Raw genomic sequence first — 57,671 nt, forward strand, 5'->3', positions numbered from 1 at the left:
CGAAACGGAATGCGATCGCCTTTCGGATAGCCGCGTTTCCGGGCAAAGCCGAGGCACATTATCATCAGGCAGCCGCCCAGCATCAGGCCCGGCAAAATTCCGGCGACAAACAGCGAAGAGATAGTGACCAGCCCGCCGGTCGCCAGTGAGTAGATCACCGAGTTATGGCTGGGTGGCGTCAGTACCGCCTGCACCGATCCGCTGGCGGTAACGGCGGCGGCGAAGTCGCGCGGATAGCCTTTCTCTTCCATCTGCGGAATCATCACCGAGCCGATCGAGGCGGTATCCGCCACCGATGAGCCGGAAATGGCACCAAAGAAGGTGGAGGCGACAATGTTGACCAGCGATAAACCGCCGCGAATGAAGCCAACAAAGATGTAGGCAAAGTTAACCAGGCGGCGGGCGATGCCGCCTTCAGCCATGATCGCCCCGGCGAGAATAAAGAACGGAATGGTGAGTAGCGAAAATTTGTTAATGCCGTTGGTAATCTGAATCACCACCGCTTCCAGCGGCAGATCGATCCACCAGGCGCCGATAAACGCGCTCAGGCCGACCGCAAACGCCACCGGAAAACCCACCAGCAGCAACACCAGCAAACTGCCTAATAAAATCAATGCGTCCATCTTCTGCTCCGGATTAGTGGGTGCCGCCCAGCGTGACAATCGGACGCTGGCTTTGATCGCCGGTCAGCAATCGCTCAACAACAAACAGCAGGGTAAAGATCGCGCCAATCGGGATCGGCAGATACATCTCGCCATAGGTTACGGCAGGCAGCGAGGCCAGCGACTGCACCCACATCGCTTCACACAGGCTATAGCTGGCCTGAAAGATCACCAGACAGGTAATGATCATCAGCAGATCGCAGACCCGCAGCAGCAGACGTTGCAGAGCGGGTGACAGGCGATCGGTCATCATGGAGACGCAGATGTGTGTTCCGGCGCGTAAGCCGACCGGCGCGCCAATAAAGGTAAAAATAATCATGCAGATGATGGCAACCGGTTCCGGCCACGAGAGCGCGCCGTTCATCACGTAGCGGGCAAAAATCCCGATCGGGATCACCGTCACCATGATCATCAATGCCACGGCGGCAACCAGCATGCACAGCAGATAGAGCCCATCCATCAGACGCGTATAAGCAGCCATAATTGATACCTGATTAAGCACGCCACACGGCAGTGTGGCGCGGGAAGGGTTATTTCACGTCAGCGATCCGGGTCATCAGATCCTGATATTTACCGCCAAACTGATCGCGCACCGGCTGGGTCGCCTTAACGAAATAGTCACGGTCGGTTTGCTGGAAGGTGACGCCGCCGGCTTTCATCTTCGCAAGCGACTGTTCGGTATAGGTTGCCCAGAGCTGGCGCTCTTCATCCTGCGCCTCTTTACCCAGTTTCTTCAGCAGCGCCTGATCCTCAGGCTTGAGACGATCCCAGGCACGTTTCGAGAACAGGATCATTTCCGGCTGAATAAAGTGTCCGGTGAGGGTGTAATATTTCGCGACCGGCATATAGTTATGGGCGACGAAAGTCGGTGGATTATTTTCGGTTCCGTCAACCACGCCGGTCTGCATGGCGCTGAACACTTCGCTGACGCCCATCGCCACCGGATTGGCTCCCATCGCTTTCAGCGTAGCCAGCGAAATGGCGCTGTTCTGTACGCGGATCTTCATGCCTTTCAGATCTTCGGGCTTCGCCAGCGGTTTTTTGGTGATCATGTTGCGTTCACCGGCGTCGGTCCAGCCGAGAAACACCATTCGGGCGTTGGGATCTTTATCGAATTTATCGGCGATCTCTTTACCGATCTCCCCATCCAGCACCTTGTGCATGTGGTCGACGTCGCGGAAAACATAGGGCAGCGTCAGCACGCTGGTTTCCGGCGCGATGCTGGTGACCGGCGCCAGCGACACGCGGATCATATCGATCGCGCCCAGTTGTACCTGTTGCAGAGTCTGATCTTCATCGCCCAGCACGCCACCGGCATAGAGTTTCATCTCCAGCCGGCCGTCGGTGGCCTGTTTCAGTTTGTCACCCATGTGCTGCAGCGCCACCACTGTGGGGTAGCCAGCAGGCTGAACTTCTGCCACTTTAATCACCTGTGCCGAGGCGGCGGCGCTCACCATCATTGCCGCCAGGGCACATGCCAGGCGTGTTTTGGTCATTCTCATTATGTTGTCTCCAGCAGAGGAAGGGCGGCGCTCAGGAATCCGGCGTGTGTAGCAAGGGGCCGCGTGGAGCCAGCATAGTGAAAACGGGCGTCAGCGAAATGCGGCGATGCTGATTGAATGAATGCGATCACATTTTGAAACGTTGTTTTAATAAATTTTCACGCAGCATCACATTTTCGAAACATCCCCGTCGGCTGTCATAAATTGCCGTCATCGGCCTGCCGGGCAGGTTAGCGTTTGTAAATACTAATGAGAACGACTATCAATTCGCGGCTATTTTGCTATTATTTGCGCTTGTTTCGCATCCCTGTAGATGAAGTTGGAGAAGCAGCGTGGTAGCCAGTGATTTGATGCAAACGGACCTCTCCGTTTGGGGCATGTATCAACATGCCGATATCGTGGTAAAGGTAGTGATGATTGGCCTGTTACTGGCTTCAGTTGTCACCTGGGCGATCTTCTTCGGCAAATATGCCGAACTGAGCGCCGCTAAACGTCGCCTGAAACGCGAGCAGCAGGCGCTGGGCGAAGCGCGTAACCTGAATGACGCCGCCCGTATTGCTCAGCAGTTCACCGGCCACAGCCATAGCGCCGTGTTGCTGAACGACGCACAAAATGAGCTTGAGCTGTCAGCCGGGGTGGAAGACACCAACGGCATTAAAGATCGTACCAGCTTCCGTCTTGAGCGCCGCGTTGCCGCCTTCAGCCGCCACGCTGGCCGGGGCAACGGCTTCCTGGCGACCATTGGTTCGGTCGCGCCGTTTATCGGCCTGTTCGGCACCGTGTGGGGCATCATGAACAGCTTTATCGGCATCGCTAAAACCCAGACCACCAACCTTGCGGTTGTTGCACCTGGCATCGCGGAAGCGCTGCTGGCGACGGCGATTGGCCTGGTCGCTGCGATTCCGGCGGTGGTGATCTATAACGTCTTTGCCCGCATGATCGCCAATTACAAAGCCTCACTGGGTGATGTGGCGGCGCAGGTGCTGCTGTTACAGAGCCGTGATATCGATCTGGGAAACGTCGCCGCTGACGTTCCGCGTCCTGCGGCGGCCCAGAAACTGCGCTTAGGGTAAGCGATTATGGCCATGCGATTAAACGACGACCTGGAAACCGATGGTGAAATGCATGAGATCAACGTCACGCCGTTTATCGACGTGATGCTGGTTCTGCTAATCATCTTCATGGTGGCGGCACCGCTGGCGACTGTCGACGTGCGCGTGAATCTGCCAGCGTCTACCAGCGCGCCGCAGCCGCGACCGGAAAAACCGGTTTACCTGTCGATCAAGGCTGACAAGCAGCTTTATGTCGGTAACGATCAGGTGACACCGGAATCGCTGGTCAGCGTGCTGACCGGACAGACCGGCGGCAACAAAGAGACCACCATTTTCTTCCAGGCGGACAAGTCGGTGGATTACGAAACGCTGATGAGCGTGATGGATCAACTGCGTAGCGCGGGCTATCTGAAAATTGGTCTGATGGGCATGGAAACCGTGAAGAAATAGCGGTTTATCCGGTAGAGAGAGAAGGCGGCTGATTCAGCCGCCTTTTTTTATGCGGCCCGTCAGACCGGATGAAATCAGGCGAACCGGCGCTTCCACTGGTCGGTTATGCTGGTGAAGTTCGATTGTTAATTAGTTGTTACTTCTGCATACAGTTTTGTAAAGTGCAATGGTGAGGTTGCTCACATTATTGCCGCCTCAGGCAGGCTAAAACGGCTAAAAAACTACAGGAAGCCGTTATGAGTCACACCTCGTCTTTACAAAAGCCGCCGAAAAGTGCTGCCCGCACCATCTTCAACGTTACCAGCGGTAACTTTCTCGAAATGTACGACTTTATGGTGTTTGGTTACTACGCCACCGCCATCGCTAAAACCTTTTTCCCCGGTGATGACCCCTTCGCTTCCCTGATGCTGACTCTGATGACCTTTGGTGCCGGCTTCCTGATGCGCCCGCTGGGGGCGATCATTCTTGGAGCGTACATTGACCATCATGGCCGCCGCAAAGGTCTGCTGCTGACGCTTGGCCTGATGGCGATCGGCACTCTGACGATTGCGCTGGTGCCAGGCTACGCCACGCTGGGCGCGGCGGCACCGATTCTGATCCTGCTCGGGCGTTTACTGCAGGGCTTCTCGGCAGGTGTTGAGCTGGGTGGCGTCTCGGTTTATCTGGCGGAGGTCGCGCCCGAAGGACGCAAAGGGTTCTTTGTCAGCTGGCAGTCCGGTAGTCAGCAGGTTGCGGTGATCTTTGCCGCGCTGCTCGGCCTGGCGCTGAATCATCTGCTGGCGAAAGAGGCGGTAACCGAATGGGGCTGGCGTATTCCGTTTGTGGTCGGCTGCCTGATCGTGCCATTCCTGTTCTATATCCGCCGGATGCTGGAAGAGACCGAAGCGTTCAGCAAGCGTAAACACCATCCACGCATGACCGAGATTATGCGCTCGGTGGCCAGCAACTGGGCGCTGGTGCTGGCGGGGATGCTGATGGTAGTCACCACCACCGTGATGTTCTACATGATTACCGCGTTTACGCCGACCTTTGGCAAAACGGTGCTGATGATGAGCGATAAACAGGCGTTCCTGGTGACGCTCTGTGTCGGGCTCTCTAACCTGATCTGGCTGCCGCTGATGGGATCGCTGTCGGACCGCATCGGCCGTCGTCCGCTGCTGATCGTGTTTACTCTGCTGATGATTGCCACCACCTGGCCGGTGCTGCACTGGCTGGTGGGATCGGCCAGCTTTGCTCATCTGCTGGAAGCTGAACTGTGGCTGTCATTTCTCTATGCCAGCTATAACGGGGCGATGGTGGTGTATCTGGCGGAAATCATGCCCGCCGAGGTGCGCGCCGCCGGTTTCTCGATGGCCTACAGCCTGGCGACCGCGCTGTTTGGCGGCTTTACCCCAGCGATTTCCAGCTACCTGATCCACGTCACTGGCGACAAGGCGATGCCGGGCGTCTGGCTGACCTTCGCTGCCGTGTGTGGCTTGATCGGTACCTTACTGATTGGCCGGATGGTGAAGCAGTACCAGGCGCGTCACAGCGGCGCACCGGTCAGCGCCTCGCTCTAAAACGATAAATCCACCACCACGCTGTCGCTGTAGTTGCCGGCGGGCGGCGTGTTCTGGCTGGTGAGGACGCGCGCGGTGTAGTTAAAGCCGCGCGTCAATCCGTCTGCCGACACCGCCGAAGAGGTGGTGCTGCTCCAGCGTTCAGTGCCGCCCGGTCCCCAGCGGTTGCTGGTCGTCCCCTTATAAATCTCATAGCTCAGCCGGTTTGCCCCGCTCGCCATATTCCTGACGCTGCCCACCGGATAGCTGCCGTTGCTCAGGCCAACGGTATAGGTGCTGCCTTTGCTGCACAGCACGTTGATGGTCTGTGACACGCTGGAGAAGCTGCCGACCAGCGGCGCACTGCCAAAGCTGATATTCGGCGCGGTAATGGTGGTGCAATCATTGGTCAGGATCGCCGTGACGGTAACCGGGATCACGCCACTGCCGCTCTGTTCGCTTAAACAGAGGTTGCCAATGGCGATGCTGGTGCAGATACGGTAGGTCACCGCGAGGTTCAGCGTCACCTGCCAGGTGCCGGCGGTCACCACCTGACCCGGCACGGTACGCAGATAGATCGGAATGGCAAAGTTCAGGCTGCCCAGCAGGCCCGCCAGGTTGATCAGGGTTTGCGAGCCAAAGACGAATGGCGTACCGCCGATCGTCAGTTCATTGGCGCAGGCGCTGTCGGTACAGAGCCGCACCGGCACGTTGTCGCTGCTGGTATCGCCGCTGCGCTTCAGAATGCCGCGGGTGCCGTTACTGTTAGTGGCACCGGTCAGTTGAAAGGTGATCTGGTTATTGCCGAGCAGCGACAGCGCCGCCCCGGCCCCGCAGTTGACGTTGGCGTTGGTGGTGACCGAACTGACGGTGCTGTTGGCAACAAAAGTGGTGACGGAGCCGAAGCTGGCGGTGGAGGCGGGCAGGGCGCAGGCGGCGTAACCCAGTGACGGCAACAACAGCAGCAGACCCGCGAACAGCAGACGATTTATCATGGTGGATTTCCGGTAGCAAAAGCATCAACAGGATGGGCGGTGCTGCCCGCCGCCGCTGCCGGCAGCGCGCAGGTCAATGGCCCATAGGTTTTCAGCGCCTGCGGCTGACCGCCGGCAATACGCAGTTCGGTGTCACAGCGGCGGCCATCCGGCGTCACCACCTGTATCGGATTGCTGGCCGTCAGATCCTCCATCCAGACAATGCCATCCCAGCCGACATATTCGGTGGCGTGATCGGGGCGCTGCACCAGGCTGGAGACCGGCAGCGGCTGGCCCTGCGCATCGTGCAGGATCACGCTGGCGGAGCGCAGTTTTTCCACCGGAAAGTTAAGCAGATAGCCGCTCTGACGCTTCACGGCAAACCGCTGTTCCACCCGTGGCGTGGTCATATCCGCGGGCAGGTCGAGGGTGTCGATATCATATTTGGCCGGATAGTAGCTGCTGATCGACGGCACCAGCAGATAGCCCTGCTGATTGGTGCGGCCCATTGCCTGATTCTCGTACCGCACCGTGACGTCGGGATAGTTGGTTTTGACCAGCACAAAGGCGTCGTTAATCTCGTTGGCGATAAACAGGCTGTTGTCCATCAACACCAGCGCGCCGGAGAGGTCAGCCCACTGCGTGGTGTTGTCATCATCGCCATAAAAGCCCGCCGAGGTATCAATCTGATTGTTGCGATAACGCAGGCTGCCCTGACGATAATCGCCGCTATCGCCGCTCTGATTGGCCCAGGAAGCGTCCCAGGCGATGCCGCCGTCGCTGGGCATGGCGCGCGAGACATAGAGCCGCTGGTTGTCGCGTCCCAGCTGGTCGCGTTCGGTGCTGATGGCGGCGCTGCCCTGTTCGCCAAACGGGATCACCAGCGAAATAGCCCCGGTCCAGCTTTTCTCCTGCTGATCGCGGCTGGCTGAAACGTAGAGGCTGCTGTTGCCCCACAGATTTTTACTCCAGGAGAGGTTCCATAGCCGGGTGCGATCGCCGCGGCCACCGGTGATGTCGATGTACGCCGCGCCGACGCTGCCGAAGCGGTTGAGTGACACGCTGGCGCTGTACTGGGCGCTACGGCGCGACAGGGCATAGCTGCTGCCGGCGTCGGTTCCGGCGCGGCTGCCGACCAGCGCCAGATTCCCAAAGTCGCGGCTGCGCTGGGTTTGCTGGGTGCCGAGGTTAAACCAGCGGTTATTGTACTGATATCCCCAGCTGTATTGCGTGCCGGTTTCGCCATCGAGCTGGCTGTGCGCCACCGCGCCATTCACCACGCCCCAGCTTCCGACGCGCAGCAGGCCGCCGACGCCGCCCATCGCCAGACTGTCGCTGCCTTCAGCATGACTCTCCAGCGTCAGCCAGTCGGTCATGCCGTAACGATAAGAGCCACTGGCTGCCGCCGCGCCATAATCGAAATTCTTTATCCCATAGTTCTCGCGGATCGCCCCGGCAGAAAAGGCGTAATCAGACAGGCCGGACTTCAGCAGGCTACTGGAGACATAGAACGGCAGGGTAGTCGTCACGCGCCGTCCTACTGCATCCGTCGTGGTGATCACCGCGTCGCCGGCACCGTTAACAAACGGCACGTTGGTCAGCGACCAGGGTCCCGGCTGCACGTTCGCCTGGCTGGAGCGGTAGCCGTTGATAAACAGATCGACGGTGGAAGGCACTGCGGCCTGACCGGAAAAGGCGGGCAACGGATAGGTCACCAGATCGGGACGGACGCCAAAATCGCGGCCAATACGGATGCCGCCGAGCCGCACGCTATTACTCCAGGCCAGCGAATCAGTCACCAGATCGCCGACCCGCCAGCTGATTGCCGCATTCTCATTTTCATTACTCCATCCGCTGTCGTAGCGGATGTAACCATCATCCTGATAGCTGTTGCTGCCTTCCAGCTGCTGCTGCCAGACGCCGTTGCTGAAGAACTGGCCTGCCGGTCCGAACAGCCGCAGCTCGTTCCAGGCGGAGAGGCGGGTGCCGCTGTTATCGGTGCGGCTGGCATAGAGATCGTAATTGATCAGCGCACCACTGCTGGTGCGTCCGGGATAGCGCGGTCCGTTTTGCGCCTCGCCAATCACCTGTCCGGGCAGCCAGCCGGGCGGCACGCTGAGCAGCAGGCGTTGCCGCGCATCGTCATACTCCACTTTGACCTGCGGCATGACGCTGACGTCGACCTGCGGCTGCGACCCCAGTTTATCCTGCGGCAGACCGGCCCGCTGCAGGTCGCCACTGCGCAGCCAGAAGTGGCCGTCACGCTGTTCAACCGCCACGATGTCACCGCGCGCCTGCTGGTTAACGATCAGCTCCAGCATATATTGCTGGCCGTTACCGGGGTTCTGCAGGCTGGGCGGTGGCGGCAGGGATGAGTAAGTTTCCGCCAGCGACAGGCCAGGCGTCAGACAGTAAAAGACGCTGGTCACCGCCAGCGCACCGGGATGAAGAGAAAAAGGTCTCATCGGGCGCTTACTTCTGGGCAGCGCTGCGCCACTGACTCTTGTTCACTTCAGCCACGAGTTCACCACTCACCGCCGCATTCAGCGGCCAGCGATAGCGGCTGTTAGCCAGCACATAGCCATACAGACCTTCGCCCAACTGGCGGCCACCGATGCTGACGTGACTGAGGCGGGCATGGCCGTTGCCACGATTGGTCAGCTGCAGCCAGCGCTTGCCGCCTTCGCTGACCTGCTGCCAGCTAAGGTCCGGGCGGACGCTGTCGGCGCTGAGGCCGTCGCCATAGACAAACAGCGGCACCGAATAGCGCATCTGAAAAGTCAGTCCGGCCTGGTTTTCGCCCGGCTGGCGTGGCGTCGGGATCTCATCCAGCACCACCCGATAGGCCAGCTCCTGACCGGCAGCGGGCGGGGTCTGCTTGATCAGCCGGACCAACTGTTTCTGACCGGGCTCCATCCGCACCATCGGCGGGCTGGCGACCACCTGCTGCTGCGTCTGGTACTGCTCCTGGCCATTGACCTGCTGCCAGCCGAATACCCGGATCTGCATCATGGTGGTGGTATTGCCGCGGTTCTCCAGCCACAGTTCGCTGGCTTTCTCCGCAGGATTGATCGCCGGATCGATCGGCCAGATCATCACCGAGTTAGCGGCAAAAACCGGCGACAGTAAGGTGGTGCCGATCAGAATCAGCAGGGCGCGCAGTAACTTCATCGTCGTTTCCTTGTTATTGATATCGCCTCACCAGCTCAGGGTGACGGTCAGGGTGTCGGTATAGACGCCGGCGCGCGCGGTTCCCGGCAGTGTCAGCTGGCCATAAATCGGCAGCGTGATGTTATTGGCATTGCTGTAGCTCAGTGGCACCGCCTGGTTTACCGGGATCACCGTGGTGCGGCTGGCGTTGCTGTAAAGCGTGTAGGGAACGGTATTGCTGAAGTTCGGCAGTTTCAGGTTGCGCGTCGTGGTGTAGTTGTTGCCCTGATTAATGCTCATGTTCAGCGTGGTGCCCGGCGTACAGGCAAGATTGAGGGTGGTGCTTTGCACATAGCTGGCGCTGACGACACCGGTCGCCACGCCAGACTGAGAGCCAAAATTGAGCGTGCCAAAAACGCCGGTATTGGTACCGGATATCACGCAGCCTGCCACAATCGAAGCGGTCACCTGGAAAGTGCTGGTCGGCAGACTCCAGGCGCTAATACTCCATATCAGCAGAAACAGACCGCGTGCAATCGTCAGACAGGACCGCGAGACAGCCACCCACATTCACCGGCGAATGCAGTTAATAGTTCACGGCGACGTTAATGGTGTCGGTATAGGTTCCGGCAGGGATCAGCGGGTTAAAGCCTCCGCCAACCACCCGACCGTAAATGGCATAGTTAGTGCCCAGGGTAGGATCGGTGGTGCCGCTGGCCGCGATGGGGGTGTTATTGGCAATCGCCGTGGTGAAAGACGCGTCGCTATACAGGGTGTAGGCGATGCCCTGCGCATTATCTGAGCCCAGCACCAGATAGCGCGGCGAAGTGGACGCCGTGCCATAGACGGTAGCAGGCGCGGTATTGCTGCTGGTGACCACCACATTGTAATCCTGGCCGGTGGTGCAACGGACAAAAATACCGTTGCCTGCCGCACCGACCAGCGTGGCGTTCAGGGTATCAAAGGTGGCGGCACTGCTGCCGAAGTTCAGGGTACCGAAATTAACCCCGGCGGTGGCGGACTGACCGTTTACCAGACAACCGGTGGTCAGCGTCAGCGTCGCATTGATGGTGCCCGAGGTGGTTGCCGCCAGCGTTAATGACGGAAGCGCGGTGGTAATGCCAGCAGCAGCCAAAAGAAAAAGCTTGAGTTTCATAATCATTCCTTACCGATTATCCAGAGTCAGTGCTTTTTCACCCGGTGTTAATTTAACGGTTCAACCCAAAAATAGAGAAAATAATCATAACCATCTAAGTAATGCCATAGTCCTAAGAAACATCCTGGACATAAGCTAAATGATTTATATCAGTTTTATTTACTATAGAACAGTTAAAGCGTCACGCGAATAACGCCCCGCTATTTTTCATTAATCAAATGGGGTGACTGGCCGATAACCCAGTAACGGCAAGGCATTACAGGGAAGAGGTAAAGCGAAAATCATTATTTTCGTCCCCTCTATCGCCCTTTCTGCTTCGGTGATATGTTCTTGCACCAATCAGACAAAATAACGATTTACTGCTCAGTGCGGTGGCCAGCGAGTCGCGGTCATGCTTCGCAGAGCGCGCGTTACCAGGACGTCACGACAACATTAAACCTGGCGCTAAATAACTTTCACCCGACGGGTGTTTTCAGATCGATTATTCAGGCTTTACACAGCACCCGTTCACCAGCGGGTGGTGAGGAGTTGCATATGCTACAGGTCTCCTGGGATGGCGTTCTGGTCTGCGTTTCGCTGATCGTCGCGTTTATTGCTTCGTTTACCGCGCTGGACACGGCGGGGCGGGTTGCCGTTTCCGGTGGCTGGATCGCCCGGCTCTGGCTGCTGGTGAGCGGCACCGCGATGGGGATTGGCGTCTGGGCGATGCATTTCATCGGGATGCTGGCGATGATGCTGCCGATGACCCTGCGTTACGACCTCCGGCTGACCATCATCTCGCTGCTGGTGGCGATTCTGGCATCGATGCTGGCGTTTGGTCAGACGGTGGGAGGCCTGCACCTTACCCGGCGTCGTCTGCTGCGCGGCAGCCTGATCCTCGGCGCGGGCGTGGTGGTAATGCACTATCTCGGTATGCATGCGTTACTGATCTCGCCGCAGCCGCACTGGAACCGGCCGCTGGTGGCGCTCTCGATGCTGATCGCCTTTGCCGCCTCCGGTGTTGCGCTGTGGCTGGCGTTTCATCTGCGCCAGGGGGAATATCCTCTGCTGATCATGCGCGCGCTGGCGTCGCTGGTGATGGGGTTTGCCATTGCCGGAATGCACTATGTCGGCATGGCCGCGGCGCAGTTCAGCCACCTCAGCGCGATGCAGCCACAGGGCGTCGGCAATCCGGGACTGGCGGTGTGGGTCACCCTGATTACCCTCATCATTCTTGGCGTCACCCTGCTGAGCTCGATGCTGGATGCCCAGCTGCGCGCCGCGCGGCTGACCGCCAGGCTGAACCGCGCTAACCAGGAGCTGCGCCAGCTGGCGATGCATGACAACCTCACGGCGCTGCCCAACCGGGTGATGCTGGAGCAGCAGCTGGACCTGGCGATCAAACAGGCGATGCTTAAAGAGAGCAGCTTTGCGGTGATGTACATGGATCTCGATGGCTTCAAGGCGGTCAATGATACCTGGGGACATCACGTTGGTGACCGGTTGCTGATTGCGGTAGCGGAACGGCTGCGCAGCCAGCTCAGCGACGCGATGCTGCTGGTGCGCCTGGGCGGCGATGAATTTGTGCTGATGGCGGAAGGCTGTGATGCCAGCGGCGCCAGTCAGCTGGCGCAAAAGCTGGTGCGGGTAATCGACGTCGCCTTTGAACTGGATCGCTACTCGCTGCACGTATCGCTCAGCGCCGGCATCGCTATCTTCCCGCTGCACGGCCGTAATAAACAGGAACTGCTGTTTAATGCCGATTCGGCGATGTACCACACCAAGCATAACGGCCGCAACGGCTGGTGCCTGTTCGAGCCGGCAATGAACGCCGCGACGCAGCATCAGCTAGAGCTGGCCAACGACCTGTGGAAAGCGCTGGAACGCCAGGAGATGCGGCTGTTCTATCAGCCAAAATTTCGCTCCAGCGGCACGATGCTGATCGGCTTTGAAGCGCTGCTGCGCTGGCAGCATCCGGTACGGGGCTTGCTGATGCCGGATCAGTTTCTGCCGCGCGCGGAAAAAACCGGTCAGATTGTAGCGCTGGGCAACTGGGTGATTAATGAAGCCTGCCGCCAGCTGAAGATCTGGCATAATCAGGGCCACAGCGACTGGACGGTGTCGGTTAACCTCTCGGCGTTGCAGTTTCATCAACGCGATCTGCTGGCAACCATTACGCAGACGCTGGCGCGCCATCAGCTGGCCAGCGGGAAGCTGATGCTGGAGATCACGGAAGCCATTGCCATGCGCGACCCGATCTTCAGCCAGCAGCGTATTGGTGAATTACACCAGGCTGGCGTCAGCGTGGCGATCGATAACTTCGGCATCGGCTACGCTAACCTGCTGCATCTGAAACATCTGGACGCCAGCGAGCTGAAGATCGATCGCAGCTTTATTAACTGCCTGCGGCCCGACAGCGAAGATGCGACCGTGGTGACTGCGATGCTGACGCTGGCGCAGAGTCTCAATCTGCGGATGGTGGCAGAAGGTGTCGAGACGGAAGAGCAGCAACAGTTACTGACCGGGCTGGGTTTTGATGCGTTGCAGGGTTATCTGCTGGGCAAGCCAACGCCCGCTGAGCGGGTCGGCGAGTTTAGCATGTCCGCGGCGCAGATCCCCTGACAGTCCGCTCTCTGACGATAGCTTTTAACGCTTGAATACATCGAAAACAGTTATCGTGACAGGTTAATTAACCGGCAGGTATTGCCGATAACCTATACAACAAGACCATCCCTGATCCTTACTCAACCCACCCAGCTGCTGGCACGGCTTTTCTCGGGAATGCACTATGTTAGTGACCTCATACGACTCTTTTATCGTCATCGTTTCGATTCTTGTTGCGATGCTGGCTTCGTTTACCGCGTTAGACATGGCGGGACGGGTGGTGCATTCAACCGGCAAAGTGGCGCTGGTGTGGCTGTTCGGCGGCGGTTTCGCGATGGGGATTGGCATCTGGGCGATGCATTTCATCGGGATGCTGTCGATGAACATGGAGATGGTGATGAGCTACAACGCCGGGCTCACCGCCTTTTCGGCCGGCATCGCGGTCTGCGCCTCTATCTTTGCGTTGTGGCTGGTGTGCAACGGCGATTTGCCGTTACCGCGTCTGGCGGGCGGGGCGCTGATTCTCGGCAGCGGCGTGGTAGCGATGCATTACACCGGCATGGCGGCACTGATGTTTGCGCCCGGTATCGTCTGGAACTGGGGCTGGATCGCCGTCTCGGTGGTGATCGCGCTGGCGGCGTCCGGTGCGGCGCTGTGGCTGGCCTTTAATCTGCGTGAAGGGCAGACCGGCCGGGTTACGCTGTTGCGACTCGGTGCCTCGGTGGTGATGGGCGCGGCTATCGCCGGTATGCACTATACCGGCATGATGGCAGCAGAGTTTCCGCTGCACAGCCATCCAACGCAGCAGGGCGTTAACAGTAACTGGCTGGCGATTCTGGTGACGGTGGTCACTATCTCGATCCTCGGCATTACGCTGCTGGTGTCGATGCTGGATGCCCGTATGCAGGCGCGCACCTCGATTCTCGCCAGCTCGCTGGCCGAGGCGAACCGTGAGCTGGCACAGCTGGCGCTGCATGATAACCTGACACGCTTGCCGAACCGCATCCTGCTGGAGGACCGGCTGGAACAGGCGATCAACAAGGCGAACCGTGAGCAGACGCAATTTGCGCTGATGTTTATGGATCTGGATGGCTTTAAGGCGGTAAATGACGCCTTTGGCCACCATATTGGCGACAATCTGCTGATTGGCGTGACCGAACGCATGAGCCAGCAGATGGCCGGTTACTACACCCTGGCGCGGCTGGGCGGTGATGAGTTTGTGCTGCTGATTGAGATTGACGATCCCAACGATGCGGCCGCCGTTGCCGATAAGCTGGTAAAAGCGGTCGATCGTCCGTTTGATATTTCGCGTTATGAACTGGTGGTGTCACTCAGCATCGGCATTGCGGTCTATCCGGGCGATGGGGTGAATGAGCGGGAACTGATGTTTAACGCCGATGCGGCGATGTACCACACCAAAAACAACGGACGCAACGGCTACACCTTCTTCCAGCCGTCGATGAACATCCTGGCGCAGAGCCAGCTCCAGCTTAATAACGATCTCTGGCAGGCGCTGGATAACAACGAGCTGCGCCTGTTCTATCAACCTAAATATTGCGCGCCACGCGGGCCGATCCTCGGTTTTGAGGCGCTGCTGCGCTGGCAGCATCCGCAGCGGGGTCTGCTGACGCCGGACCAGTTTTTACCGATGGCGGAAAAAACCGGCATGATCGTCGGCATCGGCAACTGGGTGATCCACGAAGCCTGTCGTCAGCTGCGACAGTGGCATCTGCAGGGCCATCCGCACTGGTCGGTGGCGGTCAATCTCTCAGCATTACAGTTTGAACAGAACAATCTGGTGGAAACCGTCACCGAGGCGCTGGCACGCCATGAGATCCCGCCTGAGCTGCTGACGCTGGAGGTGACGGAAACCACCGCAATGCGCGATCCCGATGAGAGCGTCCGCATCCTGACAGAACTGACCACGCTTGGGGTAAAAGCCTCGATTGATGACTTCGGCACCGGCTATTCCAGCCTGCTCTATCTGAAACGCCTGCCGGCCAGCGAACTGAAGATCGATCGGGCGTTCGTCAATGAACTGCAGCATCACAGCGAAGATGCCACGATTGTTTCAGCGATTGTGGCGCTGGCGCAGTCGCTACAGCTGAAAGTGGTGGCTGAGGGCGTGGAAACGGCCGAGCAGCAGGCCTTTCTCACCAGCCTCGGTTGCAACACGCTGCAGGGCTATCTGCTAGGGAAACCGATTCCGCCCGATCGGATCGATGAACTGGCTAATTTTGTCGGTGATGAAAAAGTGGAGATGGGCGCGCCATTCACGCCCGATGAATCGCCGTTAGCCACAGAGGTTGCGCCTGCCTGACACCGTGCAGGCAAGATAAGTGGCAAGCCCGGCCTGTCATTAACCGTCGTGCATGGTAAAGTCTCGCGGGTGGAAAAGGAGAGGCGACCCGTGGCGAAATACCAGCGATTGATGGATGAGATTCAGCAGCAGATAGAGGCCGGCATCTGGCTGCCGGGCACCCGTTTACCCTCGTTGCGCCAGCAGGTTGCGCAGCAGGGGCTTAGCCTGATGACGGTGCTGCACGCCTATGAGTTGCTGGAGAGTCAGGGCTGGATCGTCTCACGACCACAGTCGGGTTACTACGTCGCGCCGCGCGCGCTGGCCTCCACGCCGCTCAGCGTCACCATCAGCGAGCAGGTCGATATTAACGACTTTGTGTTTGATGTGCTGCAGGCGACCCGCGATCCCGCCATCGTCCCCTTTGGCTCCGCCTTTCCCGACCCGGCGCTGTTTCCGCAGCGCCAGCTGATGCGCTCGCTGGCGAACGTCTCCCATCAGCTGACTCCCACCGATGCGCTGCACAATCTGCCGCCCGGCAACGCCACTCTGCGGCAGCTGCTGGCGCAGCGCTATGCGCGTCAGGGCATTACCCTGTCGCCGGATGAGATCGTCATTACCAGCGGGGCGCTGGAGGCGCTTAATCTCAGCCTGCAGTCGTTAACCGAGCCGGGCGATTATGTGGTGATTGAGCAGCCGAGCTTCTATGGCGCGTTACAGGCGATTGAGCGGCTGAAGCTCAAGGCGCTGGCGATTCCGGTAGATGCGCAGAACGGCATCGATCTGGTGCAGCTGGAAGAGGCGCTGCAGCGCTGGCCGGTGAAAGCGTGCTGGCTGATGACGACCTTGCAGAACCCGCTGGGCGTCACCTTATCCGCCGAACGTAAGCAGCAGCTGGTGGCGCTGCTGGCGCGTTATCAGGTGCCGATGATTGAAGATGATGTCTACGCTGAACTCTGGTCAGGCGACACGCCGCCGCTGCCCGCCAAAGCCTGGGATCGTCAGGGCAACGTGCTGCACTGTGGCTCGTTTTCGAAGTCGCTGGTGGCGGGATTCCGCGTTGGCTGGGTGGCGGCCGGTCAGCATGCGCAGCGCATTCAGCGTCTGCAACTGATGAGTACCTTATCGACCAGTGCGCCAATGCAGCTGGCGCTGGCCGATTTCCTCGCCACCCGACGTTACGATACCCACCTGAAACGGCTGCGGCAGATTCTGGCGAAGCGCCAGCAGATGGTGCGGCAGGCGTTGCTGAAAGTGTTACCGGCGCAGGCGACGCTGAGCGAAGCGCGTGGCGGTTATTTCCTCTGGGTGACGCTGCCGGACAGCATCAATACTACGCAGTTGTATCAGCAGGCGCTGGCGCAGGGGATCAGTATCGCACCGGGGCAGTTATTTTCGGCGGGGGAGCAGTTCAGTCACTGTTTTCGGCTCAACACCGCCTGGCCGTGGGATACGCGGGCCGAGGCGGCGATTGAGACGCTGGGCAGGCTGATGGCGCAGGGTCAGACGCGCGCCGCGTCCTGATGGCCCCAGGTCAGGTAGTAGACATCATAAAAATCGACTTCGCCTTTTTGCGTCAGCAGGCGCTGAATGCCGCTTTTAACCCGCTCCGGCGTCTCCGGCAGCGACAGAATGCGTGATATCGCCTGCTCGCGCACCGGCTGAACGTAGTACCATTCGCCGTTGTAGCAGACGCGCAGATCGAGCGCATCAATATCTTCAAAACGGTATTTTGGATTGATATCCAGCAGCATCAAAAAGCTCATCACCAGCACAAACGCGGTGGCAAACCAGAAGGCGGGCCAGCCGAGCATCTCTGTCGTGAAAATCAGTGCAACACACAGGCCGTAGCACAGGTACATCACTGCCCACAGACCGGGATGGTTTTTCAGAAAAGAGAGGCTGAAGCGCGGCAGATTGTCGCGACGTTCTTCGCGGTTGAGCGTAGCGATCTCGTCGATCAGGATTTGTTTAATAGCGTCCATTTTTTTACCTCACTGTCATCTGTTAACGATTAGAACAGATAACAGTCAAGGATATCAGAAACAGATTTGTGCATTTTTTATATAACAGTTGCCGTGGTGATCGCACTTCCCGCCTGACATTTTGCAACACTTTCGCTCAGTGATAACCACCATCATCAACCGCTGCGCTATTGCGTCGCAACATTGTTAACGACACATTTGGCTTTAGTTAGCAATATCAGTTAATTATGTTAATTGTGTCGGCTGGCGCACATTGCATTGTGGCCCGGCTTTGCCACACTTAGAAAAAAACCGGAGAACCTGTATGACTGTTCAATCCTCCAGTCTGATGTTGCTGATGTCGTTCGCCGCGGGCACCTTCTCTGCCGGAGCCTCTGACAACCCCCAGCACCTGATGCTCGCCAGCCCGTCGGGCGGTGTGCCAAACAACCCGTTACCCCTGATTATCTGGCCACGCGTGGTGCCAGAAGAGGAAGAGGATATCGCGGCCTGGTTTGAAAAAACCTTCGGGCAACATGGCTGGCCGCCCGCCTGGCGCTACCCGATTTTCCCCTACACCCATTATCACCCGAATACCCACGAACTGCTGGGCGTGGCGGCGGGCTGGGCAGAAGTACTGTTTGGCGGCGACAGCGGCCGGATGGTCACGCTGCGTGCCGGGGATGCGGTCCTGATCCCGGCGGGCGTCGGACACCGGCAGGTCAGCGCCAGCGAAGATTTTCTGGTCGTCGGCGCTTATCCGCAGGGCATGTCACCGGAAACGCTGCGTGATGAGCCCGCTAAGCTGAAAGCGTCGCAGGCGCAGGTCAAAAACGTTCCGCTGCCGCATCAGGACCCGTTTACCGGCAAAGAGGGCGCGATGACCGATATCTGGCAGCCGATTGCGGCGCTGACCTCTCAGCAGTAAATCCCGGCGCGTCCGCCCGGCTTGTCGCGGCCTGACGGTGTAGCGCGACGATTGAGCCCGGTTGTCACCGGGCTGTCATCAAACTGTCGTAGCGTTTTGCCCAGAACGTAAATGGCAGGGGCAGAATAAGATGGCGGCAATTTCGTTAACCGGGCTGCACAAAGCCTTCGGGACGCAGCCGGTACTGGACGCAATTTCGTTACAGATTAATCAGGGCGAATTTGTCGCCGTACTCGGGCCATCGGGCTGTGGCAAAACCACATTGCTGCGGCTGCTGGCCGGTTTTGAAACGCTCGACAGCGGTGAAATTCGTATCGGTGAGCGGCAGGTCGCCGCAGATGGGCTGCATCTGCCACCGGAAGCGCGCGATCTCGGCGTGGTCTTTCAGAACTACGCCCTGTGGCCGCATATGACGGTGGCGGAAAACGTCGCCTACAGCCTGAAAGTCAACGGTGTGGCACGAGCAGAACGTCTGCTGCGCACCAGCCAGGCCCTGACGCTGGTCGGGCTGGATCGCTTCGCCGACCGCCGACCCGCCGATCTCTCCGGCGGCCAGCGCCAGCGCGTGGCCCTGGCGCGCTGCCTGGTAGCCCGGCCCACGCTGGTGCTGCTGGATGAGCCGCTGGCTAACCTCGATGTCCATCTTCGCGCCACCATGGAAGAGGAGTTCCGCCGCTTCCATCGCCACAGCGGCGCCACCTTACTCTATATCACCCACGATCAACGCGAAGCGATGGCGCTGGCCGACCGCATCGTGGTGCTCGATCACGGCAAAGTGATGCAGTTCGCCAGTCCGCAGACCCTGTGGCGCGAACCGGCTAACGAGATGGTCGCGACCTTTATTGATGACGGGCGGGTGCTGCCGGTCAGCGACATTGAACCGCTGGACCCCGGCAACGCCACCGCCACGCTGTGCGGACTGCGGGTGCTGCTGCGCTGTTCGCCTCGCCAGCGACCGCTGCCGCACGGCAAAGCCAGCTTCCACAGCGTCAGTTTCCATCTGGCTGCGGCAGATGAACGCCAGTTTGCCGCACGCGTCGAACGCATTATCTTTCGCGGCGGCCACCATCAGATCAATCTTCGTCCGCTTAATCAACCGGATGTCAGCCTGTCGCTGACGCTTAACGATGCGGCTTTACTGGCGGTGGATGACACCGTCGGCGTCGCCGTCGATGACGGCTGGATTCTTCCTGCATAAAGGGTTTCACTGACCATGAAAACGGCTTTTCGTACTTCGCTCCACGCGCTGTTGTTGTTATCGGGCTTCACGGCCTCAACCCTGTCGCAGGCGGCGGATGCGCCTGGCGGCAAACTGGTGATCTACACCTCGCAGGCACCTGAAATCGCCCAGCAGACCATTGATGCCTTCAAAGCCGCTTATCCAGCAGTTGAGGTGGAGTGGACCCGCAACGGCACCACCCAGCTGATGAACGTGCTGCATACCGAGATGATGAGCGGCCAGGTGAAACCCGATGTGCTGCTGGTCGCCGACGCGATCAATCTGGGCGCGCTCAAAAAAGAGGGGCAGCTCTATCCCTATCAAACCGCGCCGGTCAGCCACCTGAAGCCCGCCTATTACGATGCGGATAAAACCTTCTTCGGCACCAAAATTATCGCCACGGTGATCGCTTACAACACCCAGCGCGCGAAGCCGGTCACCAGCTGGAAAGCGCTGGCGGTAGCGGAAAACAGCGGTCAGATTGCCGTGCCCAGCCCGCTCTATTCCGGCGCGGCGCTCTACAAGCTGCACACCGATATCAATACGCCATCGATCGGCTGGCAATTCTATCAACAGCTGGCGGCGATCGGCATCGCGCCGCAGGGCGGTAACGGACCGGCGCTGAAAGCGGTCGCCAGCGGCATGGATAAATATGGCGTCATCACCGATGCCGATATTATCCGCGCCAAAAAGCAGGGCTCACCCATCGATCTGGTCTATCCGCAGGAGGGCGTCTCCTATGTGACCGAGCCGGTGGCGATCATGAAGTCGGTGCATAATCTGCCAGCCGCCAAAGCGTTTGTTGATTTCATGCTGTCGGAAGCGGGTCAGCAGCTGGTGGCGAAGCAGGGCAACCGGCCGGTGGATGCGCGCGTGGCGGCACCTGAGGGTTTTGCGCCAATTGACCAGATCAAACTGCTGACGCCGGACGTGGCGAAAGCGGTGGCCGATGATGCCCAGGTACGCGATACCTTTACCGAACTGTTTGGCGGCTGAGCATGAGCGTGCTGGGCAACGAATGGCGTAGCGGTCAGGCCGCCAGGCGCGGCAGATGGCGGGCGGAGCCGCTGTTGCTGGCGCTGCTGGTACTGGTGATCGGCCTGTTGTCGGTGGCACCTTTTGCCCGGCTGATCGGCACCGCGCTGGCTCCCGATGGCGTGGTGGATGGCAATCGTCTGCTGCGGTTACTGACCAGCCGCCGGGTGCTCAGCGCCACGCTGAATACTCTGACCATCGGCATCAGCGCGACGCTGTTGTCGCTGCTGCTGGGAACGGTGGCCGCCTGGCTGGTGGCGCTGACCGATCTGCGCGCCAAAGCCGCCTGGATATTTGCCTTTATTCTGCCGCTGATGATCCCGCCGCAGGTGACCGCGCTGGCCTGGGTTCAGGCGCTGGCACCGGGAAGCGCGCTGGCCGCGCTGGTCAACGCGCTGGGCGGTTCCTGGCTGGCGGCCGGTGAGCAGCCGCTCTATTCAGCGACCGGCATGGTGCTGCTGCTGGGGCTGCACAATGCGCCGCTGGTGTTTCTGACGGTACGTGCCGGGCTGCGTCGCTTACCCGCTGAACTGATCGAGGCGGCCCGCGTCAGTGGCGCATCACCGCGCCAGATCCTGCTGACGGTGATCCTGCCGCTGGCGCGACCCGCGATCTTCGCCGGGGCGGCGCTGGCGTTTGTCGCCGCCGTCGGCAACTTCGGCATTCAGGCGATGCTGGGGATTCCGGCGCGGGTGCCGACGCTGATTACGCTGGTGTATCAACAGCTCAATACCCTTGGACCCGATGCGCTGCCCAATACTGCCGTCTACTCGATGCTGATTGCGCTGATCACCCTCGCCGGGATGCTGATCAGCGGCTGGCTCGGCGGGCGACGCGATGTGCGGGTCAGCGGCTCGCCGCGCCCCTGGCACCAGCCGCTGCGTCACAGCCGGCTACCGATCGAAATCACCGCCTGGCTGTGGATGGTGACCACTTTGCTGCTGCCGCTCAGCGCCTTGCTGACCACCGCGTTAACCCGCGGTTTTGGTCAGGCGCTGAACAGGCAAACCCTGACGCTGGAGAATTTTCAGCAGGCGCTGTGGGGCTATCCGGCGATCCGTCAGGCCTTCTTTACCAGCCTGTGGCTCACCGGTCTGACGGCGGTGCTGCTCAGCATCATGGCGCTGTTTCTGGCCTTCTTTCTTAGCTGGCGTCGCACCCGGCTGGTGCGCGGGCTGGGGTTCGCCAGTGAACTGACCTATGCGCTGCCCGGCATTGTCACCGGCGTGGCAGCGATACTGTTTTTCCTGCGGCCGCTGCCGCTGCTCGGTTTTTCGCTGTATGGCACGGTGTGGATCATTCTCGCGGCCTATCTGGCCAACTTCCTCGCGCTGGTACTCAGGCCGACGCTGGCCGGATTCGCCCGGATTGAACCTTCGCTGGATGAAGCGGCGCGCTTGTGCGGTGCAGGCCTGATGCGGCGAATGATTGATATCCTGCTGCCGCTGGCGGCCCCTTCGGTACTGGCTGGCGCGCTGCTGGTGTTCCTCACCGCGCTGAATGAAATACAGGTTTCGGTGCTGCTGGTCACCGCGCAAACCCAGACGCTTGGCCCGACCATTATCTTCCTTGATGAAGGCGGATCGGCACCGCTGGCGGCGGCCGTCGGCTGCCTGATGATCCTGGTGGTGCTGGGCTTGATGCTGCTGGCGTCGCGGCTGACGCGCCGTTTGCCGCAGGGAGTGCTGCCATGGCAAGCCTGACGGTGATCAGCGGCGTCGGCGGTAAACTGCCGGCCGCTTTCCTGCTGGAGATAGAGGGATACCGGCTGCTGTGGGATTTAGGTGCCGGGCCGGAGCCGGGCGTGCGGCCTGCCATCTCCGCTATCGGTCAGGTCGATGCGCTCTGCCTGACCCATTCCCATGTGGATCATGCGGCGGCGCTCGATAGCTGGGCCGACATCGGTTCACCGCCGGTCTATGCCAGCGATCTCACCTGGCAGCAGCTGGGCGAGTGCGGCGTACCGCAGCCGGCGCGGCACATTCTGCCGCTGCGCGGCCAGTGCGCACTGGGACCGCTGAATCTGTTCACCGGACGCAGCGGGCATTCGCCGGGATCGATCTGGTTTCATCTGCCGGTGGCGGGCGGCATCACCTATATGGGTGACTGGAGCCGCGAGTCGCTGCTGTTGCCGTTTGACTGTCCGCCACGCGCGCGACTGTTGATCACCGATGGCTCCTATGGCGATCGGAATCAGCGGCTGGCGCAGCAGATTGACGCGCTGGCACAGGCGGCCAGGCCGGGCGCGGTGGTTACCGCGCCGCTGCACGGACGCGGACCGGAGATGGCGCTGCAGCTCAGTGCGCGCGGACTGCCGGTGGTGATGTGCCCGCAGGTGCGGGAAGAGGTGGCGCAGCTGCTGGCGCTCAACAGCCTGCCCGCTGCGGCTACGCTGGCGCTGGCCAGCCTGCTGCGCATCGCCACGCCGGCGTGCTGGCGACCGGATGCGGTGATCGTTGCAGCGGATGCGGTGGCCGACAGTGGGCTGGCAGCTCAGCTCAGCCATCAGCCCGACTTCCGCCTGATCTTCAGCAGTCACGTCGCCGCCGGTACGCGCGCGTCTGAGATGCTGCAAACCGGGGCTGCCCGCTGGCTGCCGTGGAACGTCCATCCACCGCTTGACGATCAGCTGACGCTAATCAGGCAGACGGCGGCACAACAGGTGATCCCGGCCTTTGTCGCACCGGAACAGTGCCGACAGCTGGCCGACCAAAGCCCGGCAGCGCTCTGCTGGCAACAGTACTATCCTCTCTACTCGCGCTGGGAAAGCGTCGCCTGACGCACCGCGTCTGGCTGCGGGCCGGCGCGCCGTTGTGATTGAACATTTACTTGCCGCTGCCGATAAACCCCCTACTAACATTGGTTAATCTTCTTAATGCGCTTGTGATCTCAGCCCTTTTCAGCTGTAGTCTGCCTACGCGATTAAGAACATTCCTAAGCCATCACCCGGCTACCGAGCAGCAGGCTAATAACAATGGATAATAACTCTGATGTCATGTATCGCATGCTGATACAAAGCGTGACTGATTACGCCATCACTATGCTCAAACCCGATGGTGCTGTCGCCAGCTGGAATCAGGGAGCCGGGCGCACCATCGGCTATGCGCCAGACGAAATTATCGGCCGCAGCTTCGCCCTGTTTTACAGCGAAGAGGATCGCCGCCGGGCCCTGCCGCAGCGTGGTCTGGATATCGCCGCTACCGCCGGACATTACGAAACCGAAGGCTGGCGCTACCGCAAAGATGGCAGTGCGTTCTGGGCGCATGAAGTGATTAACCCGATGCGCAGCGATGCCGGCCTGCTGGTGGGATTCGCCCACATCACCCGCGACTGTACCCGGCAGCAGGAACAGCAACGTAAAGAACGTGAGCAGGAGGCGCGCTTTCGCCTGCTGGTGGAGGGCGTCACCGATTACGCCATCTATATGCTCGATCACGACGGCAACGTGGTGAACTGGAATGCCGGTGCCCAGCGCACCAAAGGCTATGTCGCCGAAGAGATTGTCGGCCAGCATTTCTCACGCTTCTACAGCGCGCAGGATCGGCTGAAGCATCTGCCGTCGCAAAACCTGCAAACCGCTTACCGCACTGGCCGCTTCGAAGATGAGGGCTGGCGCTACCGCAAAGATGGCAGCGCGTTCTGGGCGCACGTCGTGATCGATGCGATCCGCGACGATCAGGGCAAACTGATCGGCTATGCCAAAATCACCCGCGACTGCAGTGAACAGCAGCGCATCCGCAATCTGCAGCGTGAACATGAACAGCGTTTTCGCCTGCTGGTCGAAGGCGTCACCGATTACGCCATCTACATGCTGGATATCGAAGGGCGGGTGGTGAACTGGAATGCGGGCGCGCAGCGTGCCAAAGGTTACAAGGCGGATGAGATCGTCGGTCAGCATTTCTCGCTGTTTTACAGCGCCCAGGAACGACTGAATCGCACCCCGGAAGCGAACCTCGGCATCGCTCTGAAGACCGGCCGCTTTGAGGATGAAGGCTGGCGTTACCGCAAAGATGGCAGCGCCTTCTGGGCACATGTAGTGATCGATGCGATCCATGACGATGATGGCAAGCTGATGGGGTTTGCCAAAATTACCCGCGATCGCACCGAGCGGCGTGAGCAGGAGCAGCAGGTGCTGCGCGCCCGCGATCTGGCTGAAGCCCAGAGTGCGCAGAAGACCGCGCTGTCGAAGTTTCTTGATAATATCATCGCCAATATTCCCTCCTGTGTGATCGTAGAAGATGCGATCACTCGCGAGATCCTGCTGGTCAACGATCGTTCGCAGCAGCTGTTTGGCCTGTCGAAATCGCTGATTGTGAACAAGCGGCCACATGAATGTATGTCGCCTGAGCTGAGCGACTATTTCAATAATCTCGCCGATGTGGCGCTGCGCAGTGAAGGTATTCATGAGCGTGAGCAACTGCTGATGACCGCCAGCGGCGAACGCATTCTGCATACCCGCGCCACCGCCATCAACGGGCAGGATGCGCGGCGTAACTACCTGATGCTGATCGTGGAAGATGTCACCGATCAGCGTGCTGCCGATGCCCGCATTCACCATATGGCGCACCATGACAACCTCACCAGCCTGCCAAACCGCATTCTGTTCCGCCAGCGTCTGAGCGAGGCGTTGCGCACCGCCAGCCAGACAGAGCGCCAGACGGCGGCACTCTGTCTGGACCTCGATAACTTCAAGAACGTCAATGACGCGCTGGGCCACCAGATTGGTGATGAGCTGTTACGCTCGGTGGCGAAGCGCCTGCGCAGTACCCTGCGCGATCAGGATACGCTGGCGCGCATTGGCGGTGACGAGTTCGCCATCGTGCTGCCGTCGGTGGCTAACAATGATGAAGCCAGCATTGTGGCGCAGCGCCTGATCGAAGCGATTCGGCCGCCGGTGAATATTGAAGGCCATAACCTGTCGGTGGGGCTGAGCGTCGGCATCGCGCTCAGCACCACCATCACCAATACGCCGGAACAGCTGCTGCGCTGTGCCGACATGGCGCTGTATGAAGCCAAACGCAATGGCCGTAACCGCTTTGAGCATTTCACCCTGGCGATGGATGATGTGGCGCGCAGCCGGCGCGTGATTGAGAACGATCTGCGCGACGCGATCAGCGGCGGGCATCTGCGCCTCTACTATCAGCCGATCACCAACGGCGACAACATCACCATCATCGGCTATGAAGCGCTGATGCGCTGGCATCATCCGATCCGCGGGCTGATCATGCCGAACGATTTTATCCCGATCGCCGAAGAGACCGGGCTGATTCATATGCTGGGGGCGTTTGCCCTGTATGAAGCCTGTCGCGAAGCGGCAAGCTGGGAAGGGGTGCAGTCGGTGTCGGTGAACCTGTCGCCGCTGCAGTTCAAAAACAGCTCGCTGGTGTCGGTGGTGGAAGGCGCGCTGGCGGAATCGGGGCTCGACCCGGCCCGGCTGGAGGTGGAGATCACCGAGTCAGTGCTGCTGGATGACTCGCTCGGCAATATCCGCACGCTGCAAAACCTGAAAGCGCTGGGGGTACAGATTGCGCTGGATGATTTCGGTACCGGCTATTCGTCACTGAGTTATCTGCGCTCCTTCCCGTTCGATAAGATCAAAATCGATAAGTCATTTATTAACGACATGGGTGACAGCCGCGAGGCGCTGGCGATTATCCGGGCGATTACCGGCATGAGCCGCAGCCTGGATATTCAGATCACCGCCGAAGGCGTGGAGAGCAGCGAACAGTTCGCGAAGCTGCGTGACGAAGGCTGTACGCTGTTCCAGGGCTTCCTGTTCGGCCGTCCGCAGCCCTCAGAGCTGCGGCTGAAAACGCTGGGTTAATCATACAGGCCATGCTGCTGCACCGGCGCATGGCTGAGATTATCGCGGATGCGGCGCACCGAATCGCGCACCACCAGTTTGCCATTCAGCAGCAGCGTGCCGGGCGGTGCGCCGGGATGCAGCCGCAGCTCCTGCAGCATCCTCACCGCCGCCGCGCCCAGCTCATCGCGTGGCACCTGCACCGAGGTCAGTGGAATATCGTGGATGGCGGCCAGGTTGAAGCCATCCATACTCATCACCGAAATATCCTGCGGCACCCGCAGGCCAGCCTGCTCCAGCGCGCTGACCGCCCCGGCCGCAATATAGTCACCGCTGGCCAGAATCGCCGTCGGGCGCAGCGCGTCGGGACAGTGGCGCAGATATTCACTTAGCCGTTCCGCCGCTTCATTGCTGCTGAAGCTGTTAAGGGTCAGCAGATGCTGACGGCTGTCAAAACGCAGGTTCATCGCGTGCCAGGCGTCACGCACGCCCTGTAAGCGCTGCTCCATGGTGTAACGCCGCAGACAGTGCAGCGACAGGATCTGCCGGTGTCCCTGCTCAAACAGGTAGCGCGCCGAAAATTCGCCAATCAGCTGATGATGCGGCGACACCGACGGTAAACGCATCCGGCGATCGCGGGCGTTAATCAGCACGCAGGGCTTGTTCATCTCTGCCGCCAGCTGGTGAATATGCTCGTCATCGATGCCGATCAGCAGCGCCGCCTCGGTCTGCTGCATCTTATCGATAAACAGCGCCGCATCACTCTCGATCTCCTCCAGCGCGCAGTAGCGCAGCCTGACCTCATGCGGCTCCACCGCCTGACTGATGCCCTGAATCACCTTGTAGTAGAAGATATCACTGCGCACATCAAAGGCGCGCGGCGGCGCAAACACCATCAGATTGTTCAGCAGCAGGCGACCGCTGTGCAGGTTATTCAGCACGCCCTGCTGCCGGGCAATCGCCAGCACCTTGTCGCGCGTGGCGGGACGGGTATTGGCTTTTCCCGCCAGCACCCGCGAGACAGTGCTGATCGAGACCCCGCTCAGCGCCGCAATTTCACTCACTTTCAGCCTTTGTTTCATTCTGTGATCGCCTTCAAATCTGCTGATGAAAAATTTTTCATAAGGTGCTGAATCGCGTCAGATATGCGATTGACCACGCTTTTTACGCTGGCGTTAGCCTGCCATGAAAAAATTTGCAAAAAAGAGGCTGTACCCACGTTTCGCACTTTTCTAACGTCGTTGCACAGACACGCGGTACGCCTGCCGGCGGTGTGAGTCATCAACGCATATCAGGAGTGGCACTATGAGCCTCGAATCAACAACCAAGCCGATCAGCGCCTCGCGCACGGTTCGCGTGATTAAAAATTTACGCTGGTGGATGCTGGGGATGTTTCTGCTGGGGGTAACGGTGAACTACATCACCCGCAACTCACTCGGCATTCTGGCGCCGGAGCTGAAAAACAGCCTCAACATGACTACCGAACAGTACTCATGGGTGGTGGCGGGGTTTCAGCTGGCCTATACCCTGTTTCAGCCGATCTGTGGCTGGCTGATCGATGTGATCGGCCTGAAGATGGGCTTTCTGATTTGTGCGCTGATCTGGTCGGTAACCTGCCTGCTGCATGCGGGTGCGGGCAGCTGGCTGCATCTGGCGCTGCTGCGTTTCGTGATGGGCGCGTCGGAAGCGGCCGCCACACCGGCTAACGCCAAAGCGATTGGCGACTGGTTCCCGAAAAAAGAGCGGCCGGTGGCGGCGGGCTGGGCAGGCGTCGGCTTCTCGGTCGGCGCGATGCTGGCACCGCCCATCATCTACGTTGCCCACATCTCCTTTGGCTGGCAGGGCGCGTTTCTGCTGACCGGCGGGCTCGGCCTGCTGTGGGTCGGGCTGTGGTGGTGGGGCTATCACGCACCGGACCGTCATCCGCGTCTCTCCGATGAAGAGCGCGCCTTTATTAATCAGGATAATGAAGCGATCGGCGAGAAGCTGCCGTTCTTCACCGCGTTAAAAGTGATCGGCAAAGAGAAGAAATTTTACGGCATCGCCATTCCGGCCTTTCTGGCGGAACCGGCCTGGGCGGTGCTGAGCTTCTGGGTACCGCTCTATCTGGCAAACGAACGCGGCATGGATCTCAAGCAGATTGTGATGTTCGCCTGGCTGCCGTTCCTCGCCGCCGATCTCGGCAGCGTCGCCAGCGGCTATCTGACCAAAATTTATGTGCGCTGGTTCGGCCTGACCCGTGTCAATTCCATCGTCGCCAGCTCCGTTACCGGCGCGCTGCTGATGGTCTCGCTGGCGCTGATGACGCTGGTTGACGATCCCTGGCTGGCGATTGCGCTAATCTCCGTCGGCGGCTTCGGCCATCAGGTGATCTCCTGCATGCTGAGCGCGCTGGTGGTCGAGCGGTTTGATCGCCGCCAGATGGCCACGGTTAACGGTATGCGCGGCTCCTGTGCATGGATCGCCAGCTTTATTTTCTCGCTGATTATCGGTGTCACCGCCGATACCATCGGCTTCAATCCGCTGTTTGTGGCAATGGGCTTTTTTGACCTGATTGGCGCGGTTTTCCTGGTGATGTTGATCGCCGAACGCCGCCAGCGCCCGGTAAACCATTAAGGATATCCGATGAAAACTCTGAAGAACTGGACCCTGCATCAGCAGGCTGCGCATTTCGTTGAGCTGAAGGTGGAGGATCGTCATTTTCTGCGCCTCTATGTGCTGGAAGAGGGACTGATGCGGGTGCTGCTGAAGCGCGACGGTGAGCTGGCGCTGAACCGCACCTGGAGCATCGCGCCCGATCAGGATGTGCCGTGGCAGGGCCGGGATCGCGAAGCGCTGGACGGTTTTGCGTTGCCCGATTTCAGCGTGCAGCACGATGCGCAACAGGTGCAGATCAGCACCGGACGGCTGCGGGTCACGGTACATCAGCCGCTCTGCCTGAGCTGGGAACAGTTCGACGGTGCTGACTGGCAACCGCTGGCCGCCGATCGCCATACCGGCGCTTATCTGCTCAACGTCCACGGCGACGGCGTGGAACACTATCAGCGCCGCCAGCCGCAGGATCGGGTCTATGGCCTGGGAGAAAAGAGCGGCGATCTGAATCGCGCAAACCGTCGCTTTGAGATGCGCAATCTGGATGCGATGGGCTATAACGCCGCCAGCACCGATCCGCTCTATAAACATATCCCGTTTACCCTGACGCAGCGCGATGGCGTCAGTTTCGGTCTGTTCTATGACAATCTCAGCAGTAGCTGGCTCGATCTCGGCAACGAGCTGGATAACTACCATCTGCCTTATCGCCGCTATCGTGCCGAGGCGGGCGATCTCGATTACTACATGATGCTGGGACCGACGCTGCTTGAGGTCACCAAAGCCTTTGTGCGCCTGACCGGTCGCACCCTGTTTCAGCCTAAATGGAGCCTCGGCTACAGCGGCTCGACCATGCACTACACCGACGCGCCCGACGCGCAACAGCAGCTGCAATCGTTTATTCGCCTGTGCCGCGAGCATGAAATCCCCTGCGACTCGTTCCAGCTGTCGTCGGGCTATACCTCGATTAACAATAAGCGCTACGTCTTTAACTGGAACTACGACAAAGTGCCCGATCCCAACGCGCTGAGCGAGGCGTTTCATCGTGCCGGCATGAAGCTGGCGGCCAACATCAAACCCTGTCTGCTCCAGGATCATCCGCGTTATCAGGAAGTGGCGGCGCAGGGGCTGTTTATTCGCGATTCCGAGCAGGATCGTCCTGAGCGGTCTGTCTTCTGGGATGATGAAGGTTCGCACCTCGACTTTACCCATCCGCAGGCGGTGCGCTGGTGGCAGGAGAATGTCACCCGTCAGCTGCTGGAAAAGGGCATTGATGCCACCTGGAACGACAACAATGAGTATGAGGTGTGGGATGGCGAAGCGCGCTGTCACGGCTTCGGTCAGCCGATTGCCATCAAGCATATCCGGCCGGTGATGCCGTTACTGATGATGCGCGCCTCAATGGAGGCACAGCAGCAGTTCGCGCCCGACAAGCGGCCCTACCTGATCTCGCGCTCCGGCTGTGCCGGGATGCAGCGCTATGTACAAACCTGGAGCGGCGACAACCGGACCAGCTGGCAAACCCTGCGCTACAACATCCGCATGGGGCTGGGGATGAGCCTCTCCGGACTCTATAACGTCGGCCATGACGTCGGCGGTTTTTCCGGCGACAAGCCCGATGCCGAGCTGTTTGTGCGCTGGGTTCAGAATGGCGTGATGCATCCGCGCTTTACCATCCACTCATGGAATGACGATCACACGGTGAATGAACCCTGGATGTACCCGGAGGTGACGCCGATGATCCGCGAGGCGATTCGGCTGCGTTATCGCCTGATGCCTTATCTCTACACCCTGGCGTGGCAGGCCAGCGCGCAGGATGAGCCGATGCTGCGTCCGACCTTTCTCGATCATGAACAGGACCCGCGCAGCTGGCAGGAAAATGATGACTTTATGCTGGGGCGCGATCTGCTGGTCGCCAGCGTGGTGGAGCAGGGCGCGCGACAGCGTGAGGTCTATCTGCCGCACAACGGGCATGGCTGGTATGACTGGCACAGCGGTCAGTGGCTGGCTGGCGGTGAGCAGATTACGCTGGATGCACCGCTGGATCGTCTGCCGTTGCTGGTACGTGCTGGGGCAGTGATTCCGCTGGGCGAGTGTGAAAGCACCACCGATGCGCAACGCGACCGGGTGCGTCAGTGGCAGTTATGGCCAGCGCCCGCGGAGGCGGTGACGCAGGGAGAGGTGTTTGACGATGACGGTGAAAGTTATGGCTGGCAGCAGGGAAATGCGCTGTGGCTGAACTGGACGCTGCGCGGCAGCGCTACCCGAATCGATCTGACGATTGAAAAACGCGGCGATTACCAGCCGGCGTGGCGTGAAATCAGCCTGGTATTGCCAGCAGGCGAGACGCGGGCGTTGTGGGTTAACGGCGAGCCAGCCAGCGTATACCGGCTGGACTAACCGGCTGTTATCGCGGCGGAGCAGGAAAAGGTCGGCCCAGGGACTGGGCCGATAGTATTACGCGCTGTGGTTTTCGGTGCTCATCCGGCCCAGATCTTTATCGACCAGGAACAGACCGTTACCGCTGTTGCTTACCATCGCCAGTTTATCCAGCACGGTTTTGAACAGCTTCTCTTCTTCGTGCTGCTCAGCCACGTACCACTGCAGGAAATTAAAGGTCGGGTAATCCTGTGAGGTCATCGCCGCATGCACCAGCTCGTTGATTTTGGTGGTGATCAGCTGCTCGTGCTCCAGCGCCTGCTGCAGGATTTCATTCAGGGAGGTGAATGAAACCGGCGGCGCAGCAATGGTGCCCAGTACCGGCATCGCGCCGGTATCGCTCAGATAATCGAACAGGCGCTGCATGTGTTCCATCTCTTCGCGCGAGTGCATTTTCAGGAACGAGGCGGCACCTTCGAATCCTTTGTCGCTGCACCAGGCACTCATTTGCAGATAAAGATTGGCGGAGAAAAATTCCAGGTTCAGCTGGTCGTTCAGACGCCCAGTCATTTCAGCAGTCAGCATGGCCGAGTCCTTGTAAGAATATGTTAAAAAAACAGGTGAGAGGCGGTGAATTATGCATCAAACATGTTAGCAATGTGAAGCCTTTTCCGCAAAAACTGCCAATTTATCTGATTGATTTAAATAGAATTATTTCACAACCTGAATGCGACGGATTCTCATTTTTTATCAGCTTCGCACTCTGTATCGCTGGCACCCTTTTAGTGCACCCTGGCTGAGTCATGCTGGTGCAGGCGGCCTGGCACTGATTTCATTTTCGCCAATCTGATTTCGTGATGAAAATAATTCCGGCGCAGTGAGTCTGCGTCCGCTAAATAGATCCCGCCCATTGCGGTGGATTATTCGCCGGTTATGGCTGGGTCAGCGCTGAATAAGGGACGTTCGCTGTGCGCTGGCATAATTCCTGCTTAAAACAGAGTTCCCAATATTGAACGCTGCCGCAGCGCGGAATAAACGGCAGGTCAGCGACATCAGGAGGAAATAATGTCGAATCAGAGTGTGGTTAAGGCGGAAACCGTCAGCGCCAGTAAAGGCAGTTATCTGGCGCTGATTTTCGCCATCCTGTTTTTCTCGGGGCTGTTTTATCGGGTGGATGGGCTGAAATGGCTGGGGGCGTTTGACTTCACCACGCTGGGTGGCAGCTTTGGCACCATGAAAGATCCGGCCAGCAACACCTTTCTTGGGGCCGGCGGGCTTAGTGCTAAAGCGGGTTTCCTGTTTGCGCTGTCACTCACGCCGACCGTGATGCTGGCGCTGGGCGTGCTGGAAATCTTCACCCACTACGGCGCGATCCGCGCAGCGCACCGGCTGCTGACACCATTACTGAAACCCTTAATGGGCCTGCCGGGACGCTGCGGGCTGGCGTTAATTACCGATCTGCAAAGCACCGACGCAGGCGCGGCATTAACCAAAGAGATGGCTGACCAGAAACAGATCGGTAAAAAAGAGGTCGTGGTGATGTGCGCCTGGCAATATTCCGGCGCCGGTTTAATCAATAACTATTTTGCTATTGGTTCGGCGCTGTTTGCCTCAATGACGCTGCCGATCATTATCCCGCTGATGCTCATGCTGGTGCTGAAATTTGTCGGTGCGGCGATAACCCGCTTCGTGTTAAACAGTGTTTATCAAAAGGATTTCAGCGATGGAAAATAATAACGCCGCCAACGTCAGTCATAACCCGTTTGATGTGTTTGTCACCGGTGCGCGTAAAGGCTTTCATATCGCCATTCATAATCTGATGCCCAATGTGGTGATGGCGTATGTGCTGGCGGAAGTGCTCAACCTGCTCGGTATTATGCCGTTGCTGGGACAGGTTTTTGCCCCGGTGATGGGCCTGTTTGGCCTGCCAGGCGAAGCGATTACCGTGCTGCTGACCGCGTGGCTCTCCTCATCGGCGGGCACCGGCGTGGCGGTCAGCCTGCTGACTAAAGGGCTGCTGACCGGCGCGGATATTACCGTGCTGGCACCGGCGATCTTTCTGATGGGATCGCAACTGCAATATATGGGGCGGCTGCTGGGCGTGGCCGATGTTCCGAAAAAATACTGGCCGCTGCTGATGCTGGTAAGCATCAGCAACGCGCTGATCGCGATGTTTGTTATGCGTCTGTTTATTCAGGAGTGAAGCCGTGTCTGAGGTATTAGAGCATTACCATTTTCTGCATGAGATCCCGGAACTGGGATTCCAGGAGGTGAAAACCTCCGCTTACATCGCCGACCAGCTGGAGCGAGCGGGCCTGAAGGTGACGCGCAACATCAACAACACCACCGGTATCGTGGCGGAGATCGACAGTGGAGTGCCGGGTCCGGTGCTGGCGCTGCGCGCCGATATGGATGCGCTGGGTCATATCATTGATGGCGTGCCCTGCGCGCGTCACACCTGCGGCCACGACGGTCACTCTTCCGTGGTGCTGACTGCGGCGGCGGCGTTACTCAAAGAGGGCGCGGTGAAGCGCGGCCGGCTAAAAATTCTGTTCCAGCCCGCGGAAGAGCTGGGGGCGGGCGCACTGGCGATGGTTGAGGGCGGCGCGCTGGATGATGTAGAGATGATTCTGGGATTCCACCTGCGGCCGCTGGAAGAGTGCGTGGTGGGACAGGCGGTGCCTGCGGTGCTTTACTCAGCCTGCAGCACGCTGGAAGCCACCATCAAGGGCCAGCCGGCGCACGCGGCGCGCCCGCACCTCGGCGTTAACGCGCTGGATGCGGCGGTACAGGCGGTGAATGCGGTAAACACGCTGCATCTGTCGCCGGGTCTTAACTGGAGCGTCAAAGCGACACGTTTCCTGTGTGACGCGGGCGTCACCAACTCGGTGCCGGATGAAGCGCGGGTGGTGTGGGATCTGCGCTCGCAGGAAAATGCGCCGATGGAGGTGCTGAAAGAACAGGTTACGCGCGCGATCGTCAACAGCGTCGCGGCGCTCGGTGCCACGGCAGAGGTCCGGGTATTGAAAGAGATGCCGGCGGCTGAAATTGACGATGAGGCGACGGCGGTGATCCGTGCGGCGATTGTTGAGGTGCTGGGAGAAGAGGGACTGCTGCCGGAGAGAACGACCCCAGGCAGCGAAGACTTTTTCTACTATCCAGTTAAACGTCCCGGCGTGAAGGCGGGCTTCTGGGGATTAGGCACCAACCTGACGCCAGGGCTGCATCATCCCGATATGCGCTTTGATCTGGATTCGCTGGAGATTGGCGTGCAGATCTTCAAAGCCTGCGTGAAAAAAGTGCTGGGCTAGCTAACCCCGTTACCCGTCTCGCGGCGGGTAACGCCCTGCTAGCTAGCTGGCTGGCACCCAGGGTCCCGTCAGTGGCGGGTTGGGGAAGTTACCGGTAAGAATGCGTAGCTCCGCATTGCGCGGTGTATTGTCGCCAGCGCCCTGAATGCTGACAATATCCTGTGGGCAGGCCGAAAAGGCGACATAGCAGTCCATCTCGGCGCGAAGGATGATGTAGTCCCCCGCACGCGTCACCACCGGCAGCGTTTTCAGCGTCATGCCGTCTGGCTGTACCTGAATATTCATAAAAATGTTAAACGACGCCAGGTTGCCGTGTGGCAGGCTCACGCCCAGCGCCGCCATCGCCTCAAACAGGTTGTCATGACAGTTGCGGTGCGGCTCGGTACAGCCCAGCAGGGCATAGCGGCGTGCGTCGCAGGCGGCCATAAAGGTGTCGTGCACCCCCGGTGAACTATCCTCCACCAGCGTCAGAATGGGGCGGCGCTGATTGGTGATAAAACTGTCGCCTGTTGTGGGATTAAGACGCTGGTTCCAGACGCGTGTCGCCTCCATCGACATATATTCAGTCACGTCCGCCGCGTTATAAGCCCAGCAATCCACCACTTGGGTGCCGTGCGAATTGATCACCTGTACGGCTTCGCCTTTCTGCAATAAAACGGCCCGGCCGTGACGCGCCGGGACAAGCAGCGCCGCGCGCTGCTGATATTCAGCTGACATAAGATTCTCCTGGTTAATGCGGCATGATGCGGCGATAGCGCGTCATGCGAAATTCAAGGCGGCGTGCCAGCCCGTCGAGCAGGCTGTTGAGTACCCAGTAGCAGACCGCCACGGTGAGGTAAATCTCCAGCGGCGCATAGGTCGCGGAGATCACCTCTCTGGCGGCGTACATAAACTCCTGTACCGAGACGATAGAAAGCAGTGCGGAATCCTTAATCAGACCGATCAACAGCCCGATCAGCGGCGAGAGCATTTGCGGCAGCGTTTGCGGTAACACCACGTCACGTAATTGCTCCGTACGGCTCAGCCCCAGCACGCGGGATGCTTCCCACTGGCTGCGGGGCAGCGCCGCAATGGCACTGCGTATGACCTGAGCGATATAGGGAGCGTAGTAAAGCGTCAGCGCCAGCACGCCGACCTGCGGCGAGCTGAAGGTGACGCCATACTCCGGCAGCACGAAATAGAGCAGATAGATCACCACCAGCAGCGGCAGAGCCAGCGTCAGCGCGCTGTAGAAACGCAGCAAGCGTTGCCAGAAGGCTGGCGCACGCATCAGACCGATTGCCATGATGCTGCCCCAGAGTAATGAGCAAAGCGCAGCGACGGCGCAGAGCTGCAGCGTGGCAGCCATTCCCTCGGCCAGTGACGGCAGCGCCGTGAAAATCACCTGCCAGTCCATTATGTGCGCCTCCCTTTGCGTTCCAGCTGATGCGCAAAGCGCATCAGCGGCAGCGCGATTAAAAGATATCCTGCCGCAACCAGCAGCAGCACCTGCGTTGTCTCATAGGTACGAGCGATGACGATCTGGCCCGCGTAGGTCAGTTCGGTGAGCGCCACCACCGACGCCAGCGGCGTGGTTTTGAGCAGAATGGTAAATTCGTTCACCAGCATTGGCAGGCTGGCCTGCAGCACCTGCGGATTGATTACGTACCACCAGGTCAGCCATCGGCTCAGGCCCAGCGTGCGCGCCGCCTCGCGCTGGCCGCGTGTGACCAGATCCTGATTCACGCGCAGAATTTCCGCCACGTAGGCGCCGCTGTTGAGGCCGATGGCGATCACCGCCGCCAGCATCGGCTGTCCGCCAAGGCCCAGCCGTGGCAGGGTGAAAAACACCACAAACAGCTGCACGATGGCCGGGGTGCCGCGCATCAGGCTGACGTAGAGGCGGCCGATGCCTCGCCACAACCAGAAGCGGCGTAACTGAAGAAAACAGCCGAGCAGGCCCATCGCCAGGCTGAACAGCGCCGCCAGTACGGTGAGACAAAGCGTCATCAGCAGGCCATATCCCAGTTCGGGCAGGGCGCTGACTATCTGTTCATTCAGCCCCATCACCGGCTACTCCAGCTTAAAATCGGACAGGTTTTCCGCCACCGCAAGGCGAAGCGGCGCTGGCTGGTCGTTGCCCTCGATGCCGGTATTGCAGGCCGAAACGATAAACTGCATATCCATGGTGACGCGGCAGGTAATTGCGTCGCCCGCGCGTGTCAGGTTGGGTTCAGGCAGGATCTCGCCCGCGCGCGTGAGCCTGACATGCATAAAGAGATTGATGGGGTCGGGAAGTTTCGGCACCGTCATGCCGAGACGCGACAGTTCGCCGCGAACCGCCTCGACACAACCCTCACCCTGATAGCCGCGCGAGGCCAGAAAGGCACGCGTTGAGGCGGGAAGCAGCAGGTCGTGGCGCTTAACGCTATCTTTGCCCAGCACCATCACCGGGCGTCGGCGATTGTTAACCAGCCGCATGCCTGAGCCGAGCAGATAGCTGTTGCTGAAGACGCGGGTGTGGTGCACCGAGAGCCATATCGCCGGATCGGCGAGACTGAAACCGAACAGCGACGCCACTGCACCTGGCGCCAGCGCGCTGATACGCAGTAACTGGCCGCGCAGCACCCGAATCGAACCGACGCTACCCGCAGCAACGTTAAGTGGGGCGGCAACAGGACGCGATACCACTTCCTCAAATCCTTCACGCATTAACAGCATGGTTCACCTCCGCAGGCTGGCCGTCGTGGATCTCAATGGCGATCGGCGTAACCTGCAGGCCGTTGCCGGGAATGATGTCCTGTGGACAGGAGGAGACGGCGCAGATCAGATCGCACAGGGCCTCGAAGACGATCTGGTCACCGGCCTTGCTGTGCGGATCGGTGACCTCCATACGACCGTCGGCGGTTACCGGCCCGTTTTGAAACAGATTGAACGGTTCCGGCAATGAGAAATAGGTGATGCCGTGCGACTTCATGCCCTCCAGCAAGTTGTCGACACAGTTGCGATGGCCTTCTACCCCGAAATCAACGCTGAAACGTGTGCGATCGCAGGCCGGAACATTGGCGTCATGAATACCAATGGTGTCGGAGACGATGCGCAGCAGCGGGCGGTTTTCGCTGGACCAGAGTGCATCCCCGGGTTGAAAGAAAAGCGAGCGCAGATGCTGACGGGTATGCACCGGCGAAAGTTTCTCATCATGGTTAGCGGCATTCACCGCCACAAAGTCGGCGGCCTGCTGGCCCTGGCTGTCGATAATGGTAATCAACTGACCTTTGCGAACCTGAAAGGTACGGCCATGCCCGGCCGGCACCCGGATAGAGAGAGGACTCATCGCTTACTCCTGAGGGATAAAATTGCTGGCGGGTACGGTAAAGGTGGTGCCGAGATACTGCTTTTGCAGTGCGCCAAGTTTGCCGCTTTGCTGCATCGCCAGAATATGGTCGCTGATCGCCTTGTTCAGCGTCAGATCCTCTTTACGGGTGGCCCAGGCCATCCATTGAGAAGGCCCGGCTTCCCCGGCCTGCGCGACTTTATCGGAATGCTTTTTCACGATCGGTGCCAGCACAGCAATATCATCCAGTACGAAGTCGGCGCGTTTTGTCATCAGTGTGGTGACGGTCTGATCCAGCGTATCGACGCTGATAATCGTAATGGGCGCTTTGCCGGCTTTCTTCAGCTCTTCGTTAAAGCCTTTCAGCAACTGTTCTGGCACGCTGGCGCTCTTAACGGCACCGCGCAGCCCGGAGAGGCGCGCCGGGTCTATCGGCGATCCGTTAAATTTCTCCGCGTCGTTTTTACGCATCAGCACGCCATTAACCGTTTTGCTGTAGGGGACGGTAAACAGCACCTTCTTTGCACGCTCGGCGGTGACGTTGAGTGAGGAGCCTTCGGCGTCGAACGAGCCGGAGATCAGACCGGGCAGAATGCCGCTGAAGGCGGTTTTCTGAAACACCAGTTTCACTCCCAGATCCTGAGCGAAGGATTGCATGATGGCGACGCTGTAGCCGGTGACCTCGCCCTTGTCACTGGTATATTCATAGGGCGGAAAGGTCGGGTCGATGCCAACGGTAATTTTGCCGCTGCTTTTAATATCCGAAAGCGTATCAGCCTGCGCGGCGCTGACGGCCAGTAGCGCGGTGAGAAAGAGTGCGATTTTTTTCATTATGGTGATCCCCTGGTATTGGTGAAGTTCATCAATACCCGAGCAGCTTTCGTGCCACTTTGCGGCACCGCAAACAGAGAAGGCAGCTGAGCCCGGCGCTTTTACAAACAAAATCAGTGAGAAACATCTGTTTCTTTTTCTGTATTTTATTTTTCTTTTGTTTCTTCAGGCGGCGTGACGCGTCAGGTACGCCGAACAACGGCGCACCTTTTCAGGGCATCAGAGGGAAGGGGATGCGCCAGCGTGGCACATTATTCCAGCTCGTCGAGTTGCTGGTGCAGGACCTCGATGGCAGCAAGACGATCGCTACCGGCCTTGCCTGAATGGCGGGCCACCAGCGAGCAAAGCAGGTTGCAGACGCCAGAAAGCGCCACCGTGCTGTCGAAAATCAGACTTCCATCGGTGTGGCAGCGCAATGTCCAGCGCGCGTGGCGCGCAGGTTTTCCCGCTAATGCATCGGACAGATAAAGCATAGGGACCTCCAGCAGGTCTAGCGCCGCCATTGCGGAATCCAGTGCTGGCATACGACGACGCAGACCGACACAGATCGCCAGATCCTGCTGGCCGAGGTCGGCAAGCTGCTCGGCCAGCGAGTCGCCAGCGCGTGGCAGCAGCGAGACATGGGGATGGACATGCAGCAGATCGCGATAGATCAGGGCGGCGATGGTCTGGCTGTGACGCCAGCCCAGGATGACCACGCGACGCGCCTGGGCGATCGCCTCCACGCATGACTGCAGCGTGTCGCCCTCCAGCGAACGAAAGGTATTCACCAGATTGGCGATCTCTTTTTCCAGGTGCTGCTGCATCAGACTATCGAGCGGCGAGGCGCTGGAACCCGTGTGCAGATAAAGGGGCGAACCGCTATTCTGCATTTCACGCGCCTGACGACGCGCCGCTTCGTAGCTCTCATAGCCAAGATGACGAAAAAAACGGGTGGCGGTCGCTTTGGAGACGCCCGCGCTCTGCGCCAGTTCCGTAGCGGTATTCATCGCTAGCTGACCGGGCGCCGCGAGCAGCACTTCTGCCAGTCGTTGTTCGTGAAGGGAAAGCTCATCCCAGTATTGTCGAATACGGCCCTCCAGGGGGACCGGTCTGGCGCTCATGGGAAATTCCCTGAAATTGAAAACCTTTATCCTGCACATCGTGTGCCGGGTTGTCATCTGTTTTGACCATCGACCCCAGGCAGACAACTTTTTCCGCCGCCGCTGTTCGCCGCTGCGCGCAAAATATTGTATGCTATGCCGCCTTAAAGCTGACCAGGTAACCGGATTTTACGCCAATGTAACTTCGCGCTGACCCGCCGACGACATGATGTCGCCTTTGGCACCGTTTACCCGCCGGTAAGGTTCTGCCGGCCACCGTGATTTATCAGCAGCGCCAGACCGAGCGCGCTGCTCCATTGAGAAGAATCCCATGTCTAATCCCTTTTTAGAAGAGGTGGCACGCCGCCGCACCTTCGCGATAATTTCGCACCCGGATGCCGGTAAAACCACCATTACCGAAAAAGTCCTGCTGTTCGGACAGGCTATCCAGACCGCCGGTACGGTAAAAGGCCGCGGCTCTAACCAGCACGCTAAGTCGGACTGGATGGAGATGGAGAAACAGCGTGGTATCTCCATTACCACCTCGGTGATGCAGTTCCCCTATCGCGATAGCCTGGTGAACCTGCTGGATACACCGGGTCACGAAGATTTCTCGGAAGATACCTACCGTACGCTGACCGCGGTTGACTGCTGTCTGATGGTGATCGATGCCGCGAAAGGCGTTGAGGATCGTACCCGCAAGCTGATGGAAGTCACCCGTCTGCGCGATACGCCGATCCTGACCTTTATGAACAAACTTGACCGTGACATCCGCGATCCGATGGAAGTGCTGGATGAGGTGGAAAGCGAGCTGAAAATTGCCTGTGCGCCCATCACCTGGCCTATCGGCTGCGGCAAGCTGTTCAAAGGGGTGTATCACCTCTACAAAGATGAAACCTATCTCTACCAGACCGGTAAAGGCCACACCATTCAGGATGTCCGCATCGTGAAGGGGCTGAACAACCCGGACCTCGACATCGCGGTCGGGGAAGATCTGGCGGCACAGCTGCGTGAAGAGCTGGAGCTGGTGCAGGGCGCATCGCACGAGTTTGAGCAGGAAGCGTTCCTTAACGGCAAACTGTCGCCGGTCTTCTTCGGCACCGCGCTGGGTAACTTCGGCGTGGATCATATGCTGGATGGCCTGGTCGCCTGGGCACCGCGTCCGATGCCGCGCAAAACCGATACCCGCACCGTTGAAGCCAGCGAAGAGAAATTTACCGGCTTCGTATTTAAAATTCAGGCCAACATGGACCCGAAACACCGTGACCGCGTGGCCTTTATGCGCGTGGTGTCAGGGAAATATGAGAAAGGGATGAAGCTGCGCCAGGTGCGCACCGGCAAAGATGTGGTGATCTCTGACGCGCTGACCTTTATGGCGGGCGACCGTTCCCACGTTGAAGAAGCCTATCCCGGCGACATCATCGGCCTGCATAACCACGGCACCATTCAGATCGGCGATACCTTCACTCAGGGTGAGAACATGAAGTTCACCGGTATTCCGAACTTCGCGCCGGAGCTGTTCCGTCGTATCCGCCTGCGCGATCCGCTGAAGCAGAAACAGCTGCTGAAAGGGCTGGTTCAGCTGTCGGAAGAGGGTGCGGTACAGGTGTTCCGTCCGGTTCACAACAACGACCTGATCGTCGGTGCCGTCGGGGTGCTTCAGTTCGATGTGGTGGTGGCGCGTCTGAAGAGCGAATATAACGTCGAGGCGATCTACGAAGCGATCAACGTCTCAACGGCGCGTTGGGTCGAATGTGACGATGCGAAAAAGTTCGAAGACTTCCAGCGTAAAAACGAAGTTAACCTCGCGCTGGATGGCGGTGATAATTTGACTTATATCGCCCCAACCATGGTGAATCTGAATATTACGCAGGAACGTTATCCTGACGTCAGGTTCCGCAAAACCCGCGAGCACTGATTCTGCGCTATCAGGGCCATTCCAGCTGGGAATGGCCCTGTTTTCCTCCTTCCAGACTCCTCCTAAAAACCCCGTTTTTCTTCTGTTTTGACGTGTGATCAACCAGTTAGCCAGGCAAAGCGCGAAATGCCGTCTATGATTACTCTATCGGACGGCGGAAGAGACTTCTCTTGTCCTTACGTCCTGTAACCCAGCAGCGCGGTTTGCTGCTGTTGCGCCCACAGTTTTGGGCGAGTTAACTGATAGAAGGAATATATCGATGAACAAGACTAAGATTGCTAAAACCCTGATGGCTGCAATGATTGGCTCAGCACTGATCAGCGGCAGCGCACTGGCTGACGAATCAATGTCGCAGAAAGCGTCACAGACAGCCGACAGCGCGGGTTCAAAAATCGATAGTTCTATGAAAAAAGTCGATGGTTTTATGGATGACAGCGGCATCACCGCCAAGGCAAAAGCCGCACTGGTTGATGATGACGCGATTAAAAGCACGGATATTTCGGTGAAAACGCATCAGGGCGTGGTGACATTAAGCGGTTTCGTCACCTCACAGGATCAGGCTGAAAAAGCCGTGGCTGTGGTGCAGAAAATCGAAGGTGTTAAATCCGTCAGTGACAAACTACACGTTAAAGACAGCAAATCTCAGTCAATGAAAGGTTATGCGGGCGATGCCGCTACGACCAGCGAAATTAAAGCTAAGCTATTAGCGGATGACATTGTTCCGTCGCGCAACGTAAAAGTTGAAACCACCGACGGCGTTGTTCAGCTTTCAGGGCACGTTGCAAATCAGGCGCAGTCAGACCGCGCTGAGAGCATTGCGAAAGCCATTGAAGGCGTGAAAAGCGTTAAGAATGACCTGACGGTTAAATCTTAATGGTAACCGTGCGGCCGCAACAGCAGGCCGCACGGATAAAAGATACCCATCCGGGGATTAAATAAGCAGTTCGATTTTCAATAGGGTAAGGAGAGGCTTATGTTTCGTTGGGGCATTATTTTTCTGGTGATCGCACTGATTGCTGCAGCGTTAGGTTTTGGCGGTTTAGCGGGTACAGCAGCATGGGCAGCTAAAGTTGTCTTCGTTGTTGGTATTATCCTGTTCCTCATCAGCCTGTTTACCGGCCGTAAAAAGCTTTAGCCGATGAGTCCTGCAGTATAATGCAAAGCATGTAAGCATAAAGCGGAGACCAGTCATCTGTAGCGTATAAGGTGAAAAAGGGATTTTTTCACACCGTTACAAGGGGCAATCAGCACAGCGCGGTTGCCCGGCTAAAGGAGGGTATGACTGGTTCTCCGGAATGCTGCTGGACAGACGTCACAATCCCTCAGCCTGCCCGCGGGAACCCCTTTTGAGGTTCACACAGTGGGTACACGCATTCCCGTTACGCTCGGCGCCATTGAACCTCTTGCGCTGACACCCTTTAAATCGCATAAAATTGCGCTGGTCTGTGAAGGCGGCGGTCAACGCGGTATCTTCACCGCAGGCGTGCTGGATGAGTTTCAGCGTGCCCGATTCAACCCCTTTCAACTGATGCTTGGCACCTCTGCCGGTGCGCAAAATCTTTCTGCCTTTGTCTGTGGTCAGCCTGGCTACGCCCGTCGCGTGATAACCCGTTACACCACCAATAAACTCTTTTTCGATCCGTTGCGTTTCGTGCGCGGCGGTAATCTGATCGATCTCGACTGGCTGGTCGAAACCACGCGCAGCGAATTTCCGCTGGCGATGACCAGCGCCGAAAAAATGTTCTCCAGCGGACGTGAGTTTTACATGTGTGCCTGCCGCAGCGACGATTACACGCCAGGCTACTTCACGCCAACGGCTGACAACTGGCTGGATTTAATCAAAGCCTCCAGCGCCATTCCCGGCTTCTACCGGCTTGGGGTAAACCTTGAAGGGATCAGCTATCTGGATGGCGGTATCAGCGATGCGATTCCGGTGCGGGAAGCGGCGCGCCGTGGCGCAGATACCATTGTGGTGATTCGTACCGTACCGTCACAGATGTTCTACACGCCAAAATGGTTTAAGCGTATGGAGCGCTGGATGACGGCGGCTGCCTTCCAGCCGATGATTAACGTGCTGCACCAGCATGAGCAGAGCTATCGGGAGATTCAGCAGTTTATTGAAAATCCGCCCGGTGACTTACGCATTATTGAGATCTTTCCTCCGCATGTGCTGGCCAGCAGCGCGCTCGGCAGTCGGATATCGTCGCTGAATCAGGATTACCATCTGGGCCGACGCTGCGGCCGCTATTTCCTTGCCACGCTCGGCCAGTGGCTCATTGATGCAGAGCCGCAAAGCCCGCCGCGCATCGTGATGCCGTCTGCGCCGGTTGCCAATGCGCCGGATAACCGCGAGATTATGACGCCGCCGCTGGCAGATAATGATGCCGATTACGATAAAGGATCGCTGGCATGAGGTTTATCGATACCCACTGTCATTTTGATTTTCCGCCGTTTGAGGCGGATGCTGAGGCCAGCCTGACGCGTGCCGCTGCCGCAGGCGTTGAGAAGATTATTATCCCGGCCGTGGAGGCCAGTCGGTTTAACCGGGTCTGCGAGCTGGCTGCCAGCCATGCTCCGCTCTACGCCGCGCTTGGGCTGCATCCGATTGCCATTGAGCAGCATCAGGAAGCCCATCTCGATCAGCTGGAGACGTTGCTGCAGCAGCGCCCGCGTAAGCTGGTGGCGATCGGCGAGATCGGGCTGGATCTCTATCGCGACGATCCGCAGTTTGATAAGCAACTGCGCTTTCTTGATGCGCAGCTTAAACTGGCGAAACGCTATGCGCTGCCGGTGATCCTGCACTCACGGCGTACCCATGACAAGCTGGCCCAGCATCTGCGGCGTCACGATCTGCCGCGTCGCGGCGTAGTACACGGCTTCGCGGGTAGCCTGCAACAGGCGCAGGCGTTTATTAAACTCGGCTATGCGATTGGCGTCGGCGGCACCATTACCTATGAACGGGCGAGCAAAACCCGTCAGACGCTGGCGCAGCTGCCGCTCTCTTCGCTGCTGCTGGAAACCGATGCGCCGGATATGCCGCTGAAAGGCTTTCAGGGCCAGCCAAACCGGCCAGAACGGGCGCGCCAGGTGTGGGAGACGCTCTGCACCCTGCGGGAAGAATCCCCTGAAGAGATCGCCGATGCGCTGTGGCATAACAGCCAGCAGCTGTTTCAGCTCGATCCCGCTTTCCCTGCCGTACGCCTTCAACCCGCTCAGCGCTAGCGGATCGCCTTTGCCCCAGGGTGAATGTGATAATAGTAACATTTGATCGGGTGGCGTATAATGGGCTTTAAATGGCGTTATATGCGACTCAGATCTGGTTTTTCATGTCAGTATTACATCATTTTCTTATTCTGATGTGACTGCTGGCACATAAAAAAGCCGGTGACGCTGTTATTATTATCACATTCCGCCGGCCAGCCGGTGGATCGCACCTCGATCCTTTGGAGAGCCTCATGACCGATATCAAACACCTTGCCCTGCGCGCCCTGAAACTGATGGATTTAACCACCCTGAATGACGACGACACCGACGCAAAAGTGATCGCCCTGTGTCATCAGGCTAAATCCCCGGCAGGCAACACCGCCGCAATCTGTATCTATCCGCGTTTTATTCCGATTGCCCGTAAAACGCTGCGCGAGCAGGGTACCCCGGAAATCCGCATCGCCACGGTGACTAACTTCCCGCACGGCAATGACGACATTGAGATTGCGCTGGCAGAAACCCGCGCGGCGATCGCCTACGGTGCCGATGAAGTGGATGTGGTGTTCCCGTATCGTGCGCTGATTGCCGGCAACAGCCAGGTCGGTTTTGATCTGGTGAAAGCCTGTAAAACCGCCTGCGCCGAAGCAGATGTGCTGCTGAAAGTGATCATCGAAACCGGCGAACTCAAGCAGGAAGCGCTGATCCGTCAGGCCTCTGAAATCGCGATTGATGCCGGTGCGGACTTCATCAAAACCTCTACCGGTAAAGTGCCGGTTAACGCCACGCCTGAAGTGGCGCAGATCATGATGAACGTGATCCGCGATAAAGGCGTCAGCCAGCAGGTTGGCTTTAAGCCCGCTGGTGGCGTGCGCACCGCTGAAGATGCCGCGATCTACCTGAAAATGGCGGAAGAGACGCTGGGTGCCGACTGGGCCGATGCGCGTCATTTCCGTTTTGGTGCATCAAGCCTGCTGGCGAGCCTGCTGAATACCCTGGGTCATGACAGCGACACCAGCAAAGCGGGTTACTGATCTTTCAGGCGGTCGCTGACCGCCTGTTCCCCATCCTGATTTCCCTGAACCAGGGGGTTACCTTGTTCCTGCCACAAGAAATAATTCGCAAAAAACGTGACGGCCATGCGCTGACTGAAGAGGAGATTCGCTTCTTCATCAATGGTGTGCGTGATAACACCGTTTCGGAAGGTCAGATCGCCGCGCTGGCGATGACCATCTATTTCCACGACATGACGCTGCCTGAGCGCGTGGCGCTGACCATGGCGATGCGTGATTCCGGTACCGTGCTGAACTGGAAATCGCTCAACCTGAATGGCCCGGTGGTGGATAAGCATTCGACCGGCGGCGTCGGCGATGTGACGTCGCTGATGCTCGGGCCGATGGTGGCCGCCTGCGGCGGCTATATTCCGATGATCTCCGGCCGTGGCCTCGGTCATACCGGCGGCACGCTGGACAAGCTGGAGGCGATTCCGGGCTTTGATATCTTCCCCAGCGATGACCGCTTCCGCGAAATCATCAAACAGGTTGGGGTGGCGATTATCGGCCAGACCAACTCCCTGGCCCCGGCGGATAAACGCTTCTACGCCACGCGCGACATTACCGCTACCGTCGATTCCATCCCGCTGATTACCGCCTCGATTCTGGCGAAGAAGCTGGCGGAAGGGCTGGATGCGCTGGTGATGGATGTCAAAGTGGGTTCGGGCGCGTTTATGCCAACCTATGAGGCGTCAGAAAGTCTGGCGCAGTCGATTGTGGGCGTCGCCAATGGCGCAGGTTGCCAGACGACCGCACTGCTGACGGATATGAACCAGGTTCTCGCCTCCTCAGCCGGTAACGCATTGGAAGTGCGGGAAGCGGTGCGCTTCCTGACCGGCGAACAGCGCAATCCACGTCTGCTGGAAGTGACGCTGGCGCTGTGCAGCGAAATGTTGATTTCCGGCAAACTGGCCGCAGATGAGAAAGAAGCGCGCCAGCAGCTGATGCAGGTGCTGGATAACGGCAAAGCGGCGGAAATTTTTGCCCGCATGGTCGCGGCGCAGAACGGGCCAGCCGATTTCGTAGAGCGCTACGACACCTATCTGCCCGCGCCGATGCTCAGCAAAGCGGTCTATGCCGATCGGCCGGGCATCGTCAGCAGCATGGATACCCGGGCGCTGGGGCTGGCGGTGGTCGCGATGGGCGGTGGACGCCAGCGCGCCAGCGACAGCATTGATTACAGCGTCGGTTTAAGCGAGATGATTACTCTGGGTGAGCGTGCTGATGCTCAGCGCCCGCTGGCGATTATCCATGCCAGCAACGAAGCGCAGTGGCAACAGGCCGCCGCAGCGGTCAAAGCCGCGCTGGTGCTGAGTGATACCGCGCCCGCCGCCACGCCAGTGGTCTATCGTCGTGTGAGCGATGTCAGTTAACCGGCCAGTAATCGGTGCCAGCGGCAACGCATTCGGGTATACTGATCTGATCGCTTTTTTTTGACTTGTCACGCGCCATTGCGCAGGAGACTTGCATGAAACGTGCTTTTATTATGGTTCTCGACTCCTTCGGGATCGGCTCCAGTAAAGATGCCGATAAATTCGGTGATGAAGGTTCAGATACGCTCGGCCACATTGCTGAAGCCTGTTTCAACGGTGAAGCAGATAAAGGCCGTAAAGGGCCACTGCATCTGCCTAACCTGACCGCACTGGGTCTGGCTAAAGCCGCAGAACTCTCTACCGGTCGCTTCCCGGCGGGCCTCGATCCGAACGCGAAGATCACCGGCGCTTACGCTTACGCCAGCGAAATTTCGTCAGGTAAAGATACGCCGTCAGGCCACTGGGAAATCGCCGGTGTACCGGTGCTGTTCGACTGGGGTTACTTCAGCGATCAGGAGAACAGCTTCCCGCAGGAACTGCTCGATAAGCTGGTAGAGCGCGCGGAGCTGCCGGGCTATCTCGGTAACTGCCACTCTTCCGGTACGGTGATTCTGGATCAGCTGGGTGAAGAGCACATGAAAACCGGCAAGCCGATTTTCTACACCTCTGCGGACTCCGTATTCCAGATCGCCTGTCACGAAGAGACCTTTGGCCTGGATCGCCTCTATGCGCTGTGCGAAATTGCCCGCGAAGAGCTGACGGAAGGTGGCTATAACATCGGTCGTGTGATTGCGCGTCCGTTTGTCGGCGATAAAGCGGGTCACTTCGAACGCACCGGCAACCGTCACGATCTGGCGGTTGAGCCACCGTCTGCCACCATGCTGAAAAAGCTGGTGGATGAGAAGGGCGGTCATGTGATTTCGGTGGGTAAAATCGCCGATATCTATGCGGAACAGGGCATCACCAAAAAGGTCAAAGCGACCGGACTGGATGCGCTGTTTGACGCTACGATTCAGGAGATGAAAATCGCGCCGGATCAGTCGATTGTCTTTACCAACTTTGTCGACTTCGACTCGACCTGGGGACATCGCCGTGATGTCGCCGGTTACGCGGGCGGACTGGAGCTGTTTGACCGTCGTCTGCCGGAGCTGATGGAGCTGGTGGGTGAGGATGACATTCTGATCCTGACCGCCGACCACGGCTGCGATCCGACCTGGAAAGGCACCGAACATACTCGTGAGCACATTCCGATTCTGATTTACGGACCGAAAGTTGAACCGGGTTCACTCGGTTATCGCGAAACCTTCGCCGATATCGGTCAGACAATTGCACACTATTTTGGCCTGTCCGATATGGACTATGGCAAGAACATGCTGTAACCCAGCGATTTAACAAGGATAAAGTAACAATGGCAACTCCGCATATTAATGCCGAAATGGGTGACTTCGCTGACGTGGTCCTGATGCCGGGCGACCCGCTGCGTGCGAAACACATTGCTGAAACCTTCCTGGAAAATCCGGTGGAAGTGAACAATGTGCGCGGCATGCTGGGCTATACCGGCACCTACAAAGGCCGCAAAGTGTCAGTGATGGGCCACGGTATGGGCATTCCGTCCTGCTCGATCTACACCAAAGAGCTGATCACCGACTTCGGCGTGAAGAAGATCATTCGTGTGGGTTCCTGTGGTGCAGTGCGTGCAGACGTTAAACTGCGCGATATCGTAATTGGTATGGGTGCCTGCACCGATTCCAAAGTCAACCGTATGCGTTTCAAAGATCACGATTTCGCAGCGATTGCCGATTTCGACATGGTGCGTAACGCGGTCGATGCGGCTAAAAATCTGGGTGTGGAAGCGCGCGTGGGTAACATCTTCTCCGCCGATCTGTTCTATACCCCGGACCCGCAAATGTTCGACGTGATGGAAAAATATGGCATCCTCGGCGTTGAGATGGAAGCGGCGGGCATCTACGGTGTGGCGGCAGAATTTGGTGCTAAAGCGCTGACCATCTGTACCGTATCGGACCATATCCGTACCCACGAGCAGACCACGGCGGCTGAACGTCAGACCACCTTCAACGACATGATCAAAATTGCGCTGGAGTCAGTGCTGCTGGGGGATTAATTCTCGCGCCGGTGCGGTTTAATGCCGGCTGCCTGATGATCTCTGCGGGTCCTCTTTTCACCGGGAGGACCCGATCTTTCTGCCTTTCCCATCCTGTAACATTCACATCAAATGACACACTTTTCGCCAGGCTTGTGCATCTTCGCGCTGGTACGCCTGCGTTCGCGCTTTATCATGGGGCGGAACAACAAATAATAAATAACCGCCTGATAATGCTGCCTGATGAATTTTCGTAATTTCGACGCTGAAGAGAAACTGTTTGCCCGTCGCGCGACGGTCTCTTTTGCTCTGGTCTGTCTCTGCTTCACCATTCTTGCTGTGAACCTGTATCGCCTGCAGGTGCGCGACCACAGCTACTATCAGACCCGATCCAACCAGAACGACATCAAAATGATCCCCATCGCCCCGACGCGCGGGCTGATTTATGACCGTAATGGTATTCCTCTGGTGCGCAACGTCAGCTGGTACGCCATTACGCTGACGCCCTATAAAATCGCGGATATGCAGGCCACGCTGCAGGCGCTGACGCCGATCCTCAACCTGACGCCCGACGAGATTGAAACCTTCCGGCACGCGTTAAAACAGACCAGCCGCTACAAGCCGGTGGTGCTGAAAGAGGAGCTGAGCGAGGAGCAGGTAGCGCGCTTCGCGGTTAACCAGTTTCGGTTTACCGGTGCCAGCATTGAAATTTACCAGGATCGGCAATATCCCTACGGCGCCGATCTGGCGCACGTGCTCGGTTATGTGTCGAAAATCAACGATAACGACTACAAACGGCTGAACGCGGCGGGCATCGCCGAGAACTATGCTGCTGACCACAATATCGGTAAACAGGGCATTGAAGGCTATTACGAGACGATGCTGCACGGCAAGCCGGGTTATCAGGAAGTGGAGGTGGATAACCACGGTCGTATCGTGCGGGTGCTGAAAGAGGTGCCGCCGGTCGCGGGCAAAAACCTTACCCTGACGCTGGATCTGCATCTGCAACAGTACGCCGAAAGTCTGCTGGCAGGCCAGCGTGCGGCGCTGCTGATTGAGGACCCGCGCGACGGCTCGGTGCTGGCGATGGTCTCCAGTCCCAGCTACGATCCCAATCCGTTTGTGAAAGGCATCAGCTATCAGGCTTACAAATCCCTGCTGCAGGATAAGGATCTGCCGCTGATCAACCGCGTGACCCAGGGCCTCTATCCTCCGGCCTCGACGGTGAAGCCCTACATGGCGATGTCAGCGCTGCTGACCCATGTGATTACGCCGCAGTCGCAGTTCTTTGGCGCGCCCACCTGGACGCTGCCTGGCACCGATCGCCGCTACCGCGACTGGAAAAAAACCGGTCACGGTATGCTGGATGTCACCCGGGCGATTGAGGAGTCTGCCGACACCTTCTTCTATCAGGTGGCCTTTATGATGGGCATCGACCGTATCCACACCATGCTGAGCCAGTTTGGTTACGGCAAATCGACCGGCATCGATCTGAATGAGGAGTACAACGGCTTACTGCCGAGCCGCGAGTGGAAGCAAAAGGTACATAAAAAAACCTGGTATCAGGGCGATACCATTTCCGTCGGCATTGGTCAGGGCTACTGGATTGCGACGCCGATTCAGATGGAAAAAGCGATGGTGGCGCTGATTAATAATGGCCGGGTGATTGCGCCGCATCTGCTGGAGAAAGCCCAGCGCGGTACGCTGATTGAGCACTATCAACCGAAACAGCCGGCCGCGCAGATTGGCGATCCGCACTCTCCTTACTGGTCGCTGGTGCGCCACGCCATGTTTGGCATGGCGAATGCGCCTAACGGCACCGGCTACAAATATTTTCATACCGCACCTTATGGCATCGCAGCGAAAAGTGGTACGTCGCAGGTGTTTGGTTTGCGACAGAATCAGACCTATAACGCCAAAATGATCCCGGTCCGGCTGCGCGACCATATTTTCTATACCGCGTTTGCGCCGTTCGACGCACCTAAAGTGGCGGTGACGCTGATTCTGGAGAATGGCGGTGGGGAAGGGGTTACGGCGGCACCGGTGATGCGTGCCATTCTGGATCACATCTTTATTCCGCCCGCAGCGGAAGCGTCAGATGCGCCGGTGGCGGCAGAAAAGAAATAGCCGTGCAGGGGAAAAAAGGGGCCGCGGCCCCTATGGATTTCAGGCTTTTAGCGTCTCCGTTACGTGGCTGATCGCCCGCACCACATCCGTTGCGCCTTCACGAATTTCAGCAATCACGCCGCCCGCTTCCTGCGCCAGTTGCACCCCGTGGTCGGCACGCTTCAGGTTCGATTCAATCCCCTTCAGCGCCTTATTCGCCAGCAGATGATTTTGCTGCACCCGGTTCTCAATTTCGGCCGTGGCACGGTTGATGTTAGCCGCCAGCGTTCTGACCTCGTTGGCGACCACCGCAAAGCTGCGGCCGTGAGTGCCGGCGCGCGCCGCTTCAATGGCCGCATTCAGCGCCAGCAGGTTGGTCTGATCGGCAATACGGCGAATGCTGTCCACCATAAAGCCAATACGCTCAGACGATTCACTCAGACCCGAAATATCACCCGAAATTCCCTGCAGTTCGCCTGCCAGCGCATTCATGGTCTGCACGCTGTTGGCGATCACATCTGCTCCGATGCGGGTGCTTTCATTGGTTTGCAGGGCGGTATGATAGGCCCGCTGAGCCGCTTCGCGCTCCTGCTGGTTCTTCGCGACCTGGGCCGTCACGTCGGTGGCAAACTTCACCACTTTATATAATTTGCCCTGCTCGTCGAACACCGGATTGTAGGTGGCGCGTAACCAGACGGTGCGGCCCTGCTTATTCACCCGTGGAAACTGACCTGAGATAAATTCGCCGCGATTCAGCTGCTGCCAGAGTTCGCTGTATTCGCGGCTGTTGCGGATCTCTTCTGAGCAGAACTGGCTGTGGTGCACGCCCTGAATCTCCTCACCACGGTATCCCATCGTCTTCAGGAAGTTATCGTTGGCTTTGAGCACTTCGCCTTTCAGGTTGAAGGCGATCACCGCCATCGAGCGCTCAATGGCGTTCGTCATGGCGCGCTGCTCCTGAGCGTCGTTGATATGGCTGGTGATGTCAGTCGCCAGCTTCACGATTTTGAATACCCGTCCATGACGATCCTGCACCGGCACATAGTTGGCTTCGAGCCACACCGGTCGGCTATTTTTTGCCACACGCAGAAACTTATCGCTGAAACTTTCGCCGCGGTTCAGCCGTAGCCAGAAGTCGCGGTAGTCATTTGACTGCAGCTGATCCGGCGTACAGAACAGGCTGTGATGCTGACCCTCAATCTCTGCCAGCGTATAGCCCATACGGTCGAGGAATAGCGCATTGGCGCTGAGAATGGTGCCATCGGGAGTGAACTCAATCATGGCGATCGAGTCATTAAGGGAGGTGAGGGTTGCTGCGGAGTGTGTACGCTTCTGCCCGCTGAGGCGCGAAGCAATGCCTGATGTAATGGTGTAAAACATGGTGATCCTTATTATTAGTGTTGGTCTCGTCACACTTATCGGCGTAACCACGCCACAATTCAGCCTCCGCAGCCGGCCTGAACGAAATTTAATCACCGATAGCACGATTTTTACCGGCAGTGGAGCGACAGGCCAGGGGGTTGATGGAAAAGCCGTCAGTCGATTTCATTTTGATGAAAAGCGTTTGACGCTGTCGGGCCGCTTTGGTTTAATGCGCCCCGTTGCCCGAATAGCTCAGTCGGTAGAGCAGGGGATTGAAAATCCCCGTGTCCCTGGTTCGATTCCGGGTTCGGGCACCATCTTTAAAGAACCCGCCTCTGGCGGGTTTTTGCTTTTGTGCCGCAGAAAATCCCTTCGCACACCCTTTTTCACGCCGCTCTTGACTGAACAGATTTCACGGCGAAACTAATTTCCCGGCTCACCTCTATGCTGTATTGCCAGGGCCGGGCCGCCTGATATCCTGTCCAGCCTGCAATTCACCGCGACTAATCGCGTTTTAAAAGCCTCCCTTTACAGAATTGTGCGTACAGGCACAATAAGCTCCTTTAAACCCTGTCTTATGGCTGCTATGTCAGAAGAAGCGCTGCGACTACAGATACAAAACCTGAAAAAGCATAATGCGCGTCTGAAGCGTATAGCCCATGACGCCCGTAACAAGCTCAACGCAGCGCTGGACGGTACCGGCCTGTTCCTGTGGCAACTCGATATCCCCAGCGGCAAGCTGGTGATTTTCAACCGACGCTGGGGCGCAATGCTGGGCTTTCAACCCAAAGAGACCGACGCCAACTTCGAGTCCTGGAAAGAGAGCCTCCATCCTGAAGACGCTGATGAAGTGCTGACGGCCTTTTACGATCACATCGCCGGAAAAGCGCCTTACTACGAAGCGCTGCACCGCATGATCGCTAAAGATGGCAGCATAACCTGGGTACTGGATCGGGGCCGGGTCAGCGAATGGGATGAACAGGGGCGTCCGTTAAAGGTAACCGGCACCCACATCGACATGACCAAAGAGAAGCAGTATGAGGAGCAGCTCGCTCTGCTGGCGCTGCACGATCCGCTGACCATGCTGACCAATCGCCATGCGTTGCAGAATCATTTTCGCGAATTAAAAGCTCAGGGGCCCTTGTGTGTTGCGTTTATCGATTTGGATAATTTCAAACATGTTAACGACACGCTGGGCCATCGTAGCGGCGATGACGTCCTGATCCAGCTCAGCCAGCGCTTTGTTGATCTCTGTCCGGCCGAGGTGATTATTGGTCGCCCTGGCGGTGATGAATTTGTCCTGCTGCTGCCATTTTCGTTACAACATCCACAGCTGGAAAAACTGGTTCACGGCTGCCTGGATGCGGTGCTGACGCCGTTTGATATGGCAAATGGCCATGCAATGGTGGGGGCATCGATTGGTGTTGCCCAGGTGCAGAGAAAAGATGACTTTGATTCCGCCCTGGCACGCGCGGATGAAGCGATGTATCGCATCAAAAAAAGGGGTAAGCGCGGTGTGGCTTTTGCTCCGTTTCACGCTGATCCCCATTGAGTCTTAATCTTTTCGCGTAATCCTGCCCGGTCCTTTCTGGATTCTCCCGCAGCGGATCTGCACAGGCAGGCCTGACGTCAGGGCGACCCGAATCCGCCACCTCTTTCCCTTTTTTCACCATCAATAAGTGCGCGTTCCCGCAAAAAGATGTTTTTAGTACAAATCTTAAAAAAAACGGTCCGCCGTTACGCATAATTTTTTCCACGCTTCGCTTATTTCAAACAGCCTGAATGCGGCTTTCTGGCCATTTTATTTTAATATTTGGTGAATAAAATGGGATATTTGATCATTTATTGATCGATCCGCTCAGCTTTTAACTGGTTTTGAAAGAGAGTTACGCTTCGCTTATTTTTTACCTGATTATATTTTTCTTAAATCAAACTTTACGCTTCGCTTAGGTAAATTGATCGTTTGTTGATCATCTTCACTAACTGTTTCATATGACGACGTTATCGTGCCGCTTCGCTTATATTGTTTTCAATTGGACTTTTTATGAAAATGATCGATTAATAGGAGTGCGACATTGTTTGAGGAAGGCCGTGGATTATCACTCTTGCCTTTTTCTGCGGTGGCGAAGATTAGTTGCGGCGCTTTATCAGCCAGTAATGCTAATCGCCATAAATTAACCAAAATTATGATGGGTTTTCTATTTCCCCATCTTGATAGACGAATTTTTATGGCTACATTTATATTTGCTGAATCGGACTGATGAAGCATCAACTGTGCTATTTCTATTATTAAATCCAATGAGGAACACAGAATGACTCAATATCGTGGTGGAGCGGGAAATTTTGCTGCGGACAGAGAGCGCGCGGCGGAAGCGGGACGTAAGGGCGGCCAGAAAAGCGGCGGCAACTTTAAAAACGATCCCGAGCGCGCCATTGAGGCTGGACGGAAAGGGGGTAAGGTAAGCCGCCGGAGCTGAACGTCTTTAACGCTGCTGTAACAGCAGGTACCATCAGTTCGCTGGGCAATGTTAAATCTATTTAATTCTCCTGCAAGATAATTACTGCCAGCATTATGCCAGTGCTTTATCAATAGCGGTGGCAGATTAACCGATTAAACCGGAAAGGTAACCCCTTTCCGGTTTTTTTATTTACAGCGCTTTTAACTTGTACGGTTTAATAAGTTTTTGTACAGATTGACCAGCTGCTTAGTTTCTGTTGGCTGATTACAGAAGATAAAATGTATACAAATTTAATTTCAGTTGTACAACTTTATCTGTTTAGCGAAGCCGTGATAACAAAAAACCTTAGAGACCTAACTTGTTGCTGTAAAAAGAAAAATGCATTTTACATGCCACTTACGGCTTAAATTCATACCGATGCGGCGTGCGATATAAAAAATCTCCGCTAGAATTTTTAAGTGTCACCGATATGACTGGCGTTGCGTTATTTCTTACCGCAACTTTTCAATCAATGAGGCTATCTTATGACAGTGAAAACGCTAAACGATCTCTTCATCCATGATTTGTCTGATGTGTACAGCGCTGAGAAACAGATAACCCGTGCCTTGCCGAAAATGGCGCGCGCTGCCAGCGATGAAAAACTTGTCGCTGCGTTTAATCAGCATCTTGAAGAGACGCGCGGCCAAATCGAGCGGCTGGATGAATTAGTGGAAGCCACGCCAGAGGTTAAAATCAAACGAATGAAATGCCATGCGCTTGAAGGACTGGTTGAAGAAGCGCAGGAGATCATTGATTCGGTTGAAAAGGGCGAAGTTCGTGATCAGGGGTTAATTGGTGCAGCACAAAAAGTTGAGCACTATGAAATTGCCACTTACGGCACCCTGCACGCGCTGGCCCTCAAACTGGGCTACACCCAGGCCGCAAAACTGCTGGAGCAGACCCTGAACGAAGAGAAGCAGACGGATGAGAAGCTCACTTCGGTAGCGGAATCCATTACTGTATCTTAAGGAGTAGCAAATGACGGCAATCGAAAATTACCATGACTGGCTGCGCGATGCGCATGCAATGGAAAAGCAGGCTGAGAGCATGCTAAGCAAAATGTCTGGCCGCCTGGAGCACTATCCGGCGCTGGAACAGCGTCTGGCACAGCATCTGGATGAGACCAAACATCAGCTTACCCTGCTGGAGCAGCTGCTGGACACGCACGGCATTGACCACTCAGTGATGAAAGATGTTATGGGTAAAATGGCGGCGACCGGCCAGGCGGTGGGCGGTATGTTCAACTCGGACGAAGTAGTGAAAGGCGCGATCAGCGGCTACGTCTTTGAAAATGCCGAGATCGCCAGCTACACCAGTCTGATTGCGGCGGCTGAGCAGGTCGGTGATGCTGAGGGCGTGCGGGTGCTGACCGAAATCCGCGATCAGGAAGTAGCGATGGCGGAGTGGCTGCTGCAGCATCTGCCGGAAGTAACACAGCAGTTCCTGCAACGGGCAGCACAGCCTGGCGTTGAAGCGAAGAAATAGTTAAATCGTTACGCAGAATTCAGAGTCAACGCGAAAAAAAGCCGGGCATCGTCTGATGACCGGCTTTTTAGTGTCTGGCTGTCAGGTAAAACGGTTAAAGTCCGTTACCCCTGAACCGGCTTAATCCGCCATCAGATGGCCATACATCGTCATCAGACGGCGCGTCACGCCATTGGTCCAGCCGAAGCCATCCTGTAACGGATATTCGCCACCACCGCCTGGACGGGCGCGATCGCCGCTGATGTCATATTTTTCCACCAGCTTGTGATGCAGCTGATAGAAATTGTTGACCGTGGTCAGCCAGTTAACCGCGATTTCGCTCGCCAGCGTCTCTTCGCCGTAGTTATTCAGGCCAACAATCGCCATCCACTGCATCGGCGCCCAGCCATTGGGTTTATCCCACTGCTCGCCGCTCTCCACCATTGAGGTCAACAGACCGCCGTTGCTCAGGAGCAGATGACGCAGGGCAATGGCCTGCAGATGCGCCTGGTGAGGCGTGGCTAAACCAACAAACAGCGGAACCACCGCCGCCGCCGTAAAGGCACCGAAACGCTCACGACGCCAGTCATAGTCACGGAATACGCCGGCGGTGCTGTCCCACAAATAGCGGGTAATTGCACGTTTCCGCGCCTCGGCTTTTTTCTGCCAGGCCAGTGCGGTCAGCTCTTCGCCTTTGGCGTGCGACAGCGTGGCGATCATCAGCTCAAGTTTGTAGAGAAACGCATTGAGATCGATCGGAATAAACTGGGTGGTGCGAATGCTCGACAGACGTTTCGGGTTACGCAGCCAGCGTGAAGAGTAGTCCCAGCCGGAGG

Annotated in this window: 51 protein-coding genes and 1 tRNA gene (2 of these 52 cut by a window edge); 32 read left to right on the top strand and 20 right to left on the bottom strand. The window is 57.9% G+C overall.

The features are described 5' to 3' along the window. The 3 genes in view from LZU96_RS03645 to LZU96_RS03655 are tightly spaced (at most 49 nt apart) and all read right to left on the bottom strand, a layout consistent with a single transcriptional unit that may run on beyond the window. On the bottom strand, positions 1-623 hold the 5' portion of the coding sequence (locus tag LZU96_RS03645; protein ID WP_233987100.1) for a TRAP transporter large permease. Its footprint begins 664 nt before the window's first position; only the first 623 of its 1,287 coding nucleotides appear in the window; it begins with the start codon at positions 621-623; the stop codon falls past the left edge of the window. A gap of 13 nt (positions 624-636) precedes the next feature. Beyond that, positions 637-1,143, bottom strand: a complete 507-nt coding sequence (locus LZU96_RS03650) for a TRAP transporter small permease (protein ID WP_233987101.1) — start codon at positions 1,141-1,143, stop codon at positions 637-639. A 49-nt stretch (positions 1,144-1,192) separates the two neighbouring features. Beyond that, positions 1,193-2,164, bottom strand: coding sequence for a TRAP transporter substrate-binding protein (locus tag LZU96_RS03655; protein ID WP_233987102.1), 972 nt, complete (start codon positions 2,162-2,164; stop codon positions 1,193-1,195). 350 nt (positions 2,165-2,514) lie between these two features. Here LZU96_RS03655 and exbB point away from each other — a divergent pair, with 350 nt between their 5' ends. The 3 genes from exbB (at position 2,515) to LZU96_RS03670 (ending at position 5,225) form a co-directional block, all read left to right on the top strand. Beyond that, positions 2,515-3,237 carry a tol-pal system-associated acyl-CoA thioesterase gene (exbB, locus tag LZU96_RS03660; RefSeq protein ID WP_233987103.1) on the top strand — a complete coding sequence of 241 codons (723 nt, stop codon included), beginning with the start codon at positions 2,515-2,517 and terminating at the stop codon, positions 3,235-3,237. A 6-nt stretch (positions 3,238-3,243) separates the two neighbouring features. After that, complete coding sequence (gene exbD / locus LZU96_RS03665; protein WP_094120626.1) at positions 3,244-3,666, top strand: TonB system transport protein ExbD; 423 nt, start codon at positions 3,244-3,246, stop codon at positions 3,664-3,666. Positions 3,667-3,902: 236 nt separating this feature from the next. After that, positions 3,903-5,225, top strand: a complete 1,323-nt coding sequence (locus LZU96_RS03670) for an MFS transporter (protein ID WP_233987104.1) — start codon at positions 3,903-3,905, stop codon at positions 5,223-5,225. On the opposite strand, the gene LZU96_RS03675 is transcribed toward LZU96_RS03670, so the two are convergent. From LZU96_RS03675 to LZU96_RS03695, 5 genes are read right to left on the bottom strand one after another with little or no spacing between them, the layout of a single operon-like run. After that, on the bottom strand, positions 5,222-6,199 hold the full coding sequence (locus LZU96_RS03675; RefSeq protein ID WP_233987105.1) for a spore coat U domain-containing protein: 978 nt from the start codon (positions 6,197-6,199) through the stop codon (positions 5,222-5,224). The genes LZU96_RS03670 and LZU96_RS03675 overlap by 4 nt on opposite strands. Next, a complete protein-coding gene (locus LZU96_RS03680; RefSeq protein WP_233987106.1) occupies positions 6,196-8,643 on the bottom strand; it encodes a fimbria/pilus outer membrane usher protein in 2,448 nt (815 codons plus the stop codon). The genes LZU96_RS03675 and LZU96_RS03680 overlap by 4 nt, the downstream gene beginning before the upstream one ends. A 7-nt stretch (positions 8,644-8,650) precedes the next feature. Beyond that, the gene (locus tag LZU96_RS03685; RefSeq protein WP_233987107.1) at positions 8,651-9,349 is read right to left on the bottom strand and encodes a molecular chaperone; all 699 of its coding nucleotides are present in this window, start codon (positions 9,347-9,349) and stop codon (positions 8,651-8,653) included. 27 nt (positions 9,350-9,376) lie between these two features. Then, a complete protein-coding gene (locus LZU96_RS03690; RefSeq protein WP_419149888.1) occupies positions 9,377-9,871 on the bottom strand; it encodes a spore coat U domain-containing protein in 495 nt (164 codons plus the stop codon). Between the two features lie 43 nt (positions 9,872-9,914). Next, on the bottom strand, positions 9,915-10,484 hold the full coding sequence (locus tag LZU96_RS03695; RefSeq protein ID WP_233987108.1) for a spore coat protein U domain-containing protein: 570 nt from the start codon (positions 10,482-10,484) through the stop codon (positions 9,915-9,917). Positions 10,485-11,018: 534 nt separating this feature from the next. Here LZU96_RS03695 and LZU96_RS03700 point away from each other — a divergent pair. From LZU96_RS03700 to LZU96_RS03710, 3 genes are all read left to right on the top strand, one after another. Further along, entirely contained in the window at positions 11,019-13,085 is a 2,067-nt protein-coding gene (locus LZU96_RS03700; RefSeq protein WP_233987109.1) for a putative bifunctional diguanylate cyclase/phosphodiesterase, read from the top strand. A 166-nt stretch (positions 13,086-13,251) separates the two neighbouring features. After that, positions 13,252-15,387 (top strand): putative bifunctional diguanylate cyclase/phosphodiesterase, encoded by a 2,136-nt coding sequence (locus LZU96_RS03705; RefSeq protein ID WP_233987110.1) that lies wholly within the window; start codon positions 13,252-13,254, stop codon positions 15,385-15,387. Positions 15,388-15,477: 90 nt separating this feature from the next. Beyond that, the gene (locus LZU96_RS03710) at positions 15,478-16,890 is read left to right on the top strand and encodes a PLP-dependent aminotransferase family protein (protein ID WP_233987111.1); all 1,413 of its coding nucleotides are present in this window, start codon (positions 15,478-15,480) and stop codon (positions 16,888-16,890) included. Here LZU96_RS03710 and LZU96_RS03715 read toward each other — a convergent pair. Beyond that, positions 16,869-17,351 carry a YlaC family protein gene (locus LZU96_RS03715; protein ID WP_233987112.1) on the bottom strand — a complete coding sequence of 161 codons (483 nt, stop codon included), beginning with the start codon at positions 17,349-17,351 and terminating at the stop codon, positions 16,869-16,871. The two genes, LZU96_RS03710 and LZU96_RS03715, sit on opposite strands and share 22 nt — an antisense overlap. Positions 17,352-17,655: 304 nt before the next feature. Here LZU96_RS03715 and LZU96_RS03720 point away from each other — a divergent pair, with 304 nt between their 5' ends. The 6 genes from LZU96_RS03720 (at position 17,656) to LZU96_RS03745 (ending at position 26,336) form a co-directional block, all read left to right on the top strand. Continuing rightward, positions 17,656-18,258, top strand: a complete 603-nt coding sequence (locus tag LZU96_RS03720; RefSeq protein WP_233987113.1) for a cupin domain-containing protein — start codon at positions 17,656-17,658, stop codon at positions 18,256-18,258. Positions 18,259-18,388: 130 nt separating this feature from the next. Beyond that, complete coding sequence (locus tag LZU96_RS03725; RefSeq protein ID WP_233987114.1) at positions 18,389-19,456, top strand: ABC transporter ATP-binding protein; 1,068 nt, start codon at positions 18,389-18,391, stop codon at positions 19,454-19,456. A gap of 15 nt (positions 19,457-19,471) precedes the next feature. Next, complete coding sequence (locus tag LZU96_RS03730; protein ID WP_233987115.1) at positions 19,472-20,473, top strand: ABC transporter substrate-binding protein; 1,002 nt, start codon at positions 19,472-19,474, stop codon at positions 20,471-20,473. Positions 20,474-20,475: 2 nt separating this feature from the next. Then, positions 20,476-22,215, top strand: a complete 1,740-nt coding sequence (locus LZU96_RS03735; RefSeq protein WP_233987116.1) for an ABC transporter permease — start codon at positions 20,476-20,478, stop codon at positions 22,213-22,215. Beyond that, entirely contained in the window at positions 22,203-23,291 is a 1,089-nt protein-coding gene (locus tag LZU96_RS03740; RefSeq protein WP_233987117.1) for an MBL fold metallo-hydrolase, read from the top strand. Before LZU96_RS03735 ends, LZU96_RS03740 begins: the two co-directional genes overlap by 13 nt. Before the next feature lie 195 nt (positions 23,292-23,486). After that, positions 23,487-26,336, top strand: coding sequence for a bifunctional diguanylate cyclase/phosphodiesterase (locus tag LZU96_RS03745; RefSeq protein WP_233987118.1), 2,850 nt, complete (start codon positions 23,487-23,489; stop codon positions 26,334-26,336). Here LZU96_RS03745 and LZU96_RS03750 read toward each other — a convergent pair. Next, positions 26,333-27,397, bottom strand: coding sequence for a LacI family DNA-binding transcriptional regulator (locus LZU96_RS03750; protein ID WP_233987119.1), 1,065 nt, complete (start codon positions 27,395-27,397; stop codon positions 26,333-26,335). The genes LZU96_RS03745 and LZU96_RS03750 overlap by 4 nt on opposite strands. A 223-nt stretch (positions 27,398-27,620) precedes the next feature. On the opposite strand from LZU96_RS03750, the gene LZU96_RS03755 reads away from it, so the two are divergent. Together LZU96_RS03755 and LZU96_RS03760 are read left to right on the top strand one after the other, a co-directional pair. Then, on the top strand, positions 27,621-28,931 hold the full coding sequence (locus tag LZU96_RS03755; RefSeq protein WP_233987120.1) for an MFS transporter: 1,311 nt from the start codon (positions 27,621-27,623) through the stop codon (positions 28,929-28,931). A gap of 9 nt (positions 28,932-28,940) precedes the next feature. After that, the gene (locus tag LZU96_RS03760; RefSeq protein WP_233987121.1) at positions 28,941-31,304 is read left to right on the top strand and encodes a TIM-barrel domain-containing protein; all 2,364 of its coding nucleotides are present in this window, start codon (positions 28,941-28,943) and stop codon (positions 31,302-31,304) included. Between the two features lie 57 nt (positions 31,305-31,361). On the opposite strand, the gene ftnA is transcribed toward LZU96_RS03760, so the two are convergent. Continuing rightward, positions 31,362-31,868 carry a non-heme ferritin gene (ftnA, locus tag LZU96_RS03765; RefSeq protein ID WP_089561944.1) on the bottom strand — a complete coding sequence of 169 codons (507 nt, stop codon included), beginning with the start codon at positions 31,866-31,868 and terminating at the stop codon, positions 31,362-31,364. Positions 31,869-32,348: 480 nt separating this feature from the next. Between ftnA and LZU96_RS03770 the strand changes: the two genes are divergently transcribed. The 3 genes from LZU96_RS03770 to LZU96_RS03780 are packed head-to-tail and all read left to right on the top strand — an operon-like array spanning position 32,349 to position 34,594. Beyond that, a complete protein-coding gene (locus LZU96_RS03770; RefSeq protein ID WP_233987122.1) occupies positions 32,349-33,017 on the top strand; it encodes a nucleoside recognition domain-containing protein in 669 nt (222 codons plus the stop codon). Beyond that, complete coding sequence (locus LZU96_RS03775) at positions 33,007-33,486, top strand: YjiG family protein (protein ID WP_233987123.1); 480 nt, start codon at positions 33,007-33,009, stop codon at positions 33,484-33,486. The genes LZU96_RS03770 and LZU96_RS03775 overlap by 11 nt, the downstream gene beginning before the upstream one ends. 4 nt (positions 33,487-33,490) lie before the next feature. Next, positions 33,491-34,594 (top strand): M20 peptidase aminoacylase family protein, encoded by a 1,104-nt coding sequence (locus LZU96_RS03780; protein WP_233987124.1) that lies wholly within the window; start codon positions 33,491-33,493, stop codon positions 34,592-34,594. 42 nt (positions 34,595-34,636) lie between these two features. Here the strand turns inward: LZU96_RS03780 and LZU96_RS03785 are convergent, their stop codons facing one another. The 7 genes from LZU96_RS03785 to LZU96_RS03815 all read right to left on the bottom strand — a co-directional run bounded on the left by LZU96_RS03785 (position 34,637) and on the right by LZU96_RS03815 (position 39,841). Further along, positions 34,637-35,311, bottom strand: coding sequence for a DUF1989 domain-containing protein (locus LZU96_RS03785; RefSeq protein WP_233987125.1), 675 nt, complete (start codon positions 35,309-35,311; stop codon positions 34,637-34,639). A 13-nt stretch (positions 35,312-35,324) separates the two neighbouring features. Next, positions 35,325-35,990: an amino acid ABC transporter permease gene (locus LZU96_RS03790; RefSeq protein WP_233987126.1), complete on the bottom strand. Its 666-nt coding sequence runs from the start codon at positions 35,988-35,990 to the stop codon at positions 35,325-35,327. Next, positions 35,990-36,640, bottom strand: coding sequence for an amino acid ABC transporter permease (locus LZU96_RS03795; protein ID WP_233988124.1), 651 nt, complete (start codon positions 36,638-36,640; stop codon positions 35,990-35,992). Before LZU96_RS03795 ends, LZU96_RS03790 begins: the two co-directional genes overlap by 1 nt. Positions 36,641-36,646: 6 nt before the next feature. Beyond that, the gene (locus LZU96_RS03800; RefSeq protein WP_233987127.1) at positions 36,647-37,294 is read right to left on the bottom strand and encodes an urea carboxylase-associated family protein; all 648 of its coding nucleotides are present in this window, start codon (positions 37,292-37,294) and stop codon (positions 36,647-36,649) included. After that, positions 37,278-37,907, bottom strand: coding sequence for a DUF1989 domain-containing protein (locus LZU96_RS03805; RefSeq protein WP_233987128.1), 630 nt, complete (start codon positions 37,905-37,907; stop codon positions 37,278-37,280). The genes LZU96_RS03800 and LZU96_RS03805 overlap by 17 nt, the downstream gene beginning before the upstream one ends. A 3-nt stretch (positions 37,908-37,910) precedes the next feature. After that, complete coding sequence (locus LZU96_RS03810) at positions 37,911-38,738, bottom strand: transporter substrate-binding domain-containing protein (RefSeq protein WP_233987129.1); 828 nt, start codon at positions 38,736-38,738, stop codon at positions 37,911-37,913. Positions 38,739-38,989: 251 nt separating this feature from the next. Beyond that, positions 38,990-39,841: a MurR/RpiR family transcriptional regulator gene (locus LZU96_RS03815; protein WP_233987130.1), complete on the bottom strand. Its 852-nt coding sequence runs from the start codon at positions 39,839-39,841 to the stop codon at positions 38,990-38,992. 310 nt (positions 39,842-40,151) lie between these two features. Here LZU96_RS03815 and prfC point away from each other — a divergent pair, with 310 nt between their 5' ends. From prfC to mrdA, 10 genes are all read left to right on the top strand, one after another. Next, complete coding sequence (gene prfC, locus LZU96_RS03820; RefSeq protein WP_233987131.1) at positions 40,152-41,738, top strand: peptide chain release factor 3; 1,587 nt, start codon at positions 40,152-40,154, stop codon at positions 41,736-41,738. Between the two features lie 259 nt (positions 41,739-41,997). Then, the gene (osmY, locus tag LZU96_RS03825; RefSeq protein WP_233988125.1) at positions 41,998-42,612 is read left to right on the top strand and encodes a molecular chaperone OsmY; all 615 of its coding nucleotides are present in this window, start codon (positions 41,998-42,000) and stop codon (positions 42,610-42,612) included. Positions 42,613-42,711: 99 nt separating this feature from the next. Further along, a complete protein-coding gene (locus tag LZU96_RS03830) occupies positions 42,712-42,873 on the top strand; it encodes a DUF1328 domain-containing protein (protein ID WP_003848537.1) in 162 nt (53 codons plus the stop codon). A gap of 225 nt (positions 42,874-43,098) precedes the next feature. Next, positions 43,099-44,151, top strand: a complete 1,053-nt coding sequence (locus tag LZU96_RS03835) for a patatin-like phospholipase family protein (protein ID WP_233987132.1) — start codon at positions 43,099-43,101, stop codon at positions 44,149-44,151. Further along, positions 44,148-44,960, top strand: coding sequence for a TatD family hydrolase (locus LZU96_RS03840; protein ID WP_233987133.1), 813 nt, complete (start codon positions 44,148-44,150; stop codon positions 44,958-44,960). The genes LZU96_RS03835 and LZU96_RS03840 overlap by 4 nt, the downstream gene beginning before the upstream one ends. A 233-nt stretch (positions 44,961-45,193) precedes the next feature. Next, the gene (gene deoC / locus LZU96_RS03845; RefSeq protein ID WP_233987134.1) at positions 45,194-45,973 is read left to right on the top strand and encodes a deoxyribose-phosphate aldolase; all 780 of its coding nucleotides are present in this window, start codon (positions 45,194-45,196) and stop codon (positions 45,971-45,973) included. 62 nt (positions 45,974-46,035) lie between these two features. Continuing rightward, on the top strand, positions 46,036-47,364 hold the full coding sequence (deoA, locus tag LZU96_RS03850; protein ID WP_233987135.1) for a thymidine phosphorylase: 1,329 nt from the start codon (positions 46,036-46,038) through the stop codon (positions 47,362-47,364). A 95-nt stretch (positions 47,365-47,459) separates the two neighbouring features. Next, complete coding sequence (deoB, locus tag LZU96_RS03855; protein WP_233987136.1) at positions 47,460-48,683, top strand: phosphopentomutase; 1,224 nt, start codon at positions 47,460-47,462, stop codon at positions 48,681-48,683. 29 nt (positions 48,684-48,712) lie between these two features. Further along, positions 48,713-49,426 carry a purine-nucleoside phosphorylase gene (gene deoD / locus LZU96_RS03860; RefSeq protein ID WP_010248951.1) on the top strand — a complete coding sequence of 238 codons (714 nt, stop codon included), beginning with the start codon at positions 48,713-48,715 and terminating at the stop codon, positions 49,424-49,426. A gap of 222 nt (positions 49,427-49,648) precedes the next feature. Next, entirely contained in the window at positions 49,649-51,532 is a 1,884-nt protein-coding gene (gene mrdA / locus LZU96_RS03865; RefSeq protein ID WP_233987137.1) for a penicillin-binding protein 2, read from the top strand. A 39-nt stretch (positions 51,533-51,571) separates the two neighbouring features. Here mrdA and LZU96_RS03870 read toward each other — a convergent pair whose 3' ends face one another. Beyond that, positions 51,572-52,891 (bottom strand): methyl-accepting chemotaxis protein, encoded by a 1,320-nt coding sequence (locus tag LZU96_RS03870; RefSeq protein ID WP_233987138.1) that lies wholly within the window; start codon positions 52,889-52,891, stop codon positions 51,572-51,574. Between the two features lie 223 nt (positions 52,892-53,114). On the opposite strand from LZU96_RS03870, the gene LZU96_RS03875 reads away from it, so the two are divergent. The 5 genes from LZU96_RS03875 to LZU96_RS03895 all read left to right on the top strand — a co-directional run bounded on the left by LZU96_RS03875 (position 53,115) and on the right by LZU96_RS03895 (position 56,856). Next, positions 53,115-53,190, top strand: a tRNA-Phe gene (locus LZU96_RS03875). Positions 53,191-53,459: 269 nt separating this feature from the next. Beyond that, positions 53,460-54,425, top strand: coding sequence for a sensor domain-containing diguanylate cyclase (locus LZU96_RS03880; RefSeq protein ID WP_233987139.1), 966 nt, complete (start codon positions 53,460-53,462; stop codon positions 54,423-54,425). A 760-nt stretch (positions 54,426-55,185) separates the two neighbouring features. Further along, complete coding sequence (locus LZU96_RS03885; protein WP_031377082.1) at positions 55,186-55,350, top strand: general stress protein; 165 nt, start codon at positions 55,186-55,188, stop codon at positions 55,348-55,350. A 506-nt stretch (positions 55,351-55,856) separates the two neighbouring features. Next, on the top strand, positions 55,857-56,339 hold the full coding sequence (locus LZU96_RS03890; protein ID WP_233987140.1) for a ferritin-like domain-containing protein: 483 nt from the start codon (positions 55,857-55,859) through the stop codon (positions 56,337-56,339). Positions 56,340-56,349: 10 nt separating this feature from the next. Then, positions 56,350-56,856 carry a ferritin-like domain-containing protein gene (locus LZU96_RS03895; RefSeq protein WP_233987141.1) on the top strand — a complete coding sequence of 169 codons (507 nt, stop codon included), beginning with the start codon at positions 56,350-56,352 and terminating at the stop codon, positions 56,854-56,856. Positions 56,857-56,976: 120 nt separating this feature from the next. Here LZU96_RS03895 and LZU96_RS03900 read toward each other — a convergent pair whose 3' ends face one another. Beyond that, positions 56,977-57,671 carry the end of an alpha,alpha-trehalase gene (locus LZU96_RS03900; protein ID WP_233988126.1) on the bottom strand. Its footprint extends 964 nt past the window's final position, so only the last 695 of its 1,659 coding nucleotides appear in the window; its start codon lies off the right edge, out of view — the gene reads right to left on this strand; it ends in the stop codon at positions 56,977-56,979.

It is taken from the genome of Pantoea agglomerans (assembly GCF_021397715.1).
Taxonomy (GTDB): Bacteria; Pseudomonadota; Gammaproteobacteria; order Enterobacterales; family Enterobacteriaceae; genus Pantoea; species Pantoea astica.

Excerpts from the sequence above, each read along its gene's own strand:
- LZU96_RS03650 (WP_233987101.1), bottom strand. The coding sequence starts at position 1,143 with ATGGCTGCTTATACGCGTCTGATGGATGGGCTCTATCTGCTGTGCATG.
- LZU96_RS03655 (WP_233987102.1), bottom strand. The coding sequence starts at position 2,164 with ATGAGAATGACCAAAACACGCCTGGCATGTGCCCTGGCGGCAATGATG.
- exbB (WP_233987103.1), top strand. The coding sequence starts at position 2,515 with ATGCAAACGGACCTCTCCGTTTGGGGCATGTATCAACATGCCGATATC.
- exbD (WP_094120626.1), top strand. The coding sequence starts at position 3,244 with ATGGCCATGCGATTAAACGACGACCTGGAAACCGATGGTGAAATGCAT.
- LZU96_RS03670 (WP_233987104.1), top strand. The coding sequence starts at position 3,903 with ATGAGTCACACCTCGTCTTTACAAAAGCCGCCGAAAAGTGCTGCCCGC.
- LZU96_RS03675 (WP_233987105.1), bottom strand. The coding sequence starts at position 6,199 with ATGATAAATCGTCTGCTGTTCGCGGGTCTGCTGCTGTTGTTGCCGTCA.
- LZU96_RS03680 (WP_233987106.1), bottom strand. The coding sequence starts at position 8,643 with ATGAGACCTTTTTCTCTTCATCCCGGTGCGCTGGCGGTGACCAGCGTC.
- LZU96_RS03685 (WP_233987107.1), bottom strand. The coding sequence starts at position 9,349 with ATGAAGTTACTGCGCGCCCTGCTGATTCTGATCGGCACCACCTTACTG.
- LZU96_RS03695 (WP_233987108.1), bottom strand. The coding sequence starts at position 10,484 with ATGAAACTCAAGCTTTTTCTTTTGGCTGCTGCTGGCATTACCACCGCG.
- LZU96_RS03700 (WP_233987109.1), top strand. The coding sequence starts at position 11,019 with ATGCTACAGGTCTCCTGGGATGGCGTTCTGGTCTGCGTTTCGCTGATC.
- LZU96_RS03705 (WP_233987110.1), top strand. The coding sequence starts at position 13,252 with ATGTTAGTGACCTCATACGACTCTTTTATCGTCATCGTTTCGATTCTT.
- LZU96_RS03715 (WP_233987112.1), bottom strand. The coding sequence starts at position 17,351 with ATGGACGCTATTAAACAAATCCTGATCGACGAGATCGCTACGCTCAAC.
- LZU96_RS03720 (WP_233987113.1), top strand. The coding sequence starts at position 17,656 with ATGACTGTTCAATCCTCCAGTCTGATGTTGCTGATGTCGTTCGCCGCG.
- LZU96_RS03725 (WP_233987114.1), top strand. The coding sequence starts at position 18,389 with ATGGCGGCAATTTCGTTAACCGGGCTGCACAAAGCCTTCGGGACGCAG.
- LZU96_RS03730 (WP_233987115.1), top strand. The coding sequence starts at position 19,472 with ATGAAAACGGCTTTTCGTACTTCGCTCCACGCGCTGTTGTTGTTATCG.
- LZU96_RS03735 (WP_233987116.1), top strand. The coding sequence starts at position 20,476 with ATGAGCGTGCTGGGCAACGAATGGCGTAGCGGTCAGGCCGCCAGGCGC.
- LZU96_RS03740 (WP_233987117.1), top strand. The coding sequence starts at position 22,203 with ATGGCAAGCCTGACGGTGATCAGCGGCGTCGGCGGTAAACTGCCGGCC.
- LZU96_RS03745 (WP_233987118.1), top strand. The coding sequence starts at position 23,487 with ATGGATAATAACTCTGATGTCATGTATCGCATGCTGATACAAAGCGTG.
- LZU96_RS03750 (WP_233987119.1), bottom strand. The coding sequence starts at position 27,397 with ATGAAACAAAGGCTGAAAGTGAGTGAAATTGCGGCGCTGAGCGGGGTC.
- LZU96_RS03755 (WP_233987120.1), top strand. The coding sequence starts at position 27,621 with ATGAGCCTCGAATCAACAACCAAGCCGATCAGCGCCTCGCGCACGGTT.
- LZU96_RS03760 (WP_233987121.1), top strand. The coding sequence starts at position 28,941 with ATGAAAACTCTGAAGAACTGGACCCTGCATCAGCAGGCTGCGCATTTC.
- ftnA (WP_089561944.1), bottom strand. The coding sequence starts at position 31,868 with ATGCTGACTGCTGAAATGACTGGGCGTCTGAACGACCAGCTGAACCTG.
- LZU96_RS03770 (WP_233987122.1), top strand. The coding sequence starts at position 32,349 with ATGTCGAATCAGAGTGTGGTTAAGGCGGAAACCGTCAGCGCCAGTAAA.
- LZU96_RS03775 (WP_233987123.1), top strand. The coding sequence starts at position 33,007 with ATGGAAAATAATAACGCCGCCAACGTCAGTCATAACCCGTTTGATGTG.
- LZU96_RS03785 (WP_233987125.1), bottom strand. The coding sequence starts at position 35,311 with ATGTCAGCTGAATATCAGCAGCGCGCGGCGCTGCTTGTCCCGGCGCGT.
- LZU96_RS03790 (WP_233987126.1), bottom strand. The coding sequence starts at position 35,990 with ATGGACTGGCAGGTGATTTTCACGGCGCTGCCGTCACTGGCCGAGGGA.
- LZU96_RS03795 (WP_233988124.1), bottom strand. The coding sequence starts at position 36,640 with ATGGGGCTGAATGAACAGATAGTCAGCGCCCTGCCCGAACTGGGATAT.
- LZU96_RS03800 (WP_233987127.1), bottom strand. The coding sequence starts at position 37,294 with ATGCTGTTAATGCGTGAAGGATTTGAGGAAGTGGTATCGCGTCCTGTT.
- LZU96_RS03805 (WP_233987128.1), bottom strand. The coding sequence starts at position 37,907 with ATGAGTCCTCTCTCTATCCGGGTGCCGGCCGGGCATGGCCGTACCTTT.
- LZU96_RS03810 (WP_233987129.1), bottom strand. The coding sequence starts at position 38,738 with ATGAAAAAAATCGCACTCTTTCTCACCGCGCTACTGGCCGTCAGCGCC.
- LZU96_RS03815 (WP_233987130.1), bottom strand. The coding sequence starts at position 39,841 with ATGAGCGCCAGACCGGTCCCCCTGGAGGGCCGTATTCGACAATACTGG.
- prfC (WP_233987131.1), top strand. The coding sequence starts at position 40,152 with ATGTCTAATCCCTTTTTAGAAGAGGTGGCACGCCGCCGCACCTTCGCG.
- osmY (WP_233988125.1), top strand. The coding sequence starts at position 41,998 with ATGAACAAGACTAAGATTGCTAAAACCCTGATGGCTGCAATGATTGGC.
- LZU96_RS03830 (WP_003848537.1), top strand. The coding sequence starts at position 42,712 with ATGTTTCGTTGGGGCATTATTTTTCTGGTGATCGCACTGATTGCTGCA.
- LZU96_RS03840 (WP_233987133.1), top strand. The coding sequence starts at position 44,148 with ATGAGGTTTATCGATACCCACTGTCATTTTGATTTTCCGCCGTTTGAG.
- deoC (WP_233987134.1), top strand. The coding sequence starts at position 45,194 with ATGACCGATATCAAACACCTTGCCCTGCGCGCCCTGAAACTGATGGAT.
- deoB (WP_233987136.1), top strand. The coding sequence starts at position 47,460 with ATGAAACGTGCTTTTATTATGGTTCTCGACTCCTTCGGGATCGGCTCC.
- deoD (WP_010248951.1), top strand. The coding sequence starts at position 48,713 with ATGGCAACTCCGCATATTAATGCCGAAATGGGTGACTTCGCTGACGTG.
- mrdA (WP_233987137.1), top strand. The coding sequence starts at position 49,649 with ATGAATTTTCGTAATTTCGACGCTGAAGAGAAACTGTTTGCCCGTCGC.
- LZU96_RS03870 (WP_233987138.1), bottom strand. The coding sequence starts at position 52,891 with ATGTTTTACACCATTACATCAGGCATTGCTTCGCGCCTCAGCGGGCAG.
- LZU96_RS03880 (WP_233987139.1), top strand. The coding sequence starts at position 53,460 with ATGTCAGAAGAAGCGCTGCGACTACAGATACAAAACCTGAAAAAGCAT.
- LZU96_RS03885 (WP_031377082.1), top strand. The coding sequence starts at position 55,186 with ATGACTCAATATCGTGGTGGAGCGGGAAATTTTGCTGCGGACAGAGAG.
- LZU96_RS03890 (WP_233987140.1), top strand. The coding sequence starts at position 55,857 with ATGACAGTGAAAACGCTAAACGATCTCTTCATCCATGATTTGTCTGAT.
- LZU96_RS03895 (WP_233987141.1), top strand. The coding sequence starts at position 56,350 with ATGACGGCAATCGAAAATTACCATGACTGGCTGCGCGATGCGCATGCA.